Below are 56,854 nucleotides of genomic sequence, written 5' to 3' on the forward strand. Positions count from 1 at the left end.
GGGGGAGAGGTGGCGCTGCGAAGCAGCGACGGAGTGGGGGAACCACCTGGCAACCATCTCTCCCTTTGGATGTGGAAAAGGAAGGCTACGCATGACGCGCCCCGCCATCTCCAGGAAAACATCATGGCCCCGTTGGGCCAGGCGCGGCCTGATGGAAAACATCGCCACGGCGCTGATCGCCATCGGCTTCCTGATGCTGTTCCAGCCCTTCGCGCTGTCGCTCTACACCTATTCCTTCATCACCATGCTCGCCGGCACCGTGATGTTCATCATCGTCTCGAAGTTCCCGGAATAATCATGGCCGAAATCCGCGTCCAACATTTGAGAAAGGCCTTCGGCGATTTCGTCGCCGTACAGGATTCCAACTTCGTCGTGGAGGATGGCGAGTTCTTCGTCATGCTTGGGCCGTCGGGCTGCGGCAAGACGACGACCTTGCGCATGATCGCCGGGCTCGAACTGCCGACCGGCGGCGAGATCCTGCTCGGCGGCGACGACGTCACCATGCTGCGGGCCCGCGAGCGCGACATCGCCTTCGTGTTCCAGCTGTTCGCGCTCTACCCACACATGAATGTGCGCAAGAACATCGGCTTTCCGCTCCTGGCGCAAGGCATGCCGGCGGCCGAAATCCGAACCCGGGTCGAGGAAACGGCAAAACTCCTGCGCATTGATCATCTGCTCAACAAATCCGTCTCGGGCCTTGCCGGCGGCGACCGCCAGCGCGTGGCGCTCGGCCGCGCCATCGTGCGGCGTCCGAAATGCTTCCTAATGGATGAACCGCTCGGCACGCTCGATACCGAATTCCGCGATCTGATGGTTCATGAGCTGCGCGAGCTGCACAACCGCATCCACGCCACCACGGTCTATGTCACGCACGACCAGATGGAAGCGATGTCGATGGCCGACAAGATCGCTGTGATGAACCACGGCGTCATCGAACAGTTCGGAACACCTCGCGAAATCTACGATCGCCCGGCGACGATGTTCGTCGCCGACTTCATAGGTTCGCCGCCGATGAATTTCCTCGGCTTCGGTGGCGGGCTGACCAAGGGCGCGAAGGAGATCGTCGTCCAGGGCGCGAAAGTCGCGGTGCCCGAGGTGCGCGAGGACATCGCGCCGGCCGATATGGCGCTTGGCATCCGGCCTGAGCATATCCGCTTCGACGACGCCTCGAAGCTTCGCGGCGCCATCTACGGCACCGAATATCTCGGCACGACGCAGATCGTCGCGGTGGAAACGGCGGACGGCATTATCAAGGCGCGGGTGCCGGCCGAAATCCGGCTCAACGCCGGCGATCATGTCGGCCTTACGTTGAACAGCGCGCGGCTGTCGCTGTTCGACAAGGGATCGGGCCGCGCGGTGAGAACCGCTGTTCACGATACCGCCTCTCAAGGGAGAGCGCAGCATGGCTGACGTCCATATCAAGAACGTGACCAAGAGCTTTGGCGAGCATGTCGCCGTCGACGGTCTGGACCTGCACATAGAAGACGGCGAATTCGTCGTGCTGCTTGGGCCGACGGGGGCCGGCAAGACGACGACGCTGCGCCTGATCGCCGGGCTGGAGCGGCCGGATAGCGGCACGATCGAAATCGGCGGCCACAATGCGACGACGCTGTCGCCGGCCGAGCGCGACACCGCCTTCGTGTTCCAGCAATACTCGCTCTATCCGCATCTGTCGGTGTTCGACAATCTCGCCTTTCCGCTGCGCTCGCCGGCCCGGAAAATACCGGAGGACCAGATCCGCCGCCGGGTCGAGGAGGTGGCGAAGATGGTGCGCATCCATCACAAGCTCGCCAACCGCTCGACCAAGCTGTCGGGCGGCGAAATGCAGCGCGTCGCCATCGGCCGCGCGCTGGTGCGCAAGCCCGCCATCTATCTGATGGACGAGCCGCTGTCGTCGCTCGACGCCAAGCTGCGCGCGGATCTCAGGCTCGAGCTGAAGCGCATCCAGTCCGAACTTGGCGCCACCATGCTCTACGTCACGCATGACCAGATCGAGGCGATGACGATGGCCGACCGCATCGGCATCCTTGCGGACGGCGTGCTGGTGCAGATCGGGTCGCCGAGAACGATCTATTCCGAGCCGGCGAACCTGCATGTCGCGGCAAGGCTCGGCCAGCCGGCGATCAATCTGCTGCCGACGGGGCTGCTGCCCGATGGCGGCGCGCCGGCCGGCACCAGGACGATCGGCGCGCGCACCGAACATTTGACGATCGAAAAAGCCATGAATGGCCATGCCGACGGCGTCGTCGACTGGGTCGAGCATCTCGGCGACCAGAACCACCTGCATGTGACGGTCGGCCCGAAGAAACTGGTGACGCTGACCGACCCGGACACGGATCTGGCGCAAGGCGACAGAGTGGTGATCCGCTACCGCTCGCCGCTCTATTTCGGCGCCGACGGACAACGACTGATGTGAACGGTTTTCGGTGTTTTCCCCAAAGGATAATGCCGGCTTCTGATTGACGATTGCGAATACGGGACGAATTCGATGAAGCACTTTTTCAACCGCAGGGAAACGATCGTCACCGAGGCGCTGGATGGCCTGTTGCGGACCATCGGCTCAGGCGAACTGGCGCGCCTCGACGGCTATCCCGAGCTCAAGGTCGTGCTGCGCGCCGACTGGGACAAGTCGAAGGTCGGCGTCGTTTCCGGCGGCGGCGCCGGGCACGAGCCTTCGCATGCGGGCTTTGTCGGCAAGGGCATGCTGACGGCGGCGGTCTCCGGCGAGATCTTCGCCTCACCGAGCGTCGAGGCGGTGCTGGCGGCCATCCGCACAGTCACCGGACCGGCTGGCTGCCTGCTGATCGTCAAGAACTACACCGGCGACCGTCTCAATTTCGGCCTGGCCGCCGAGAAGGCGCGCGCCGAAGGCTTTCGCGTCGAGATGGTGATCGTCGCCGACGACATCGCATTGCCCGACATCGCCCAGCCGCGCGGTGTTGCCGGCACCTTGTTCGTGCACAAGATCGCGGGACACCTGTCGGATATCGGCCACGACCTGGCCGATATCGCGACAGCGGCGCGGGCAGCGGCGAAGGACATCGTCTCGCTCGGCATGTCGCTGTCCTCCTGCTCCATCCCGGGCCAGCCTCACGAAGACAGGTTCGGGGCCGATGATGGCGAGCTCGGCCTCGGCATCCATGGCGAGCCGGGCGTCGAGCGCATCGCGGTGCAAAGCGCCGACAGGCTGGTGGCGATCATGGCGGAGCGCCTGGCGGTGCGGCTCGATCCGAAGGCCGCCTATGCCTTGCTGATCAACAATCTCGGCTCCGTGCCGCCGCTCGAAATGTCTGTTATCGCCAATGCAGTGCTTGCCTCGCCGCTCGGCAAGGCGGTCAAACTGACCGTCGGGCCCGGCCCGCTGATGACGGCACTCAACATGAACGGCTTCTCGCTGTCGCTGATCCAGCTCGACGCCGCGCGTGAGACAGCCTTGCTGGCGCCGGTCGGTCCGCATGCCTGGATGCCGGCCAAGCCGGTCGCAGCGCCTGCCATCGTGCCAATGGCGAAAGCAGCTGGACAAAGTGCTGCATACAAGGCCAGCCAGGATGCCGGCACCAGGCGCGTGATCGTCACGGTCTGCGAAAGGCTGATTTCGCTTGAAGCCACGTTGAACGGGCTCGACGCCAAGGCGGGCGACGGCGACACCGGCTCGACGGTGGCGACCGGCGCGCGCAGCATCCTCGAACGTCTCGATACGCTGCCGCTTGCCGAGCCTGCGGCAACCCTTGGGGCAATAGGTGACGTCCTGAGCGCATCGATGGGCGGCTCCAGCGGGGTGCTGCTGTCGATCTTCTTCACCGCGGCGGCGCAGGCTCTGGATGGCGGCGCTGATGTGGCCAAGGCGCTGCTTGCCGGCCTCGAGCGAATGACTTTTTATGGCGGCGCACAGCTTGGCGACCGCACGATGGTCGATGCCCTGGAGCCAGCCCTGAAAGCGCTCGACGCCAACGGGCTGGAAGAAGCGGCGGCGGCGGCCCGGCGCGGCGCCGAGGCGACTGCCGCCATGGAGAAGGCGAAGGCCGGGCGGTCGGCCTATGTCGGCAGCCAGTTGCAGGGCGTGGCCGATCCCGGCGCCCATGCCGTGGCCGAGGTGTTCGCGGCGGCCGCCACGCTGCTTGTCGCGGCCTGATCCATGCACCCGTTGCCGAATGACCGTTCTTTCGCTACTGCCGGCAAGGTGGCAACCGGGAGTCTGGGCGACATGGCGATGTTGAACCTTGCCAGGCTGGTCGCGGCCGCGGCGGATACGATCGCTGCCCACGCCGAGGAATTGACTGCGCTCGACCAGGCGATCGGCGATGGCGACCATGGGCTGAACATGAAGCGCGGGTTCGAGGCCGTGCGGGCCGAGGCGGATGCGTTCGCGGCAAAGCCGCTGCCCGAGGCCTTGAAGGCGATCGGGACCAAGCTGGTGATGACGGTGGGCGGCGCTTCCGGTCCGTTGTTCGGCACATTGTTCATGGCGCTCGGCAAGGAGATTTCGGCGGAGCCCGATCGCGCCAATCTGACGGCTGCCTTCGGCAAGGCGATCGAAGCGGTGGCGGCGCGCGGCAAGTCGCAGGTTGGCCAAAAAACCATGCTCGATGTGCTGCAGCCGGTGCATGACGCATTGACCGGGGACAAGACCGCGGCCGAGATAGCCGACATCGCCGACGCTGCGGCCGAGGCGACCGTGCCGATGAAGGCTCAGCGTGGCCGCGCCTCGTTCCTCGGCGACCGCTCGATCGGCCATATGGATCCCGGCGCGCGCTCGACGGCGCTGCTGGTGCGCACGGTGGGACAAGCGATCGGGGAAAGCGCATGAGCAATGTCGGGATCGTGATCGTGTCGCATTCGCCGCTGGTCGCGGAAGGCACGGCCGACATGGTGCGCCAGATGGTGGGCGACGAAGTGCCGCTTGCATGGTGCGGCGGAAACGGCCATGGCGGGCTCGGCACCAATGTCGAGGCGATCATGGGCGCCATCGACAAGGCTTGGTCGGAAGCCGGCGTCGCCATACTGGTCGATCTCGGCGGCGCCGAGACCAACTCGGAAATGGCGGTGGAGATGATCGGCGAACCCCGCGCGCAGAAGATCATCGTCTGCAACGCGCCGATCGTCGAAGGCGCGGTGATGGCCGCGACCGAGGCGTCCGGCGGCGCCTCGCTTCGGGAAGTGGTTGCGACGGCGCATGAATTGTCGCCGTCGTGAGTAAACGGGAATTTTGAAAGACATGTCCGCAGCCGCCGAAGCGACCGTCCTGATCACCCATGATGTGGGCCTGCATGCGCGTCCTTCGGTGAAATTCACCAAGCTCGCCAAGACCTTTGCCGCCGACGTGGAAATAGCGCTTGCCGCCAACGGGCCGTGGTTCGACGCCAAGAGCATCGTCAAGGTGATGGCGGCCAAGGCGCCGAAGGGCACGGTGCTGCACATCAGGGCCAGCGGCGACGGCGCCAATAATGCCGTCGACGCGCTGGTCGAACTGGTGCGGCGCGATTTCGACGAGGGTGCCGGTCATGTCCGGTCGGCGTGAGGCCGGCCCACGTCTGCATCGACCCGCGGGGGATGCGGGCCATGCGGATTGAGGGTGTACCGGCCTCGGCCGGCTATGCCGAGGGGCCGCTGTTCGAGCTCGACCGGCCGCCGGCAGTCTACACCAGCAAAGCCACTCCCGAGGAGGAGAAGGCGTCACTGAGGGCGGCGATCGGCAAGGCGGTGAGCCGGCTCATGACCATGGCCGGAACCGCCGACAGCGACGCCGCCGGCATCCTCGAATTCCACATCGCCATGCTGGAAGACGATGCGCTGAGCGGACCAGCTTTCGCGTCGATCGATTCCGGACGGACCGCCGATGCGGCCTGGCGGCAGGCACTCGACGGCGAGATCGCCGGCTATGAAGCCTCCGACCAGGATTATTTTCGCGCCCGTGCCGGAGACCTGCGCGATATCAGGGACCAGGTGCTGCATGCCCTGACCGATGACGGTGGCAACACAGCCCCGGCCGGCGCCATTCTCTATGGCGAGGACATCGCGCCGACGCGTTTTCTCGAAACCGATTGGAGCAGCGGCGGCGGCATCGCGCTGAAGGCGGGCAGCACCGCCAGCCATGTCGCCATGCTGGCGCGCTCACGCGGCGTACCGATGATCGTGAGCCTACGCGAACCACCCGCCGGTCTGGCCGGCATGGCGCTGCTCGACGCCGAGCACGGCAATATCGTGCTGGTGCCCTCGCCGGCCGAGATTGGCTCTTTCCGGCAGTCGTCCTCTTCCTTCGCGGCCCGCCAGGGCAAGGCGCAGACCTTTCTGGCAAGGCCGGCGCTGACCAAAGCCGGCACGGCGGTGCGCGTCCAGGTCAACATCGCCGACCCATCCGATGTCGACGCAATCGACATCGCGACCTGCGACGGTGTCGGGCTGATGCGCACGGAATTCCTGTTCGGCAAGACGTTGCCGGATGAGGAGACCCAGTATCGCGCCTATCGCAAGGTGCTGGAATGGGCCGGCGACAAGCCGGTGACGATCCGCACCGTCGATGCCGGCGGCGACAAGCCGGTGCCGGGCTTCACCGTCGAGGAAGGCAACCCATTCCTCGGCCTGCGCGGGATCAGGCTGTCGCTGGCGCGGCTCGATATCTTCCGTGTTCAGATCAGGGCATTGCTGCGCGCCGCGCCACACGGCAATCTCAGGGTCATGTTTCCGATGATCGCCACGGCCGAGGAGTATGAGCGCGCAGCCGCCTTGTTCGCTGACGAACAGGCAACCCTTGCCGCGCGCGGCACAGGGCAGCGGATGCCGCCGCTCGGCATCATGGTCGAAGTGCCGTCGGTGGCCATCGCGCCGGAGGCCTTGGCCGGCGCGGCCTTCTTCTCGATCGGCTCCAACGATTTGACGCAATATGTGATGGCGGCGGCGCGCGACAATGCCGCGGTCGCGCATCTCAATTCTGTCAGGCATCCCGCGGTGCTGCGGCTGATCGGCTCGGTCGCCGCCTTCGGACGGGACAATGGTATTCCCGTCAGCCTGTGCGGCGATGCCGGCGGCGATCCCGCCTCGATCCCGGCGCTGCTCGAGGCCGGCTTGCGCGATCTCTCCGTGGCGCCGGCGCAACTCGCCATGGCCAAGGCGGCCATCGCGGACATTTCGGTGTAGGCGTGGCAGGCATGGTCGACAAGACGCCCGAACCCGGTTCCGAAGAAGCGATCCGCGCCTACAAGACGATCCTGTCGCATGTCATCGACCAGCGGCCGTCCGGCATGCGACAGCGTCTCGCCGACGCGCTCGGCAAGCACCGCAGCTTCGTCACGCAAATCTCCAGTCCGACCTATTCGATCCCGATTCCGTCAAAACATTTGCCGGCAATTTTCTCCGTCTGCCATTTCAGCCCGGCCGAACGCGATCAGTTCCTCGCCGCCTACCATCAGGCGCATCCGGGAAAAATGTCGGTCGCGGCAGGCATGCGCAAGACGCGGCATGTTTCGCTTGTCGTGCCGGATTTCGGCGACGACAAGCAGAACGCCGCGCTCGACAGGGCGGTCAACGACTTCATCCAGAAGATCACCAGCATCACCGGCAAGGGTGGCGGCTGACCATTCTTGCCGGACTGTTTGGGAGGACGCCATGAAGAAATTTATGAATTCGGTGGACACGGTGCTGACCGAGAGCCTCGACGGTTTCGTCGCCGCCCATGCCGATATCCTGGCACTTGGCGAGGAGCATAAATTCATCCGTCGCAGAACCCTGCGGCCAGGCAAGGTGGCGCTGATCTCCGGCGGCGGTTCCGGCCACGAGCCGCTGCATGGCGGCTTTGTCGGCCATGGCATGCTGGACGCCGCCTGCCCCGGCCAGGTGTTCACCTCGCCAACGCCCGACCAGATGCTGGCGGCGGCGCAGGCAGTCGACACCGGCGCCGGTTGCCTGTTCATCGTCAAGAACTATGAGGGCGACGTGATGAACTTCGACATGGCGGCGGAAATGTCCGATGGCGTCCTGCAGGTGGTGACCAATGACGACGTCGCCGTCGAGAATTCATCCTACACGACAGGCCGGCGCGGCGTCGCCGGCACGCTGGTGGTCGAAAAGATCGTCGGCGCGGCGTCCGAACAAGGCATGGCGTTGCCGGCGTTGAAGGCGCTGGGCGACCGGGTCAATGCCGCCACTCGCTCGATGGGCGTGGCGCTGACCAGCGGCACGGTGCCGGCGGCCGGCAAGCCGACCTTCGACATCGGCGACGGCGAGATGGAGTTTGGCGTCGGCATCCATGGAGAACCCGGCCGCCGGCGCGATACGTTGAAGAGCGCTGACGCCATCGCCGAGGAAATCTGCGCCGCGATCCTGGGCGATCTCGGTGACAAGGCGGAAGGCCCGGCGCTGCTGTTCGTCAACGGCTTCGGCGGCACGCCGCTGATGGAGCTCTACTTGATGTACAACAGCGCGCGTCGTATCTTCGAGAGGCATGGCGTGACGATTGCCCGCTCGCTGGTCGGCACCTATGTCACCTCGCTCGACATGGCCGGCTGCTCTGTCACGCTGACCATGCTCGACGATGAAATGACCGGCTGGTGGGACGCGCCCGTCCACACGGCAGCACTGCGGTGGGGCATGTAGCGCTGGCTTCCACAGCGCTTTTCTGCAACCATCCTGGGCCGTCCACTTGGCGCCCGGGGCTGATGCTGCCATTCCTCAACTCCGCCGAAGAAAAACTGCTGCTGCGCTTCGCCGATCCGGAGGCCGCGGCAGTCGAGGACGATTTGTCGGCAGAGGCTTTGTCGGCACTGCTCGACAACGCGGAGTTTCATGGCGTTCTGCCGATCATGCTGCGCAAGCTCCATGAACGTGGCAACACGCATCTGACATCGGATGCGAACGTGCAGAGCAAACTTCACGAACTGCGCCAGAAAGCGCCGATCGCCACCGGCCAATCGATGCTGCTGAATTACCATGGCGGCCGCATCATGAAGGTGCTCGCCGCCGAGGGCATTCCGGCGCGGATCGTCAAGGGCCCGGTCTTTGCGGGAAAGCTCTATCGCCACGTCACCGACAGGCCGTTCACCGACATCGACATCCTCGTAGAGCCGGCCAACCTTGCACGGGCAAACCGGGCGATCGCTTCATGCGGCTTCGAGCTCGGCAGCAACGAGGCCGAATCCTACCATCTGCAGGAATTCAAATGGCTGGAAAAGGGGAATTCGAGCCTGCTGGTCGAACTGCATGGCGACCTCGTGCACGACACCGGCATGCGGCGACGCCTGTCGTTGGGTTTCCGGGAATTGCAGGTCATCGATGGAGAGGCGATAGACACCCCTGCCGCGCTGTTGACGATCGCCATCGTGCATGCCGCTGGCGGCCACAAATTCCACCGGTTGCAGCTCTGTGTCGATGTGCTGCAGGGCGTACGGGCACTGCAGTCCCCCGAAGCGGAAGCCCGCCTGCTCGACGCGGCCCGCATGACCGGCATCGAACTCGAACTGGCGATCGTGCTCAACGTGACCGGCGAGCTGTTCGGCGAGCGCCGAGCGCTTGAACTCGCCGGCCGCATCGAACCCGACCTCTCGATACGGCTGGCCAAACGGCTGATCACCACGAACACGCTGCTCAGGGTCAATTCGAGGGAGAAGATCGGCTCACGCCTGCGGCGTGATGCCTTCCGCTGGATCCAGCGGCTGGCCAAGGCCAGGCCATACCCAGCCTGAAGCTCCGGCTCAGTCCTGCCTGGCCAATGTGGCATTGATCAGCGCCGCGGCGTCGGCCGGGTGGGCACCGACTTCCAGCGTGAAGGTCGGCACCGACGAGACCAGCTTGCCGATCGTCGCCAGCCGGCGTTTCTGCAGCGGCAGCAGGCCGGTCATGCCGGTGCGGACGTTGTCCATCGCCAGCGCCACCATCGCGTCGGTGCGGGCCATGGCGACGAGCCGCGTCTGACTGTCGGCGGAGCGCGCCAGGTGCAGGAGGGCGGCCACGGGTCGGGCCACCGGGCTTTCGATCCGCACGATCTCGCTCAACCGCTCCAGCGAGACCGCCTGCTCGCCATTGCGGTCCCAGGAGGGGCCAAGGCATGGCGCCACCTGCGGGATCATTTCGGCGGTTATCTGGTGGATCTTGACGTGCCTCGGCAGACCCCAGGCCACCGGCTTGCCCGAAGTCAGATCCAGGATCATGGCGTCGTCGGAACAGAGGCCAAAGCCTTGCGTCGCCAGCGCCAGCGACGTGGTGGTCTTGCCGGTGCCGCTCGGCGCATGGATCAGCACGACGGCATCACGGCCCGGCAATGTCAGGCCGGCCGTGTGCAGCATATGCTGGCCGCCGGCGTCGAGGGCGGCGTCCAGAACCAGCATCGATGGCGTCCAAGCGGCTTTCGTGCCGGGCCGAACCCGGAGTTTGGCCCAAGCTTCCTCGTCATTGATGGCTACGGTCTGGCGTCCGGGAAAGACGAGGTGGATCGTGGCGCCATCGGCGATCATCCGGCAGTGGCCGTCCTCCGGTATCTCGCCGTCGAAGACCAGCGAACCGCCGGGAGCCTCATCCAGAACGTCCGCCTCAGCGATATCGAGGCGAAAGCCCGGCTCGACGGGATCCGTGATGCGCAGGACGCCCAGCATCCTGTCGAAATCCTCCCATAGCTCGGGACGTTCGGCCGATATGCCGAGGATCTGGCCGTTGAGGCCATAGCAGGCAGAGCGCATGGTCAAGCGGGGCGCACCTTTGTGGGGTCGGCATGGTGACGATAGATCTCCACCATGCCCGGAAGGCGATCGCTGACCACCGGCCTGCCATCAAGACAAACCCAGCAATGCGCCGACAGATGCGGTGCCTGCAGCGACTTCGGATCAACGCCGAAGCGCAGCTCCGGATCGAAACCGGCGAGACGCAGGAAGCGATGGCCGAGCAGCCCCTCGCGCAGGCATCTGCGGTCGCGCATCAGCCAGGGATGGCGGACGGTGCGGTTGACCCTGGCGACGATGTAGGCGGCCGGCAGACCGCGATAGGGTGTCGACGAGGCCAGCGGCGCCCATTTCAGCACCTGCTCGAAGCTGCGGTTTGCGATGAGGACCGGCATCAGCCGCGCGCTTGCCCAGAGATGGCATCGAAACAGGGCACGCAGGAGCGGACCGTCGGCCATCACGCACCTAGCTCCATCACGCACCTACCTCCATCACGCAGTTGGGGCGGCGAGGATGCCTTCCGAGACCAGTTCGGTGGCCAGCGCCGCCATGTCTTCGTCCAACGTGCCCTTGTCGACCTCGAACTCCTCGCAAAGCAGGCCGACGATCTGATCGAGACTGCGCGCGCCGTCGACCTTGTCGAGAAAGGCTTCGGTCGTGCCGTTGCATGTATAAAGCTGGCCGCTGCGCGCCAAAAGCACGACGGCACCGTCGCCGACATGCTGGACCGAAGCGTCGTCGGCCAGCCGCAGAACCGTTCCAGAGGCAATTTCCATCACCAACCCCACCAAGCCATAAGAACCCCGAAATGAGATAGCGCGGCGGTGGAGCGCTGTCTATCGGCCGGCGGGGGATGGGCTCGTGCGCCTTGCGTCCGCGACAGATCCCGTGCCGGCTGCAAAATGCCTCCACCACCTGTTCCAGCCGAAATCATCCCAGAAATGGTCGTCGGCGCGACGCCGCAGACAAGGGAGTTGGCCGGCGGGACCGTTGCTTTTCTTCCCCAGAGTAAGGTAAGGACTCCCGGGGTTTTGGGGAGATAGCGTATGCGTTACAACTGGGAGCGGGCTCCGACGACTTTCGAACGTCATCGAAAAGCGATGGCAGCAGCCATTTTGATCTTCGGCGGCGTAGGCCTCATGCTTGTGGCCCTGCCGATCTAGTGCAATCGGCATTTGCCCAATGAATACCGGCTGTTAAGCGGTCCCACCGACCTTCAGCGAGGCTGCCCGGTCACGGCAATGAAACGGCGGTCGCGCCCTTCAAAGCCCTGACTGAAGCGCTGCACGAGCACAACGATCACCGCCGGTTTGCCGACAGGGGTGAATTCATAGGATTCCGACAGGCTGTAGGAGGTCGGGCAGTTCCTCGACCCGGGCACGGCCTTGTCTTCGTGCAGGGTCTTGAACGGCTTGCCGTCCTGGCCTTGCAAGGTCAGCCGGAAGCCGAGCGCCTTGCCTGGTTTAACGCCTTGTAGCGCCTGGTCGCCCTGCTGGATGTCATTGAAACTCGCTGAGCAATCGATCGCACTGTTGGCCAGGATCTCATCGAGCCGGATGGTTGAAATCTCGGTCTCGTCATAGAGCGGCGAAAGCCATTTCTGCGACACCTGCTCAAGACGCAAAATGTCGTTGTAGCCGACGATCTCGCCGGGAAAGGTGAACTTGTCGGATGCTGTTTGCATGCCGCGCGATGCAATAGCGTACTTCGCCAGGATCGGCGCCGCCTTGGCAGCCGCTTGCGCCCTGGCCTGTTCCAGGGTCAGTGTCGACTCCTCGGTTTCGTCGACGACGAGAATGGGCTTGCCGCCAACGAACTGGTCGGTTCGGGTGTCGATGATGTCGATCTCCGAGTAGCCTGAATCCGACGCGCCGGCGTCGAGCATTCCATACTGCTCGAAGGCGAAATAGGCGCCATCGGCCGAGAAGCCGATGATGCGCCGTGCCGCGGCATCCCCGGCGCGGGCGACACCGGCCGAGACAACGATCGCCGTACCGACCGCCAGCGTAACCAGCGGCCACGCCGCGATCGACCACCAATGGCGCATTCGTTCGCATCCTCCCCGCCGATACGGCAGTTCACGACACCGCGCCTCCCTGGTCAAGCCAGGGAACGTCTCAGACGAAAATCAGGGAAGACAGCGCCGGAAAAAACAGCATAGGCTGTATGCAAAGACGGCAAATCGTTCCTGGGGAGGTACGGATGGCTTCACGCTATCACGAGGTCTATGAGGGTTGGAGACGCGATCCGGAAAAATTCTGGGCGGACGCGGCCGGCGCCATCGACTGGTATTCGCCTTGGGACAAGGTGTTCGATGCCAGCGCAGGCGTCTACGGCCGCTGGTTCACCGGCGCGACCTGCAACACCTGCTACAACGCCATCGACCGGCACGTCGCCGGCGGGCGCGCCGACCAGATCGCGCTGATCCACGACAGCGCCATCACCGGAACGGTGAAAAAATTCACCTATGCCGAGCTGAAGCGCGAGGTGGTGGCGCTGACCTCGGTGCTGAAGAACCGTGGCGTCGGCAAGGGCGACCGCGTCATCATCTACATGCCGATGGTGGCGGAGGCGGCCATCGCCATGCTCGCCTGCGCCCGGATCGGCGCGGTGCATTCGGTCGTGTTCGGCGGCTTTGCCTCGCATGAATTGGCCACCCGCATCGACGACGCCAGGCCCAAACTGATCATATCGGCCTCTTGCGGGCTGGAGCCGGGCCGCATCGTCGCCTACAAGCCGCTGCTCGACAAGGCGATCGAGATGTCCCGCCACAAGCCGGACGCCTGCCTGATCCTGCAGCGCGACCAGCTACGTTGCGAGCTGAAGGACCATTTCGACATCGACTATGCCGATGCCGTTGCCCGCGAGCGGGCGGCCGGCGCCAATGTCGACTGCGTGCCGGTGCTCGCCACCGACCCGCTCTACATCATCTACACGTCCGGCACGACCGGCCAACCCAAGGGCATCGTGCGCGACAATGGCGGCCACATGGTCGCACTGAAATGGACGATGGGAAACGAGTTCGGCGTCAAGCCGGGCGAAGTGTTCTGGGCGGCATCCGATGTCGGCTGGGTCGTCGGCCATTCCTACATCGTCTACGGACCGCTGCTGCATGGCTGCACCAGCATCCTGTTCGAAGGCAAGCCGATCGGCACGCCCGATGCCGGCACCTATTGGCGGGTGATCGCGGAACACGGCGTGGTCGCGCTGTTCACCGCGCCGACCGCTTTTCGGGCGATCAAGGGCCAAGACCCCAAAGGCGAGTTCGTTGCCAAATACGACCTCTCCAAATTCCGCACGCTGTTCCTCGCCGGCGAGCGCGCCGACCCCGAAACCATCAAATGGGCGGAGCAAAAGCTCAACGTGCCGGTGGTCGACCATTGGTGGCAGACCGAGACCGGCTCGCCGATGACGATCAACCCGGCAGGCCTCGGGCTGCTGCCGGTAAAATACGGCTCGCCCGGCGTGCCGATGCCCGGCTATGACATACGCGTGCTCGACGATGCCGGCCACGAGGTGACGCGCGGCACGCTGGGCAATGTGGTGGTCAAGCTGCCGCTGCCGGCGGGCTGCCTGCCAACGCTGTGGCATGCCGACCAGCGGTTCCGCCAAGCCTATCTCGACGAGTTCCCCGGCTTCTACAAGACGGCCGATGCCGGCATGATCGACGAGGATGGCTATCTCTATGTCATGGCCCGCACCGACGACATCATCAATGTCGCCGGCCACCGGCTGTCGACCGGCGCCATGGAAGAGGTGCTGGCCGCCCATCCCGATGTCGCCGAATGCGCTGTCGTCGGCATCGCCGACGCCATGAAGGGCCAAATTCCGCTCGGCTTCGTGGTGCTGAATGCCGGTGTCGCGCGTGACGGCGGCACCATCGAGAAGGAGGTCGTCGCGCTGGTGCGCGAGCGCATCGGCCCGGTCGCCGCCTTCAAGACCGTGGTGACGATCAAGCGCTTGCCCAAGACGCGGTCAGGCAAGATCCTGCGCGGGACCATGCAGAAGATCGCCGACAAGGAGGAATGGACCATGCCGGCGACCATCGACGACCCGGTCATCCTCGACGAGATCGCCGCCGCCATGAAGGAGCGCGGGATCGGGGTCTGAGGCCGCCGGCCGGGAGCGATCCCGCGCAGCCTTGCTTGCCAACAAGCCTATGCCGAATCGGCAAGCAATACTTTTATTGTGCAATGCAGCAACCTCCCTACAGTGGCAAATGGGGGGCCATCCGGCGGTTCGGTATGGCTCAGCAGAAAATTACATTTGGCGGCGTCGACATCCTGCGGTTTCTCGCCGCCGTGCTGGTCATGGTCTACCACTATGGCTTCTGGGTGTGGGCTTATCCCGACGGCATCTCGGCGCAGGCCACGGGCGGCGTTCCCCAGCAGCCGGCAATAGGCGCCTGGGTCGAGTCCGGCTGGGTCGGCGTCGAGATATTCTTCGTCATCAGCGGCTTCGTCATCGCCTTCAGCGCGGAGAATTCGACGCCGCTGCGGTTCTTCGAGGCAAGGGTCAAAAGGCTGGCGCCGGCGGTCTGGATCTGCGCGCCCGTCACCGCCGTGCTGCTGCTCGCCATCGGCCTCAGCTGGCCAACCGATGCGGTGGTCAGGCTGGTCCGCACCGGCCTGTTCGCACCCTATGGCCCGTGGGTGGACAGCGTCTACTGGACGCTCGGCATCGAGATCGCCTTCTACGCCATCGTCTGGGTGCTGCTGCGGCTCGGCCGCTTCCACCTTATGGAGGCGGTCGCCATCGCCATCGGCCTGGTCAGCACGCTGTTCTGGTGCCTCTATTACCCGCTCGGCTGGTCCGACTTCGCCGAAACGCGCTGGCTGCAGCTCGTCCTGGTGCATCATGGCTGCTTCTTCGCTGTCGGCGTGCTGCTCTGGCTGATGCGGTTCAAGGCGCTGACGCCGTCGCGCCTTGGCTTCTGCCTGCTGTTCCTTGGCGGTGGCGTTCTGCAGATCGCCAGTTCGGTCGACGTGCACAGCATCAAGGTCGGGGCCGTGATGCCCTATGCGCCACCGATCCTGATCTTCCTCGTCGCCATCGCCCTGATGGCGTTGTCGCTGCGGCTTCAGCTCTCCTGGAGTGGATGGCGCCGCATCGGCCTGATGACCTATCCGCTCTATCTGATCCACGATGTCATCGGCGCGGCGATGCTTGGCGCCATGGTGCGCGCCGGATTGCCCTATCTCCTGTCGATGGCGGCGGTCGCCGCGACCATGATCGCGGCAAGCTGGCTGGTGGCGACCGAGGCGGAGCCGCGTGTGAGGCTGCTGCTCGACCACACTGTTTTCCGCTACCGGATCAGGGCCGCGTAGGCACCGGCACAACGGCGGGGCATAATGCTCGGCCCTGCCGCCACTGCTTAAGAAATCAATGATGGCGTCGGGCAGCGTCACTGGCAAAGCTTCGAATCCAAACGCAGCTTTGCGCTCACGCTCGCCGGCGCCCAGCATCGCTTCCGTCACGGACCGACGCACCCGCCGACGGCAGAACGCTATAAATTGATCGTCAACCCAGAATGGGATGAGCGCGCGGCTCTCCAGAAAGCCTTTGAAACCGGCCAGCAATCCGTCCGCGAAGGATCGCACCGGTCAGGGTTTTGAGGTCGAGATGGAAACCATCTTCGATTGATTGAAGGCGACGAGCTACCGTCGCGCCTCCCGCACGCTCCATCAACTTGCCGCCGACGAGTTCCTTCGCTTGTCCACCAAAACGTTCCTGGCATACTCGATGCTCGGCGAACATGCTGGCTTCAAGCAATGGCCTACCTCAGACCCGCGCCTTGCTGCGCACTTCCGACTTGTCGAGATAGTAGGCCGAGTACTTGTCGAAGAATTTTTCCGACGCCCCGAACGATCCGTATTTGGCCAGCTTCTTCAGGTCGACCTTGTTCAGCACCGCGCCGACGATCTTGTTGGCGACATAGGGTTCGGATTCCAGCATCGATCGCACCATGGCGCGCGGCGTGCGGCCCCATTCGGTGACCAGCACGAAGCCATCGACAAGCGGCGCGAAGGCCTTGGCGTCGACCACCGGCCCGAGCGGGGGCAGGTCGACGACGATGTATTCGAAGGTCTCCTTGGCGTTCTCGATGAAGCGCCGCATTCCCGCCGAGGAGAGCAGCTCGCTAGTGTGCGAGAAATGCCCGCGCGATACGGCCGGGATGATCGCCAGCTTGGTCTGCCGGTCGATCTTGCCGACGGACTGCCAGGTCTGGCCATTCACCACCGCTTCCATCAAGCCCTGCTCGGCCTCCATGCCGAGGCTGCGGCTGAGGCCCGGATTGCGCAGATCCCCGTCGACCAGCAATGTCTTGGCGCCATTGGCGGCAAGAAGCCCGGCGAGATTGGCCGCGACCGTCGACTTGCCTTCGCCGGGAAGCACCGAGATGACGCCGATGACGCGGCTGCCTTGCCCTTCCATCACGACATCGAACGCGATCTTGGCGCTGCGCAGCGTTTCGGAGAACATCGATGCCGGAGCATCGATGCTCACCCGCATGCGCGCGCGCCTTTCGATGGCGGCCGGCGATCTGGCGACCTTGGCATCCAATTGACCGTCGACCGCCTTGTCCTCCTTGGCGACGGCCTTGCTGCCGATGGTCGGCAGGTAGCCGAGGAACTTGAGGCCGACGCGGTCGCGCACTTCCTCGCCGGTCCGGAAGAACCGCTCGTTGAATTCGTTGAGACCGCCGAAACCGGCGCCCATCAGCATGCCGAGCACGAGCGAAAGTCCAAGCACGATGATGGTGCGTGGGCTCGAGGCGGAGAGCGGCGTCGACGCGTCCGAGATGATGCGGATCTTGCCGACCGGGAAGGATTGCTGCTGCGCGGCTTCCTCGTAACGGCCAAGAAAGGTCTGGTAGAGCGTCGAGAGCGCCGTCGCCTTCTGGTCGAGGTCGCGCAGTTTGACCTGCGACTGGTTGTCGATGGAACTCTTGCCCTGTGCTGCCGCGACGTTGGCCCTGAGCGCGGTCTCGCGCGCCTGCGCAACCTCATATTCGTTGCGATAGTTTTGGGTCAGCTGTTTCAGCTCGCCGAAGATCTGCGCCGAAATGTCGGCCTTTTCCTTGGCGAGCGCCACCGCTTGCGGGTGCTGGGCGCCGAAATTCGCCTCGACATCCTGCTGCCGCTTGGAGACCGCGAGATAGCGGGTCTTGAGTGCCGAGATGAGCGCACCGCTTGGCTGGTCGGACGATATGGCGGCATCCTTGAAGGCGTTTTCGGAGCCGCTGTCGACGATCGACTTGTACTGCTGATAGCGGGCGCTGGCGCGCGCCGTGTCGGCCTGGGCCACGATGAGCTGGGCGTTGAGGTCGGCGAGCTGCTTGTCGCTCATCAACTGGCCATCGCTGTTGGCCGACAGGCCGTGCTCGGCCCTGAATTTTTCGACCGCGAGAGATGCCTGTTGCGAACTTTCGCGCAGTTCCGTCAGCCGGCCCTGCAGCCAGACCGCCGCGCGCTCGGTGGCGTCGAAGCTGGCATCGAGCTGATCGGCAAGATAGGCGTCGGCATAGGCCTTGGTGATCGCGGTCGCCAGCCCCGGATCCGTCGCCTGGTAGCCAAGCGCGATGACGTAGCTTCGCCCGACACGGTCCGCCTGGATTTCATTCTGCAGCTTGAGGATCGCATAGTCGCGCCGCGACGTGGCAATCAGCGCATCGCGAGCGGCGGGGGAGAGCTGGCTGACGTCGCCGACGCCCGGCATGACCGGGCTGGGGCGGACATACTGGATCAGCCCGCGGATGAGGCCGACGCCCTGGGCAAGCGCCGACTGGGGCGGGTTCATGAACGCATCGTTCTGGTCCAGCTTGAGCTTGTCGACGACCACCGCGGCAAGCCGTGTCGAGGTCAGGATCTCGATCTGGCTCAGAATGGCGCTATCGGTCTGCATGGTTGTGGACGCCGCCGAAATGTCATCGACGATCTTGTTCAGACCCTCGTCGATCAGCACGCTGGCGACCGACACATATTTGGGCGGCGTGGTCTGGATATAGAGCAAGCCCAAAAAAAGGCCGATGACGGCACACACGGCGACCACCTTGGCCTGCCGTGCGGCCATGCCAAGCAGCCGCTCGATGTCGATGAAGTCTTCGCCGTCTCCTGCATCCGAATTCGGCAATGGCATCCTCTTGTCGAGAGGAAAGTTGGCATAATTCATCGTCGGTCCAATTCCAGAGCCTGTTCCATCCCGATCATTGGGCTGGGCTCTATCTCTCTGTTTGGGCATGATCTTTTCCGAAAACCGGAACCCACATTCCGGGATCATGCCTTGGCTGTCAGGCGCCTCGAAGATCGGAAGCATCGCCCACAGGCAACGCAAGCTTCATGCCAGACGGCGGGGCCTGTCGGCCCTCGCCGCCGGACATCCGGCAATACTCCCGAAAGATGGGCATTATGCGGCTTCTTCCTGACGTTCATGCGACTGGACGAACTCCTGAAGCATCTCGAAGACCGGGCCCTTCATGTCGTCTCGCGCCAGAGCGAAGGCGATGTTGGCCTGGATGAAGCCTTGCTTGGAACCGCAATCGAACATGCGGCCGAGGAAAGGCTGGGCGAAGAACGGCTGATCCTTCGACAGCCGGACCATGGCGTCCGTCAGCTGGATCTCGTTGCCGGCGCCGCGCTGCTGATTGCCCAGAAGCGCGAAGATCTCGGGCTGCAGGATGTAGCGGCCGTTGATGTAGAAGTTCGACGGTGCGGTGGCCGGGGCCGGCTTCTCGACCATGGCCGAGACCTCGAAACCGCCGCCGACGTCGGCACCGCGGCCGACGATGCCATATTTGTTGGTCTCGCTCGGATCGCAGCGCTCGACAGCGATGACGTTGCCGCCGGTGCGCTCATAAAGGTCGACCGTTTCGGCGAGACATCCGCGGCGACCGAAGGAAACCATGTCGGGCAAAAGCAGGGCGAAGGGCTCGTTGCCGATGACCTCGCGTGCGCACCAGACGGCATGGCCGAGGCCCTGCGGCGACTGCTGGCGGATGAAGGAGGTGGCGCCGGCCACGGGAAGCATGCTTTCGAGCGCCTCCAGCTGGGTCTTCTTGCCGGTCTGCTCCAGGGTTCCGATCAATTCCGGATGCAGGTCGAAATAGTCCTCGATGACCGCCTTGTTGCGGCCGGTCACGAACACGATGTGCTCGATGCCGGCCTCGAAGGCCTCGTCCACCGCGTATTGCACGACGGGCCTGTCGACCACCGGCAGCATTTCCTTCGGCATCGACTTGGTCGCCGGCAGGAACCGTGTTCCAAGCCCCGCCACCGGTATCACGGCCTTCCTGATTTTCTTCATCGCAAATTCCTTCTGAGGAGATCGACTTCAGTCCATTCACAGGCCACGAGAAATCCCTTCATGTGCCTGCATCTTCACCTCCCCACCCCCACGGCAAACTGTGCCGCTACTCTTCGCAACCGCACGGCGATCGGCATGCCCATATGCCTGACCGCCGCCGGGTCGCTGAGCGCCGTCCGGATCGCCTTGAACGGGGACCGCGCCTTGATGTGCTGGACCATCGCCAGGAAGGAGGCCGCCTTGCGCAAGCTGCGGCCGCGCCGGGCGAAGGCAGCCAGGGCCGCCTCATCCATCCGATGGCTTTGAGCGAATTTGGTATCCGCCTCGCGCATCGCCTCGACATGGTGAAGCTCGAGCACACGCGAGATGGAGCCGCTGAGAATGTGGTAGGCATAGCCGATATCAGGCTCGACCACGCATCTGCCGCCCTTGGCCAGCGCGTCGGCAAACAGGATGTAATCCTCGCCGATCCTCAGTTTCTCGTCATAGCGAAGCCGGTTTTCATCCAGGAACCGGCGCTGGAAGATCGGCTTGAGGTAGCCGAGGTTGAACTTCGATTCGAAAACGACGTTGCCGGCGATATAGGTGGCCAGCGAAATCTCGCCCAGGCGCTCCAGATACTGCCGCGGGAACATTGCGTCCTCGACGACACCGTCCTCGCGGACGACCTGGAGATTGTCGACGGCGATCTGGGCATCCGCCCTCTCGGCGCGGGCAATCATGGCTGCCATGCGGCCTGGAAAGACCGCGTCGTCGGAATCCAGCACCGCGACCCACCTGCCGCGGGCGACGTCCAGCCCGGCATTCCTGGCCCCGCCGGGGCCCCTGTTTTGCGGGAGCGCGACAACGCGAACGATGTCCTGCGGATAGGCCCTTGCCACATCGAGCGTCGCGTCACGCGACTTGTCGTCGACGACGATGATTTCGACGCTGACATCCTTCTGGGCGATGGCGCTGGCGATCGCCCGGTCCAGCGTTGCCTCGGCATTGTAGGCGGCAATGATGAAGGAGACATCGGGGACGAAAGAGACATCCGGGATGGGGGAAACGTCAGGCTGCACGCTTGCCTCCTTCCCGTGGCGAGGGCTGGCCGTAGAGGCGTATCTCTCGAATGCCGACGAGACCGCTGACGACCCCGACATGCATAATGCCGCGCAGCACGCTTCGGTTCCGGCGCACCGGGCTGGCGACGACGGGAAGCGCCGCGGCGAAGCAATAAAGCGCCTTTACCGAAGCCAGGCCGATCTGTTTGACGAGGCCGATGCCACCGGCGTTGTGGCCCAGGAGGTGGCCGTGCGTCTGGCCGACCCGGAAGCGCCGGCGGCCCAGCCAGTCGAACGCAGCCCTGGTTCGCGGCACCACCTCGTTTGCCCAGGCGTCTGGGGAAAAAGCGATACGGCCTCCCGCCTTGTGCATCTGGTCGAAGTACTCGGTGTCCTCGCCGCCGGTCTGGCCGCGCGCCAGGCTGAAGCGACGGCCGCGCAGGCTGTCCGCTCCCACGCGCAGCAGCACGTTGCAGGTGTAGCCGGTGCGGATCTCGCCCTGCACCCAGACGGGCAAGGTGGAGTGAAAATCGCCGCGCCGCATCCAGTCCGGCGCATCCGGGCGGTAAAGCGCCCGCACCGGGCCGAGCACGGCGGCGGCACCGCTCGTTTCAGCCGTCGTGACCAGCTCCGCGAGCCAGCGGGCAGTCGCCGTCTCGTCATCGTCAATGAAGGCGAGAAAATCCGCCTCGCTGGCATCGAGGCAAGCGTTGCGGGCGATCGAGATGTTGCGCGCCGGGCAATGACGATAGCGGACCGGCACCGCCAGTTCCCGCGACAGCGCCGTCACCAATTCCCTGGCGCTGGGCGTGTCGTCATTGTCGGCGACGATGATGCCGACCTCGAAACCCCTGGGCATATCCATGGCGGCAAGCGAGCGCAGCGTGTCGGCCAGTTCCGGCCGCCGGAACGTGCACACGCCAATGTCGATGCTGCGGTTCTTGGCCTGAACAGCCATCAAGCCACCCCGCGCCGCGAGCCGAGGCCGAGAAGCTGCAGCCAAAAACCGACGGACCAGCCGAGATGCATGACCATCGCCGAGACCCCGGCCAGCGCGACATCGGCCTTGCGTTGGCGAATCGCCGCCACCAGGCCATAACCCAGGCACACCGACGCCCAGACCAGCAGCGGCACCGCCGCGATCCAGTGCACGAACGAGAAGGCCGCGAGAAGAACCACCGGGAACACCGCCAGCGGCACCATCTGCCGGACCTTCGGGATGACACGGTGCTTCAGCACGTTCTTGGCGCGGCCGCGGCCATAGCCGAGATATTGAAAATAGAGACCCTTGAGCGAGGTGCGCGGGTAGTAGACCATCTGCGTCTTGCCGCTCATCCAGATCTTGTAGCCGGCTTGCCGCAGCCGGTAGTCGAGTTCGGCGTCCTCATTGTGGCTGAACGTCTCGTCATAGCCGCCGACAGCGCCGAAGGCCGAAATCCGCATCAGCGCATGGTGGCCATGGTCGATCCACTCTCCGGCGGAGAGGTGGCGGTGCTTGGAACCGCCGGTGCCGAGTTTTGAATTTTGCGCCGCCGCCGCCGCCATCTGCACGGGGCCGTTGCCGCTGGTCAGCATGGAAACCACCACCGAATCAGCGCCCGTGGCCAGTGCCTCCTCGACCAGCCGGTCGCAATAATCGTCGGGATAGCCGCCATGAGCGTCGATCCGGATCAGATACTGGGCACCCTCGCCGAATGTGCCGACGGCGAGATTGATCGCCGCGCTCTGTATGCGCCGCTGGTTGTGCAGCAGGATGACGCGCGCATCCCTGGCGGCGACATCCTCGACGATGGCCAGCGTGCCATCGGTGCTGCCGCCATCGGCAACGACAATCCTGGCGCCCAGCCTTTCGGCCGAGGGCCGCAACTGGTCGAGCAGCGCACCGATATGGGCCGCCTCGTTCAGGCAGGGGATCACAATCAGGCTGGAAGGAAGCGCTTGCGTCATCGGGCGAGGTCCATCCTATGCCAGGGCTTCGGCCGCGAGGGGTTCGCGCACGATGGTCAGACGGCGCAGTTTTTCGACGAGTGCCCTGCAGTCGCTGCGATCGTAGCTCCACATCCTCGGATTTTGGGCAAGCACGCGGGCTTTCAGCCTGTCGAAGCGGTGCTCCTCCATCTTGCCGAGCGCGCTTTCGAGCGCATCGGGCGTGGCTTGCGGCAAAAGGATACCGATGTCCTGCTGACTGAGGAACCGTCCCGTCTCTGTGTGGCCCATCGAGATCGGCACCGCGCCGAAGCGGCAGCCTTCATAAAGGCGGTTGGGCAGCAGCCATTCCGAATTCTGCCCCTCCTCGAAGAAATCGATCGCCCAGGAGAAATGGACGTCCTGATAGATCGACGCCATGTCCTCCGGATTGCGGTAGGGGCCGCGAAACGACAGATACGGTTCGGCTTCGACGAAAGCATGGAAATCCGGGAATTCGGACAGAGCCGGGCGGCCGCGCAGCACGACCTCGAAGCGTCCATCCATGCGGCGCGTGAAATCGGCCAGCAGTTCGAGCGAGCGGCGGCAGCGCAGCGCTCCGAACCAGCCGATTCGCCATGGCGGCGCGGCAGGCGTTTCCGCCATCTGGCGTGCGCCGGGCAAAATCGCCGCCGTCTCGAAATACTTGTTTTCGACCAGTTCGACAGGTGCGGCGACCTGGCGGAAGGGCTTGAAGTAGTTGGCGATGAAGGCCGGCGAACTGGTCACCAGCAGCTTCACGTCCCGCGCCAGATGGCGCTCCGTGGCGCGCAACGCCTTGCCGAGGACATCGTTGCGAAGCACCAGGCGATGGATGTCGAGGCATTCATAGACGATCGGGACCGTGGCACCGAAGGCCGATCTGGCACGGCCGGCAAGCGCCAGCATTTCCAGGTTGCGCGCGATGATCAGATCGGGTCTCGGCGTGCCGCTCAGCTTCGCCCGAAGAGAAACCGCCGCTTTCGCCACCGCTGCCAGCCGCTGGACGAATCGGCCGTCGCGCGTCGCGCCAAGGTCGATCGGCCGCAATCCTTCGATGTCGGCGATCGGGGTCGCGGTGCGGCGGAAACCCGCCAAAGTGACCCGGGCGCCGCCTGTCCGGAGCATCGTGATCCGTCGGCGGACCGCCGGATCGGAAACATCGTGCACCAGGTACAAGACATGCAGCATGAAAACTCGACCGCTGTTTGACCCACCCAAGGGAATGCTAGTACAGCTCTTGCTGCATCGCAACATTTTTGGCGCGGAGATGGACATTTTCTGTTGCACTGCAAAATTATTGCCGTAGTTTGGGGTCGGCGGCGGTTGTGGATTTCGGGCTCCGGAATCCGCGCAAAGATCAGGAATCCTGAATTTGGAAGCCAATCCATTCGACCCGCCAGAAGGCTCGTTGCGCAAATCGGTCGGCCGTGGCGCGGCCGTGACCGCCATGTCGCAATCGGTGCGGGTCGCGACACAGATCATATCCGTCATCGTGCTGTCGCGGCTCCTGTCGCCGCAGGATTTCGGCGTCGTGGCGATGTGCGCGCCGGTGCTGGCCTTCATCGCCCTGTTCCAGGATTTCGGCCTGACTCAGGCGACGATCCAGAAGTCGGGCATCCGGCATGAGGAGGTGAACTACCTCTTCTGGATCAACGTTGCGGTCAGCGCCATCCTGGCCTGCGTGCTCGCGGGCGCCGCACCGCTGGTCGCCGCCTTCTACGGCGAGCCGCGCGTGGCTGGCCTGGTGGCCGCCCTCGGCCTGCAGATCATGGCCTATGGGCTCGGCGCCCAGCATCTGGCGCTTCTGACGCGGCGCATGCAGTTCGGACGCCTGGCGATCATCGATGTCGCCAGCGCCGTCGCGGGTCTGGCGGTATCGATCGCCTGGACCTTCATCGACCGCTCCTACTGGGCGCTGTTTGCCGGCACGCTGACCGGCGCCGTGCTGCCGACGCTGTGCTATTGGGCAAGCTCACGCTGGCGGCCGGGCCTGCCGCGCAAGGTCGCCGGCATCGGCGAACTGATCAATTTCGGCGCCGGCATCACCGGCTTCAACTTCGCCAATTTCTTCGCCCGCAACCTCGACAACGTGCTGATCGGCAAATACTGGGGCGAGGCCCAGCTCGGCCTTTACGACCGCGCCTACAAGCTGCTTTTGTTCCCGCTCAGTCAGATCACCAATCCGCTGTCCAAGGTCATGGTGCCGGCGCTCTCCAGGCTGAAGGACGAGCCAGACCGCTACCGCAGCGCCTATCTGCGCGTCATGCCGCTGATCCTTTTGGTGGCGCTGCCCGGCGTCGCCTTCGCCACCGCGATGTCGGACGTGCTGATCCCCTTCGTGCTCGGCGAGCAGTGGCGGGCGAGCGCCTCGATCTTCCTGGCGCTCGGCTTTGCCGGCCTGCTGCAGCCGCTCAACAACCCGGCGGGATGGCTTTTCGTCAGCCAGGGCCGTTCCGGCGACTTCATGCGCTGGGGCATCATCACGGCGGTGACGTCGGTGCTCGCCTTCGCGCTCGGCCTGCCCTACGGCGCGCTCGGCGTGGCTATCGCCTATGCGGTCAGCGAGTATCTGCGCACACCGTTCCTGTGGCTCTATGTCGGCAGGAGCGGGCCGCTGCGGGCCAGCCATGTGCTGCGCGCGGCAACGCCCTTCGTGCTTGGCGCGCATCTGGCGCTGGCGGCGGTCTGGCTGGCCAAGCCGCTGCTGCCGCAGCAGCCTGTCGTTGCCCTGGCCGGCGGCGCCATCCTCGCCTACGCCATCACCATCGTCGTCGCGCTGGCGTTCGCAGCCGGCCGCGAGGCCTTGCGCGAAGCCGTGAAAATGCTGCCGGCAAGGCCGCCAGCGGCGGCGCCGCGCCAGGCGCAATAATTTCGGCGCTTTCGACCGCTATCTCCATATCCACCCAAGCATCAGGTCCGATCCATGCACTACCGTTCGATCTCCGACATGAACGACGCCATCGTCAGCAACCTTCACCGGCTGCCGCGCGACATCGACCTGGTGGTCGGCGTTCCAAGAAGCGGCGTGCTGGCGGCGACGCTGGTCAGCCTTGCGGCGAACATTCCTATGACCGATCTGGATTCTTTTCTGGACGGCCGCGTCTACACGTCGGGCATCACCAAGCGCCGCGCCGCGCTCGACCGCAAGGTCTCGGACATGCGCAAGGTGCTGGTGATCGACGACAGCGTTTCCGGCGGCAATGCCATGCGCGACGCCCGCGCCCGTATTAAGGCCGCCGGCATCGAGGCGGACTATACCTTTGCCGCCGTGTTCGGCCTGCAACCAAAGCATCAGGAGACGGATATCGTCTTGGAGGTGGTGCCGCATCCGCGCATGTTCCAGTGGAACTTCATGCACCACAAATTCCTGGCGCAATGCTGCGTCGACATAGACGGGGTGCTGTGCCTCGACCCGACCGAAGCGGAAAACGACGACGGCCCGGCCTACGAGAAATTCCTCAGCGAGGCACGGCCGCTTCATGCCCCGACCCACAGGATCGGCTGGCTGGTCACCAGCCGGCTGGAGAAGTACCGCGCGCTGACCGAGGCATGGCTGGCCAAGAACGGTATTCAGTACGACCAGTTGATCATGCTCGATCTGCCGAGCAAGGCAGAGCGGCAACGGCTTGGCGCGCATGGCAGTTTCAAGGCCGATTTCTATCGCAAATCCGACGCCATGCTGTTCATCGAAAGCGAGCATGCGCAGGCGCTGAAGATCGCGGAGCTGTCAGGCAAGCCGGTATTGTGCGTCGAAACGCACATTGTGAGCTTTCCCGATGCGCTGTCGCTGCCGGCGCTCGGCCAGGCGGCGCGCAACCTGCCGGCGAGGCTGCGGCAGGTCAATTCGCAGGAAGGCCGCAAGGGCGTCGCCAAGGCCCTCGCCCGCGCCCTGCTTGGCGCCCGCGGCTACGAGACGCTGAAGAGCCGGGTCAAGCGTCCGGCCTGACCGGCATCGCCATCTGGTGCGCGGCGGAGTACCTTTTCAGGCGGCCTGGAGCGCGCGCTGCTGGATCGCCTTGTCCAATATCGAAAAGAAGGTGACGAACTGGCGATCGGGATCGAGTTCCGGGCGCGCCGCGAAACTGCGTGCGAGACTGGAGACCCGCTCATATTCCTGGTTGTCGTTCCACAACCGCCTGACGGCCGCGACCCAGTCGACGAGCGGGGAGTCGTAGTCGAGCACCACGCCGCCAGGTCCGATCGCCTCAGGCAGGCCGCCGCGCCGCGAGCCGACGACCGGGATGCCGCTGCAATGGGCCTCCGAGGCGACGCGACCCCAGGCCTCTTCCCATTTGCTGGGCGCCAGCAGGATCCGGGTGCGGCCATAGACCGTCTTCATGTCGCTGGTGCGGCTCTCCAGCGTGACGTTGCCGAGCGGTGCGATCGTCTCTTCGATGCGCGCCCGATGGTCGTCGTCCAGCTTCCAGCTTTCGACGAACAGGAACGGGATTTCGGGGCAGGCGCCGGCAAGACGCACCGCAAGCTCGAAGCCCTTTTCCTCATAGGGGTTGATCAGGGTCACGAACTGGCCCGTCGTCGGCGTGCTGTAGTGCGTCGGATTGATGGTCGGCGGGATCACCGTCGTCTCGATGCCGAACTCCCTCCTGTAGGTACGCGCGGTGAATTCGGAATTGGCGATGTAGAGTGCGGAGCGCAATTCGCGCAGGTCGCCGCCCAGCTCGTGGAACTCGACATTGCGGAGATAGACGACCAGCGGCACGCCCTTGGCCTGCAGCGCCTTGCCGATCGGCACCGACTTGTGACACTGGACCACAGCCACATCCGGCTTCATCCGGTCGACGGCAAAGCTTGCCGCCTCCCAGGGGAACCAGGCCCGGACCACCGGGTAGCCGGGGAAGCTGTCGACGACGGCGGGCTGGCGCAAGAGCTTCATCTTGGCGCGCGCCTTGAAGCCGAAGACGCCGTCGCCGAACAGGGCGGCAAGCACCGAAGCCTCGTGCCCGTTTTCGATCAGCTGTTCAGCCAGATGATGCGTGCTCGACTGGACGCCACCGCTGAATTCGGGGGTGTAGCCATTGCCGCCTGCAAAAAGGACTTTCATGGAATCGGCTCCTTGTCGCATTTCGTATTTCGTTCCGAGGCAACCGACGGCGCCTCGCATTCGACGTCATGCAAGCTTCGGTGGCTCCAGGTTCGCGAACGGATTGGTGCAGGATTGCCAGCCGGTAAACCGGATCGGATCGTCAGGCGAACTGCGCCATGCGTAGTCCGTCAGCATATGGAATTCGGCGACGACCCAGCGGTCGAAATGTGTCAGATCTTCCCGCTTCTCCTGGGGCAGCAGGCGGCGGACGGCACCCAATTTGAGCTCCTCGACCAGCGTGACCGCGTCACTGAGCTTCGAACTCGGGAATATCCACGGGTTGCGGTTGCGAAACTCCAGCGCGAACTGCTGCAGATGCTCGATGCGCATGTTCAGCCGGCCGAGGTATTTCTCGAGCGTGACACGAACCAGGTCCTCGTCGGAGAACGAGGAGACGGCGGCATAGGCGACACCTGTCGACACCACGCCCCCGGCCACGATTGCCAGCGCCGAACGTCGTGAGACTTCAATCATCTGATCGCTCCTCTCATGCGATCCGGCCCGCCGCCCGCAAGGACAGCGCCGCCGCGGTCAGGCTCGGGTTGGCGCAGGAACAGCTCGGATAGGTGCTGGTGCCGACGACGACCAGGTTCCGCAGCCGGTGATGGATCATGCCGCTATCGACAACCGAATCGGCCGGGCCGGTGCCCATCCTCAAGGTGCCCTGGACATGCGATTCGGTCGGCCGGATGCCGCGGTCGAAGAGCCCTTCGACGGGCAGCGGGGCAAGCAGCCCCGGCAATTTCTCCAGCGCCCGCGCCATGCCCTTGACCGCATAATCCGACGGTGCCTTGAAGCTTACGAAGGCATTGTCGTCCTCGTCGAGGGTGACGAAATTCTCGTGATCGAGCAGGTTCTCGGTGACCACGACAAGCGGCAGCGCCTGCCGCAGCCGCCCCTTTTCGGCGCGCATCCCGTGCTGCCAGCGGTTCTCGAAATAGACCAGCGCCGCCGCGTGCTCGGATCGGTGCGGTCCATCATAGAGGCCGAAATTCAGGCCGGTGGTGATGGTGCTGCCGTCGAAATTGTCGACGCCGTCGAGATAGACCTCGAAGTTCCAGCCATAGGATTCGTGCAGGCCGCGCCCGACGAATTCGTCTCCGAGGCCCGATCGCAGCATGATCGCCGCACTCTGGATGGCATTGGCGCCGAGAATGAAAAGGTCGCCGCTGACCTGGTATTCCTTGCCGTCCTGAACGAAGGTCACCGAACGGACCGTGCCGCCGACATGGTCGAGCCGCCGCACTTCGGAGCCGAGGCAGACCGAAATGTCGGGATGCTCGAAGACATGCATCAGGCCGTTATTGGCGGTGAACTTGGCGTCGACCGGGCACAGCCAGCAGCGCAAATTGGCGCAGCACGAGGTGCGTTGCGACGTCGGCACCCGGGCGCGGGCGGTGGGCATGACGAAGTGCTGGCCGGGCTGGGCCGCCTTCATCATCTTGTCCGGCGTCGACATGCGATGCGGCGGCTGCGGAAACGGCTTCGAACGCGGCAGCATCGCCGCCATGTCGGGATCGCCCGAGATGGACATGATGTCTTCGGCGTCGCAATAGAACGGCTCGACGTCGTCATAGCTGATCGGCCAGTCGTTGCCGATGCCGTAGGTGCTTTTCAGCCTGAAGTCGTTGGGATGGAACCTTGGCGTCTGCGCGAACCAGCAGTTGGTGCCGCCACCCAGCCCGATGGTGTAGTTCCACGGCTTGTCCGAGTTGGTCTTGTAGGTCGTCTCGTCATCGATGTCGGTGTTGGCGTTCTGATTGAGCTGCCACTCATGAGTGTTGTGGCGACCCCATTCCAGCACCAGGATGCGTGCCTTGCGGCGCTTGGCGAACTCATGCAGGAAGAAGGCCGAACCGAAGCCGGAACCGATCGCGACAAGGTCGAAATGGTCCTTGGTGATTTGCTCCGGCTTTACGTCCAGCACCATCAGCTGTTCATCCTTTCCGCGTCCGGCGCGTTCATCCTGGCCATCCCATCCGTTTCGGGCTTGCCGGTGCCCGCTCTCACGCCGCCATTCTGCCGATCGAGTGATATTCGATGCCGTGGCGCGCGATGACCTTGGGGTCATAGAGGTTGCGGCCGTCGAAGATGACCGGCGTGGTCAGTGCGTCCTTGACCGCGTCGAAGGACGGCGCGCGAAAACTCTTCCATTCGGTCGCGATCAACAGCGCATCGGCGCCGCGCAGTGCCGCCTCCTTGGTGCCGCACAAAAGCAAATCATCGCGCAGCCCGTAGATGGCCTGGCATTCCTGCATCGCTTCGGGGTCGTAGGCCTGCACGCTGGCGCCGGCCTGCCACAGCGCCTCCATCAACGTGCGGGCCGGCGCCTCGCGCATGTCGTCGGTGTTGGGCTTGAAGGCCAGGCCCCACAACGCGAAGGTCTTGCCCTTGAGATTGCCCTTGAAGTAGCGGTTCACCTTGTCGAACAGCACGGACTTCTGATCGTTGTTGCGCTCCTCGACGGCGCGCAGCAGCTTGGCGTCGAACTTGACGCCTTCGGCGGTCTTGATCAGGGCGCGCACGTCCTTGGGGAAGCACGAGCCGCCATAGCCGAGGCCCGGATAGATGAAGTGGTAGCCGATGCGCGGATCGCTGCCGATGCCCTTGCGCACCTCCTCTATGTCTGCGCCCAGCTGCTCGGCCAGATTGGCCATCTCGTTCATGAAGCTGATCTTGGTCGCCAGCATGCAGTTGGCGGCGTATTTCGTGAATTCGGCGCTGCGCACGTCCATCACGATCATCTTCTCGTGGTTGCGGTTGAACGGTGCATAGAGCTCGCGCATCACCGCCTCGGTGGCCTCGCTATTGGTGCCGACGATGATGCGGTCGGGCTTCATGCAGTCGGCGACGGCGGAGCCCTCCTTGAGGAATTCCGGGTTGGAAGCGACGTCAAACGCCAGGTCCTCGCGGCCCCTTTTCTTCAGCGTCTCGGCGATCCTGGCCTTGACCTTTTCGCAGGTGCCGACCGGCACCGTCGATTTGCCGACGACGATCTTGGGCGTCTCCATTTCACGGCCGATGGTCTCGGCGACCGCCAGCACATATTTGAGGTCGGCCGAGCCATCCTCGCCGGGCGGCGTGCCGACCGCGATCATCTGGATTTCACCATGCCTGACGGCGGCGGCGGCATCGGTGGTGAATTTGATGCGGCCGGCTGCGTGGTTTTCCTTGACGATGCTTTCGAGGCCAGGCTCGAAAATCGGGACCAGGCCCTGGTTGAGCCGCTCGACCTTGTTTGCGTCGACGTCGACGCAAACCACCTGGTGCCCGACCTCGGCAAGCACCGCCGCCTGCACCAGGCCGACATAGCCAATTCCAAACACCGTCAAGTTCATTCGGTTTCATTCCTGTCCATGGCGGCGGACTGTTTTTGATCCGGCCGGTTCAATTCGTCTTTCCCAACTCTTTTACGCTGCATACGAGCGATTCCGGAAACTGGCAGGGTTCGCCGAGCGCGGTGAAGGCAACCCGCTCGATCTGCAGCGAAAGTTTACGGCCAGGATCCGCGAACGCGCCCATCCAGCCCTTCATGGTGTCGCTGCCCCAAAGGCTGAAGAATATCTTCTGCGCGTGGGAGGGCAGCTTCGCCGGATCGGTGATGGTGTTCACCAGCTGGCCGTTGACGTACCAGCGCAAACTATCCTTCTCCCAGACGAAGGCGTAATCGTTGAAAGCCTTGTCGGTGCCGCCGGGCACCTCGACCAGCTTCTCGTTCTTGCCCTTGCCGGCGATATAGGCGTTGACCTGCACCTTGGAGGTGTCCTTGGTCAGGATCTCGAAATCGATCTCGTCCCAGGGCTGCTTGTCGGACGGGCCGATATAGGAAAAGAAAGCCGCGTTGAGGCCGGGACCGGCGTCGGTCTTCATGCGCGCCTCATAGGTGCCATAGCCGAAGCGCTGCTTGGTCTGGATCTCGCCGCAGGCGAATTCGCGATCCTTGGTCTTCTGCTTCTCGAAGCCCAGCGACAGCGTTCCCTCCGCCAGGCTGACCTGTCCCTTCGACCAGGTGCAATTCTGATGGCTGCCGTTCGTCCAGCCGTCGGACACGTACCAGCGCGAGCGATCTAAACTCTTGAAATCGTCGACGAACGACGGCGAGGACTGGATGTCCTGCGCGTGGGAAGGAACTGTCGACAAGCTGCCAAGAGCGACCAGCAGCAAAGAAGCACCGAGCCAAGCCATTCGCCCCCAGCCGCCTTGCTCTGCCTGATGCGCACCAATTGCCGCCTTGGGCGTAGTCTTCGGATCCGAATTCATACCAAACTCACCTTTGTGCTGTGCGTCCCCAACCCAAAGTCGACGTTCGAACCACTTCCAAACGGGCCAACCTCGGCCTTCTTGACCCTCTCCAACTCCTTTTGCCGTCTCGAATCAAATCTTCCGCAACAGTCCCGCACCTTCACCTTCACCCTCGGCCGGCGCCCGCCGGCTTGGTGAATTCGACCATGGCGGCCGGATCGGGCGCGCCATTTTCGTCGAAAACCATATCCAGCGCATGGCGGAGATCCTTCATCATGCCGTCCTGGCGCGACAGCGCCGCGATGCGGCGCTCGCAATTCAGGATCGACGTCGTCAGCGCGCTGACTTCGGAGGAGCGACGATCGGAAGCGGGATCGTTTTCCATGGCTTCGACAAGGAAGGCCGCATTGGTCGATGTCTTGCGATAGCGGATCTCCAGGCCGGTCCTCTCGGCCTCGATCTCGGCGGCGATCTGCTCGAACAGTTTCGCCAGACGATCGAGACGCGCGATGTCGGTCTGCCGGTCTCGGGCCGGATCCCTTGATCTGAAGCCGAATATCGAGGCCATGAACTAAATTCCTGTCATCGCCGGCTTTCGGGTCGGCTCCTGGCCGATCCCCGCGCCGGGGCTGAAAAAAAACTCGTACCGTATCGTCCTGCTCCTCTGAGGGGAGAGACTTCAGACCAATCCGATCGGGGGCCAGTTCGGCTGGTCGTCCAATTTGCTGCAGCGCAACATAGACTGCCATCCCCGGAGCCGCGAGGCAACCACCCAATTCGTAAACTCATAAATCCGAAGGAAATGGTTCGCGTGACGAGACCGCTGTTCATGGATAATCCGGACATTCCCGCGCCTTACCGCGCCTTGCCCATGCTGGTTCCGGCCATCAGGAAACGCAGCGGTGGCATACGCCTTTGGCCGGACATGAGGCCGACGCGGCGAAACAGCGCCTCGAGCTTGTCGGACGCCACGCCCTGGACGATGGGAACGAGGTTGGATTGACTTGCGAAGGCATAGGCCGCGGCCGAAGCCAGCCCACGCTCGGCCTTCACGTCGAGGAAATTGCGCAGCCGGTATTTGTCGCGCACGTGCCGCTCATGCCGCCGCAGCACCGCTTTGGAGCCTTCCGGCAGGCCGTCGATAGCCAGCAACGCCAGATCGGCGTCGGCCAGCCGCTTCAGGTCCTGCGTCTTGTGGCGGCCGCTGAGCGAATCGGCGCGCACGATGGCGCCGTAGCCGCAGGAGCGGATGACCTTGAACCGTGCGCCGTGAGCGACCGCGCGCGCGTAGAGCTCGTAGTCCTCGCCCAGGCGCAGGGTTTCGTCATAGCGCAAACCGTGGCGGTCGAGGAAGGCACGGCTGATCACCGGCTTGAGGAAGCCCAGTTCACCTCTTTGAACGCGGCGTCTGGAGATGTTGCCCTCGACGAAGCGCTCGAAATCGAGGAATTCCGGCTCCGCCGCGAAATCCGGCGCGACAATTGTCGTCGCATCCTTCGTCGCGTCATCCCTGATCAGCATGATGTTGTCGGCCGCGAAATCCCAGTCGGCGCCGGCAAACAGGTTGCGGAACCGGCCCTCCAGGAAGAAGTCGTCGGCGTCCAGAATGGCGATGAACGGCGCTTTCGAGCCGGCGATCGCGGCGTTGCGGGCAAAGGAAGGGCCCCTATTGACGTCGAGGCGCATCACCATGAGCCGGCCGCTGCCGTCGTCGGCGGACACGGCGACCTCGGCCGTGTTGTCGGTGGATCCGTCGTCGACGACGACGACCTCCACCACTTCCGGTTCGCGCAACGCGGACGCGATGGCGACCGCGATCGTGCGTGCCGCGTTTTTGGCCGCGATGATCACGCAGACCTCGGATTTCGTCATCGACATGGGTTTAGCCTCTTGCACAGGTTCCGATCTGCCCTCGCCCTGTACGCATTCGATTTCCGACAGCACCACCATCACGGACTGGCCGGCCGTTCGAAGATGCGGCGACTGATGTCCGCCGACGCCGCCCAGCCTGCCTCGGCCAGGTAGCGGACGGGAGCACGGCCGCATAATTCCCACAACACCGTTCGCCGTTGCGGCCATCGCAGCGACGACAGCCAAGGCGCGATGACCATGCTGAGCAGATCCTCATTGCCGATGCGCGACAGGATCGGCTTGGCGCGCTCCGACAAAAGCGTGCCGGTGCCGCCCAGCAGAACGTCGGCGGCGCGCAGGCCGAGCAGCAGCGTATCGTCCAGCCCTTGGCTCACCGCCGCGTCGAGCAGACGCTGCTGATCGGCCTCGTCGAGACGATTGGCGCTGGCCCTGATATCGCAGACATAGCCAGCGCAGGGTTCGCGGTTGAACAGGGCCTTGGCGACGCTGATGCAGGACAGCATCAGCGTGTCGGCGACCGATGTGAACGGCACCTCAGTGCCGCCAATCTCGACCAGCCGTTTGCGCCGCAGGAACCCGTCGGCGTCGCGTGGACTGGGCGAACCGGGCTGCTGCACGCGATAGTGAAGGTCGACCGTGGACGATTTTGGCCCGTTGCCGCGAATCATGTGCTGTTCGCCGAGGAAACGCACCCACCAGACCGAGCGGGACTTGCCCGACACCTCGTAGCCGATCGAGCGCAGTGCGTCGCGCGCCCTAAAAAAGCCGGCGGGAGAAACCAGGATGTCGACATCGCCCGAAGGCTTCATGAAATGGTCGTCGTAGAGCAGATGCTGCTGGAACGGCCCCTTCAGAAAGACGAAATCGATCTGCCTGTCGCGCAGCGCCTCATGGATCGTCATCGAGTCCATCACGCAGGCGGCGTTCATCGAGACCGTGCGCCTGCGATAGGTGTCGAGCCACTGGAAGAGCTCAGCCGGCCTTTCGCCGGCCGGCGCACGCGACAGCGCCTTCAGGACAAAGATGGCAACCTTGTTCAGCCTAGCGATGTCGGCGACGACGGCATCTGAAAGACCGGGCGTCGAGACTTTGCCGGCGGCCGGCCTCGCGAAATACAACCGCAGGCAGGCCTGCACATAGGCGACCTCGTCGGCGCAATCGGCGGCGCGCAGTCGTTCATAAGAGCTTTCCGGCAAGGCCATTGAGCGCACAGTCTCCAAAAAGCGGTTCGCGCGATAGGTATGCTGCAGGTGCGAAGCAAAGCATCCTCAAAAACCTCGGCGCCGTAAAGTCTTTCCTTTCGCAGTGCGGAGTTTTGCAACCAGAACGTTTACCGGCGTTCCGCGAAAGTGGTGGAAATACCCGGTTGGAATTCCGCTCGTGCCGAAGCATTCCAGCCGACATCAACCTGGATCGGCTAAATTAAATTCATCTTTTAGCGCCGCCTAAAAAAGCAGCGGCAGCGTAGATGTTTTATACAAGCAAAATCAATTGCTTAAAGAATCGTCAGCAACAAGACCAGACCGCACTTGATTTTACCCCGAATGCGGCGAGATTTTGAGCATCCCACACATACATGGTGACGTCCGCAACCCGTAATTGATTAATCAGAGGTAAATCAGGCTTGACTCATAAATGTTGCTATGCAGCTATTGCATCGCAGCATGCAAGTGCTGACGGCACTCGACAGGCCGTTTCCAGTCCTCATTGGAGAGTAAAATGGAACAGAATGTTGAAAAGCATGAGTATGAAACGCCAAGCTTGACGGTGCATGGTTCGATTGAAACCATCACTCAGGGCGGCGGGGGCAGCACGGCGATCGACGCATCGTTTCCCGCGCACACCCCGATCGGCGACCTGACGTTCTCGTGAGACTAGGCTGATCCTGGAGGAGTTACGTTGGGCCTCTGGGATTCAAGACCATAAATGGAGCCGGGGATGAAAATCCCCGACTTTCCGCTTTTGAAGCCTTTCCGCTTTTGAAGCGACGATGTGTAGACCGTGTGTTGCAAACGAGGTTTTAGGATGAACTGGAACCCATCAGACCACGATTGCATAAGTGCCACCAAAGATGCCGTGGCTTGCGAATTCGGCGACGGCCTCGCGCTTCTCAATCTGAAATCCAATATTTATTACAGCCTCAACGGCGTCGGCGCGTTCATCTGGGAGTTGATCCAGGAGCCGAAGTCGATCGCCGATATCCGTAGCGCCGTGCTTGCGTCCTATAATGTCGACGCCGAGCGCTGCAAGGCCGACGTCGACGCATTGCTGAAGGGGCTGGCCGAAAACGGGCTTGCGAGGCTGCAGCATGAGGCACTTGTCTAGGCAGGTTTCGCAAAAGGCCATGGTTTCGCGGCAAAGACCTGCGACGGAAAAGAGCCCCAGGCAGGCGAAAAGTCGGCCAGGCCGGCGGAGCCTAGCCAGAATTCTCTCACTGAGCGGCTCGGAAGCGCTTTTCCTTTGCCGATGCCTGGTGGTGGTCGCGGTTGTCCGGCTGGGGCTGACATTGTTCTCGTACAACCGTGTTCGCGCCATGGTGACCCGGCTCAACGCGCACCAGTGCGCCAGCATGGGCGAGTTGCGGCTCGTCGCCTGGGGGGTTGCCGCGGCGGCACGGTTCGTGCCGCGCGCCACGTGCCTCACCCAGGCGCTTTCGGGCCAATACATTCTCGCGCGCCAAGGCAATGCCTCGAATATCCGCATCGGCGTCGAACGCGGCACGGGCGAGCAGTTGAAAGCGCATGCCTGGCTGATTAGCGACAACCATATCGTGCTCGGCGGATCCGTCGACGGTTTCGCTCATATGGTCGACCACGGCAGCCGATGAGCGGCGTGGCCGGAATCCTGCTGCGACAGGAACACGCACTCGCGGCCCGCGGATCCGCGCCGGCGGACGCGGCGACCGACATCCAGCAGATGCTGGCACGCATGCGCCATCGCGGCCCCGACGGCAGCTCGTGGTGGCTGGACTCCGGCATTGCCCTTGGCCACGCCTGGCTCAACACATTGGATGAAGCCGGCCCCGGCCCGCTGACCGTGGCTGGCGGCAAGCTGGCCATCACCGCCGACTGCCGGCTGGACAACCGCGACGAATTGCTCGCCAGGCTCGGCATACGGGACAGCTCGGTCGCCGACGCGATGCTGCTGATGCGGGCCTATCTGCGCTGGGGCGAAGCCTGCCCCCAGCATCTGCAAGGCGACTTCGCCTTTGCCATCTGGGATGCCGAACGGCAGCTGTTGTTTTGCGCGCGTGACCATTTCGGGGTCAAGCCATTCTACTACCACGCGGCGGACCGGCGCTTTGCCTTTGCCTCCGAGATCGGGCCGATGCTTGGCCTGGACGGGGTCGGCGCGCGCATCAGCGAACACCGGATTTCGGGATTCCTGGCCGGGCTTCCCGACGACCCGCAGTCGACGCCCTACAGCGATATTTTCAGCCTGCCGGCCCGTCACAGCCTCACCGTCAGCGCTAGGCAGGTGGTGCTGCGGCGGTACTGGCAGATCGAGCCGTCTTCGCGGCCGCCGCGGTCGGATGCGGCGGAGGAATTCGCCCATCTGTTCTCGCAATCGGTGCGCAACCGCATGCGGGGGACATCGTCGATCGGCGCGATGCTGAGCGGCGGTCTCGATTCCTCCTCGATCGCCTGCGTGGCCGGCCTGCGGAACGCCGCCGAACGCAAGCCAAGGCTGCCGACCTTCTCGCTGATCTTCGAGAAAGGGTCGTCGATGGACGAACGCCCCTTCATCGACGCCGTGCTCGACCAGCAGAAGGTCGACCCGACGCTGATCGCGGTCGGCGATTATGCGCCCTTCGCTGAATTCGAACGGGTGCTGGAGGAGCAGGAAGGCACCTTTCTGGCGCCGGGCCTGACTCTGACCCGCGGCATCTACAGGACGGCTGGCGCCAAGGGGATCAAGGTGCTGCTCGACGGCCATGGCGGCGACGAGGTCGTCTCACAGGGCCATGGCCATCTGCACGAGCTGGCCAATGGCGGCAGATGGCTGGACCTCTGGCGCGAGATCCGCAGTGCTTCCAACACCTATGGCGACAGCACGCTCGGCCTTTATTTCCAGTTCCTGACCCTCTATGGGCCGGCCTGGCGGATCGCCAAACTGAGACAGCTGGCAAACCGGACGCTGAACAAGATACGCGGGTCCACGCCAACGCGTGGCCGAAGCTGGCGCGACCTGGTCAATCCGGACCTGGCCAGGCGGACCGAACTCATCGACCGTTTTCACCGGGCCGGGTACATGCCGCGCGGCGTCCAGGCCAGCGACGCCTTGAGCCACCGCTGGATCCTGTCGAACGGCTATGTCCCGCATTCCTTCGAGGTTCTCGACAAAGCCGCCGCCAATTTCGGCGTCGAGCCGCGCTATCCGTTCTGGGACAAGCCGCTGGTCGAGTTCTGCCTGGGGCTGCCGGGCGAGGAGAAGCTCAGCCACGGCTTTGGCCGCTCCGTGCTGCGCCGAGCCATGGAAGGGATCCTGCCGCCGGCGGTCCAGTGGCGGCGCGACAAGATCGATTTCACCGCCAATCTGGTCAACGGCATGGTGCGCAACCACCGTGATCTGCTGGAGCAGTTGCTGGTTTCGGACACGTATCGCATCGCACCCTACGTCAACCTGCCCCAGGTGAGTGCCGCCTATGCGCGGCTGCTGCGCCAGCCGGATCAGGCGGCACCGCTCGACGTCCAGTATGTCTGGCGCTCGGCGTCGCTGTCGCTGTGGCTGCGGCAGGTGCAACAGGGCGGGAGTGCCGCATGATGCCTCGCAATGGGCCACTCCCCCTCGCCCCACACCATCCCGCCGTGGCGGGCGTGCCGGAGAGGCAACGCCACTTCTACCGAGCCTATGGGCTGACGGTCGCGTCCGACGTGGCGTTGCCCGAACTGGAGCCGGTGGAGCCGGCCGCGGCGGACATAATGATCGCCGTCGGCGCAATCGATATGCCAAAACCTTCGCCGCAGGCCGCGACCACCTTCCGCTTCGAGCCGGACCGGCAATATCTGGCATGGCATGCCGTCGGCGCGTTCCTGATCAGCGGCGGCCGCCGCATCGATGTCGAACCGGCGCCTGGCGTCGACGACGCGCTGCTTGCCTTCCCGCTGCTCGGGCCGGTGATGGCGCTGCTGCTGCATCGGCGCGGCCTGCTCGTCCTGCATGCCAGCGCCATCGCGGTTGCCGGCAAGGGCGCCATCTTCATGGGCGACAAGGGCGCCGGCAAATCGACGACGGCAAGCGCGCTGATCCGGGCCGGTCATGAACTGCTTACCGATGACGTCGTGGCACTCGATCTCACCAACCCGGGCCGGCCGATGATCGTGCCGGGCTTTCCGCAGATCAAGCTGGCGGCCGACGCCGCGGCCGCAATCCCGCTTGGGCAAGCCGAGGTGCGGCCGCAAGTCCATCCGGCGATCGACAAGATGCAACATCGCCTGCACGGCGCCTTTTCCGGCAGCATGGTGCCGGCGGCCGGAATCTATGTCCTCGAGCGCGGCCAAAGGGCCGCGCTGACGCCCTTGCCCGCCATCGCCGCCTTGCCGGCCATCATCAAATTCTCCTACGTCACCCGGTTCGGCCGCGCCGCGCTCTCCGGCGACTTCGCGGCGATGCATCTTCGCCAATGTTCAGCAATCGCTAACCATGTCGGCGTGTGCAGGCTGGAAGTTCCGGCCGGTCTCGACAGGATCGGGGAGGCTGTGGCGCTGCTTGAGAGAGAACTGGCTGAAGATGTCTAGGTCATCGGTCTTTCGTCTGTCGCTGTTTCGCGACGTCGCCGCCTTCGGCGCCGTGATCGCGCAGATCGGCGGACGGCGGACCTGGACGGCGCTGCTGTTCCTGGTGCTCGGCAGCCTGACCGAAGGCATCTCCATCCTGCTGCTTGTACCGCTGCTGCATCTGGTCGGGCGGGCCGACCAGGATTTCGCGGTGCGGTTGCCGAACATCGATTTCGTGCGCTGGCTGGTGCCAGGCGGGACGTTGCAGCTGACGACGGTGCTGGTTGCGCTGGTCGGGCTTGTTGCCGCGCAGGCGGCGTTCAACCGCTTCAAGTCGGTCTACATGGCCAGGCTTCTGTTCGATTTCATCAACCGCTTGCGCATGAACCTGTTCGAGAGCATCGGCAAGGCGCGCTGGGGCGTGTTTTCGCGCATGCGCGGCTCAGACCTCGACCATGCCCTGACCGGCGACATCGACCGTGTCCAGGGGGCCGCTTTCTCGCTGCTGATGCTGGTGCAGATCGCCGTGCTGCTGGTGGGCTACCTCGTGATCTCCATGTTCATCTCGCCGGTCATGACGGCGTTTGCGATCGCTATCGGTATCGTGATGTTCGTGGCGTTGCAGCCGTTTCGCTCGCGCGCCACCGCCTTTGGGCGCGTGCTGACAAGCAATCGCCAGGATCAGTACCGGACGGTCTCGGAATTCCTCGGCGGCATCAAGGTGGCCAAGAGCTTGAACGTCGAAGCCAGCTATTTCGCGCAGCTGCAGGCAACGCTCGAAAAGATGAAGGCCGACAACATCGACTATGTCCGCAACAGCTCGATCGGCACCGCCGTGTTCCAGGTCACGAGCGTCGTCGGCTTGAGCCTGTTCATCTACGTGGCGCTGGTCCGCTTCAACCTCTCGCTTGCCGAGATCGTCGTGCTGCTGCTGGTTTTCATGCGCATCGCGCCACGCTTCATGGACATGCAGACGCAGGCCCAGCAGGTGCTGATCAACCTGCCCGCCTACACGGCAATGCGCAGCCTGCAGGCACGTTTCGACGCCGAGCGCGAACCGGGCCATGCGGCGGTCGAAGATGCAGGCAAGCTGGCACTCGATACGGGGCTGAACATCCGTGGCGTTTCCTTCGCCTATGACGACGGCGCCTATGACGACGGCGCCGGCAAGGCGGTGGTAAGCGACATCACCTTCGGCCTTCCGGCCGGCAAGGTCACCGCCCTGATCGGCCCTTCCGGATCAGGCAAGAGCACGATCGCCGACATGCTGCTTGGCCTGCTCGAACCGACCGCCGGCAAGATCCTGGTCGACGGCGTCGAGATCGACGCCGCCAATCGACGCCGATGGCGCGATCAGGTGGCTTATGTGCCGCAGGACGTGTTCCTGCTGCATGATACGATCGCGGCGAACCTGCGTCTTGCCGCGCCGCAGGCCAGCGACGATGATCTGTGGACCGCGCTGCGCGCCGCGCATGCCGGCGAGTTCGTCGAGCGGCTCGACCATAGGCTCGATACAGTGGTCGGCGACCGGGGCGTGCGGCTTTCGGGCGGCGAGCGCCAGCGCATCGCACTAGCGCGGGCGCTGCTGCGCAAGCCGTCACTGCTCATCCTCGACGAGGCGACCAGCGCGCTCGACTGGCAGAACCAGTCGCTGATCGCCAGGTCGATCGACGGGTTGCGCGGCGCGGTGACGATCCTGACCATCGCCCACCGGCCGTCGATGATCGCCTTCGCCGACTGGGTGGTGGCGATGGAAGACGGCCGTGTCGTGGAAGTCGGGCAGTATCAGCGCTTGAAGGCGAAGCCGGCAAGCCGTTTGTCCAGGATGCTCTCGGGAGAGCAGTCGGAGACCGAACCGGCCCATGTGGCCTGAGGCCGGGCGATGCCGCGCGTTGGAATTAGTGCAGGCCTCGCCGGGCACTGCCCAGCTTCTCGCCTTCTACTTCGGGCGAGTTCAGCTTTCTTTCGGCTTCGCGTAGCCTGTCGGCCGGCGTCGGCGCGCTCCTGGCAACCATGACATAAATGATGGCGAAATACCCGGCCTGGATGACCACGGCGCAAATGATGACGCGCAGCAGGGTCGTGCCCAGCGAAACGCCGTCAATCCAGGACCAGCCGACGACGATCGCAAGTGCGAAAATCATCCCAACGATGAATTTTGGAAGCGACATACCCAACAGCCCATAAACCGGCTCGGGTTATATCCAACAATTGCCCCACCCGAGCGCCGTCCCTTGTTATGCGGGCTTGTTAAACCACCCGCCGTCGACCGGTTGCTTCCGGCCTTTCAACCTGTCGCTACTCTGACAGGTATAATTTGCAATTCTATTAAGGCGAGCAGAAGGCGGCAAGGGCAACCGCACATATTTTTCATTGAGCTTTCGCGTTCGACTCTGCCATGCTGCAACGCACACGACCGCACTTTACTCAACCAGAGGCGGTTGACGTTTTTTAGTACAATCCGTAATGTTAAGTAGTATTTTATGTTAATAGTCGTGATCTTAGGGGCCTTCTAAAGCACTCATGTGCATCACTCTGGGCCGCGGAGAACGTCCTGCCCAAAATTCGCCTCAAAAACGTCGGCATTTTTTCCACTTGCCCATTTATTGTCACAAATGTGCTATGCATCCTGAAAAATGTGCATTGCGAGCTTATTATTTGGTCAATTCATGACGTGACTATTTCAATGGGCTGGGAAATTGTGTGTTGCGCTGCAACATTTTTTTGGTATCGTGTGGTGAACCATTCGTTCAACGCATGGAGTTACGGCATGAGGGATATTGCCAAGTCGGCCACGGCGGACTTTTCGCAGGCTGACACCGATTTTCCGCCGCCGATCGGCGGCCTCATGAAGCGAAGTTTCGATATTATCGGTTCGCTGGCGGGACTAATCGCTCTCAGCCCGCTGTTCGTCATGATAGCGCTGCTCGTCAAATTATCCGACGGCGGATCGGTTTTCTACGGTCACCGGCGAATCGGCCGCGGCGGCCGGGTTTTCCCGTGCCTGAAGTTCCGGACCATGGTTCCGGATGGCGACAAGGTGCTGGCCGCCTATCTGGCCACCAATCCGGAAGCCAACGCGGAATGGATTGCGACCCGCAAGCTGAAGAGCGATCCGCGCGTCACGCGCGTCGGAGCGGTGTTGAGGAAACTCAGCCTCGATGAATTGCCGCAGATCATCAACATCCTGCAGGGCGACATGAGCCTTGTCGGGCCCCGCCCCGTTGTGCGCGACGAGCTGGAAATCTACGGCAGCGCCGCCGTTTATTATCTGAAGTCGCGTCCCGGCCTGACCGGCCTGTGGCAGGTCAGCGGCCGCAACGACGTCTCCTATGACAGCCGCGTCGCGTTCGATCGTCACTATGTCGAGAACTGGTCGCTGTTCGAAGACGTTCGCATCATCATCAGGACCGTGCCGGCCGTTTGGATGTCACGCGGTTCTTACTGACCGGCCGGCCGATACCAAACATCCGGCGGCAAGCTCATCGGGCGATGGGGCTAAAACGGATCGGAACGTTCACTTGAAGACAGACATGTTCGAAGCCTTTGGCAGCGGCCCACTCTCCGGCCGCTCGCGGCTCATGGCCACATGCCTTGCGTTGTCGCTCGCTTTTCCCCAACTCGCAACCGCCGACGAATACCATCTCGGCTCGCAGGACAAGCTCACCATCCGCATCGCGGAGTGGCAGACCGTCGAAGGCACATTCAGGGACTGGACGGCGGTCAATGGCCAATACACGGTCGGCCCTAGCGGCACGCTGTCGGTGCCTTTCGTCGGCGAGTTGCCGGCGGCCGGCAAGACCACGGCGGAAGTCGCGGCGGCTATCGGCGAGGCGCTGCAGCGTAAGCTCGCTCTGTCGGACAAGCCCGAAGCCTCGGTCGAAATGGCGCAGTTCCGGCCGTTCTACATTTCGGGCGAAGTGCAGAACCCCGGTCAGTTTCCCTACGTGCCCGATCTGACGGTGCTGAAAGCGATCAGCGTCGCCGGCGGCATCCGGCGCACCGCGGACTACGGCCCGCAGCTCGGCAAGGACCTGGTCACCGCCAAGGGCAACTTCGACATCTCCGACGACCAGCGTGTCCGGCTGCTCGTCAGGCGCGCCCGCATCGATGCCGACCTTGCGGGCAAGACGAGCTTCGAGGCACCGAAGGAGGTCGAGGGCGATCCACGGCTGCCGACCATCGTCGCCGACGAGATGACGATCCTGACGGCCGACCAGAAGGCGCTGAAGCTGAAGCTCGAGGCGCTCGACGATCTCAAGGGTGTCCTGCAGGCCGAAATCGAATCGCTGCAAAAGAAGATCGTCAACCAGCAGAAGCAGGTCGACCTTGCGCAGCAGCAGCTCGCCAGCATCGGTCCATTGGCCCAGAAGGGCTTGGTCGCCAATGCGAGACTTCTGGATTCGCAGCAGTCCGTCACCGACCTGCAGGGCAAGATCCTCGACTACGAGACAGCCATCCTCACCGCCAAGCAGGCAATCAGCAAGGCGACGCAGGACGCCATCGATGCCCAGAACACGTTGAGTTCGAGCCTCGCCGCCGACCGGCAGCAGACCGAAGCCGACCTGAACGAGGCCGCGCTGAAGGTGAATATGCAGAAAGGCCTGATAGCCCAGGCCACCGATCCAGCGATGACGGCGGCCATCACCAACGACCAGCAGCCCACCCTGCTCTATTCACTGGTGCGCAATGTCGAGGGCAAGACCAGCGAGATCGCGGCGAAGGAAGAAACGCAAGTGCTGCCCGGCGATGTGATCAAGGTCAAGCTGGCGCCGCTGGCCAGCCAATAGGCACGCCAGGTTTGGCGCGATCCAGCGCCTTCGATCCCCAATCGCAAAACCTCCGTCGGGCCTTCCTGGCGGAGGTTTTTGTTGGTGCGACTTTCTTTGGTAGTGCGATTTTCGATGCATCGTTGCCCAAAATCGCTACGCCCTTTTGGGCAAGGTGCGTTGGCTCACGTAGGGTCGGCAGTCGCCGGACGGCCGGCGTGCCGCGGCCATTCGGCCTCGCCCCTGTTCGCATCCGCCGGCTCGAAGGCCCCCCACCGCCGCGTGCCGGTAACGGGCAGCCGTGCCAGCTTGAAATAGCTGAAATACATCAGGAAGGAACCCATGATGTAGGGGTTGAGGATCTCGACCTCGACGAAGGAGCGGATCAGCAGCAGCACCATCACGCCGAAGAGAACCACCGATTCGGCCTGCCATGCCTTGAAGATCACCATCGAGACGTGGCCGTAAAGCGTGCGCAGCAAGATCAGCGACACCATCGTCGCACCGGTGAAGCCGAGTTCGACAAGCGCCTCGATATAGGTGCTGTGGAAATGGAAGCCGGTGCGGGTGGTGATGTAGAATTCGTTCCACAGCCGTTCGGCCTCGGCAAATCCCTGCACCCAATAGGCGGCATAACCGACGCCGAGGATCGGCGACCGCTGAGCGGCATCCCAGCCCTGTTCCCAGAGATAGGTCCGCCCGGTGAGCGTCGAATCCTTGCCGAAGATGCCAAGCACGAAGTCCATGAGCCCCAGATTGAGCGCCACCACAGCCACCACGACGATCATGCCGGCACCGACCAGGAAGATCACGCGGCGATAGCGCCGCGACAAGAGTTTGCTCATGGCAAGCAGTGCAATCAGCGCCAGGACCGCCGGTATCGAGGCCATCGAGGTGGCGGAATGCGAGACGACCAGCACATAGGCCGACAACAGCACGACGGGCACCGTCAGGATGAAGCTGAGCCGGCCACGCCGCAGGAAGGCGAGGAACACAACGGAGAAATAGATGCCGAGCGAGCCGACAAAACCGATCTGGTTCTTGGACGCGAAGGCGCCGACGAAATTGTAGGTGCCGTCGAGGACGTCTTCGGAATAGCCCCCGACCTTGAGTGAATAGAGCAGGACGAAGAATATCCCGATCAGGGCGCCCAGCGTCAGGGTGCGCGCGCTGACGGTGCGCGCCGCGACATAGGCGCAGGCAATGTGGGAAAGGTACTGGATCGCCGTCCTTGCGGTGGTGCCGGGCGCCTGCGACCAGAAGACGGAGAAGCAGACATAGGCCGCGAACAGCAGCGGCAGCCAGGCGCTGGACAGCTGCCGTAGGAAGCGCCGGTAGTCGACCAGGATGAGCGGAAGCCAGACGGCGTAGTAGGCCAGGATCAGCACCTGGCCGAATATGACGGAATAGGAGAACGCCCAGATCGAGACGGCAACGGCAAAGGCGCCATAGGCGGAATTCTTTTCGGGATCGACCAGCAGGGACTTGGGAATCTTCATCTCAGAGTCCCGTCGACACGACCCAAGACCGGCCAGCCAGAGACCACCAAGCCCGGCAGGCCGAAAGCCGGCCGGCATATCCGCAAACAGGGGCGTACAATAAACAGCGTCTCCATTGTGCAGTGCAATATAACCTATCGCACCCCTTGCTCAATGGCAAATCCGGGGCAAATCCGGTCACCTTGTCTTACAGCCGGGCGATTGCCGAGAGATCGATGGGGTCCGCGCTGCTTCGGGATTGGCCCAGACGATCGCCCCACATGCCGGCTTGAACTTGCCTGCCGGCGACTTCACAGTCCACCTAGGGTGAGGCGGCCGGTTGCATCGGTCACGGAAAGAGGACAATCAAATGCCTATGCATTTTGCGGGACGTTTCGCCGGCCGGTCGGCGGTCATCACCGGCGGGGCCTCGGGCATCGGCCTGGCGGTGGCGCAAAGGATCGTCGGCGAAGGCGGGCGCGTCAGCGTCTGGGATCGCGATCCGGCCCAGATCGATCAGGCCAAAGCCGTTGTTGCCGGCCTGCACGGCGTGACGTTGGACGTTGCCGATGCGAAGGGTGTTGAAGCCGCCACGGCGCGGACGATCGAAGCCCTTGGCGGGGTCGACATCCTGGTCACCAGCGCGGCCATCACCGGGCCGAACATGACGACCTGGTCCTATTCGACGGAGGATTGGCAGAAGGTCATCGACATCAACATCAACGGCGTCTTCTACTGCAACAAGGCGCTCGTCGCGCACATGCTCGAACGCGACTATGGCCGCATCGTCAACATCGCCTCGATCGCCGGCAAGGAAGGCAATCCCAACGCCTCCGCCTACAGCACGTCGAAAGCAGCGGTGATCGGCCTGACCAAGTCGCTCGGCAAGGAATTGGCCAAGACCAAGATAACGGTCAATTGCGTGACGCCGGCGGCCGTGCGCACAGCGATCTTCAAGCAGATGAGCCAGGAGCACATCGATTTCATGCTGTCCAAGATACCGATGGCGCGCTTCGGCGAGGTCGAGGAAGTGGCGGCACTGATCTGCTGGATCGCCTCAGAGGAGTGCTCGTTCACGACGGCTGCGGTGTTCGATGTCTCCGGCGGCCGCGCTACCTATTAACCAGCCGGGGGCTCCCGCCTCTGCCAGATCCAACTACAATTCCGCGTGACGGAGCAACGAACGGAGCTGGACAGGCGTATAGTGGCTGAGGTCCGGATGGACGGTGATGACATAACAGCGTTGCGGGAAGCCATGATGCGACGAGACAGCCCGGCAGGGGCGATGACCCACGGCCGCCGTGCCGATGAAGCGCGATCGACGGGAGCCGCGACCATCTGGCCGGAGTTTGCATCGTTTGCCTGAAGCATATCCCGCCACGCTGTCCGATGACGAGCTTCTGGATCGCTATCAGCGCGCCGCCTTCGGCTATTTCCTGGAGAATGTGAAACCCGACAACGGCCTGGTTGCCGACACGTCACGGCCGAATTCGCCGGCCAGCATCGCGGTCGTCGGCTTCGCGCTGTCCTGCTATCCGATCGGCGTCGAGCGCGGCTGGATGACGCGCGAGGCGGCAGTGGAGCTTACCCTCGCCGCGCTGCGTTTCTTCTCGGCCAGCCCGCAAGGCAGCGGCGACGACGTCACCGGCCACAAGGGCTTTTACTACCACTTCCTCGATATGCGAACCGGGCTGCGGGTCTGGCGCTGCGAGCTGTCGATGGTCGACACCGCCCTGCTGATCGCCGGCTTCCTGGTGGCGAGCGCCTATTTCGCCGGCAGGGATGAGAAGGAAACCGAAATCCGCCAGCTGGCCGAGGCGCTCTACCGGCGCGTCGACTGGCGCTGGGCGCAAGGCAGCAGTCCGACCTTGCGGCAAGGCTGGAAGCCCAGGAGCGGCTTTCTGCACTATGGCTGGGAAGGCTACAACGAGGCGACGATCCTCTATGTGCTGTCGATGGCCTCGCCGGACAGCCCGACGTCGGACGACTGCTATGAAGGCTGGACGGCGACCTACCAGTGGGAAAACATCTATGGCCATGACGTGCTCTATGGCGGACCGCTGTTCATGCATCAGTTCTCGCATGCCTGGATCGATTTCGCCGGCATCCGCGATGCCTTCATGCGCGAGAAGAATTCCGACTATTTCGAGAACAGCCGCCGTTCGACCTACCTTCACCGCGACTATGCCCGGCACAACCCCTATGGCTTCGACGGCTATGGCGAGAACCTGTGGGGACTGTCGGCCGGGGATGGACCGGGCGGCTTCCGCGCCAGCGTGGAGCGACGGCGTCATCGGTTTTCCGGATATGCCGCGCGTGGGGCGCCTTTCGGGCCGGATGACGGGACGATCGCGCCATGGTCCTATCCGGCGTCGCTGCCCTTCGCGCCTGACATTTGCCTGGCTGCCTTGCGCCATCTCGGCGACCGCTATCCGCAGGTGATCGACAATTTCCGGCTGCCGAGCGGCTTCAATCCGACATTGGCCAGCCGGCGAAAATTCGGCCGCAACGGTTGGATCTCGGAAGGCCATTATGGGCTGGACCAAGGCATCGTGGTCATGATGATCGAGAACCACCGCTCGCGTCTGATCTGGGAGTTAATGCGGTCCAATCCTCACATCCGTCGCGGCCTGGACAAGGCCGGTTTCACCGGCGGATGGCTGTCGCAGCTCGCAAGCCCCGAGCCTGGGGGCCGCGATGTCGCATGAACGGACCAAAGCCGCCGCCTTCCCGGTCGACCGCAACGATGTCGAGCTGATCCGGGGCGCGCATCCGCCGCGCTGGAAGAACCCGGAGCCGGACGGTCCGTACAATCTCGTCGTCATCGGCGCCGGGCCTGCCGGACTGACCGCCGCGCGCGACGCCGCGAGCCTTGGCGCCAAGGTCGCGCTGATCGAGCGCGGGCTGATCGGCGGTGCGTGCGTCAATGTCGGCGGGGTGCCGTCGAAGTCGATCATCCGTACGGCCAGGCTCTATGCCGACATGCGCGACGCCGAGAATTTCGGCGGCGACACGCCGGAGCGTCTGCACGTCGACTTCGAACGCGCCATGATGCGGATGCGGCAGATCCGGGAGCGGATCAGCCGCGCCGATTCGGCCGTTGCCATCGCTTCGCAAGGCATCGACCTCTATTTCGGTGAGGCACGCTTCGCCGGCACGGACACGGTGCTGGTCGCCGGCAAGACGCTGCGGTTCAGAAAGGCTTTGATCGCGACAGGTGCGCATCCAAGCGGGCCGGCGATTCCGGGGCTTGCCGAGGCCGGCTATCTCAACAACGAAACCATGTTCGATCTCACGAAGTGCCCGCCACGGCTCCTGGTCATCGGCGGCGGGCCGCTCGGCTGCGAGACGGCGCAGGCCTTCTGCCTGCTCGGTGCCAAGGTCATCCTGGCGCAGAGCGATCCGATGTTCCTGCCGGGCGAGGAACGCGACGCCGCGCAAATCCTTTCGGACGCGCTGGCGCGCGAGGGGGTCGAGGTCCGGCTGAACACCGAAGTGGTGGCGGTGCGGACAAAGGGCGGCAAGAAGCTCGCCGACCTGATGCGGGACGGCGACGTGACGACCATTTCCGTCGACGAGATCATCACCGGCGTCGGCCGTTCGCCCAATGTCGACGATCTCGACCTGGAAAATGCCGGCGTGGTGTATGACGTCAACGGCATCAAGGTGGACGATCACCTGAGAACGACAAATCCGCACATCTACGCGGCGGGCGATGTGTGCCTCGAATACAAGTTCACCCATACCGCCGAAGCGACCGCCCGCATTGTCGTGCGCAATGCGCTGTTTCGCGGCCGGGAAAGGCTCAGCGAACTTGTCGTTCCCTGGTGCACCTATACCGATCCGGAGATCGCCCATGTCGGTCTCTATCCGGTGGAGGCCCGTCGGAACGGCATTCCGGTCAAGACCTATACGGTGCTGATGCACGATGTCGCCCGTGCCGTGATGGACGGCGAGGAAGAGGGATTCGTCAAGATCCATGTCAGGGAGGGGTCCGACCGCATCCTCGGCGCGACGGTGGTCGCCGCCCACGCCGGCGAGATGATCAACGCGGTGACGCTCGCCATCCGGTCAGGCATCGGATTGCATGCACTGGCCGACGTGATCCACCCCTTCCCGACGCAGGCCCAAGGCATCAAGATGGCGGGCGACGCCTACCGGCGAACGCGGTTCACAAGCTTGCGCAGGCGTCTGGCGGCGCGCTGGCTGGCCTGGTCGAGGCGATGACAGCGCATGAAGCATGCTTTTCTCTGAAATGTCCGCAAATACACGACCAAGTATCCCGCCCGGCGCTTGACGGCACCCAGTACGACTAAGGAAGATTGGACGCACGGTGCGACCGCGGAACACTCGGGGATGCAGCCTGTAACTGAAACCGAATATGCAATCCGGCTCTTGGCCAAGGGCTACATCTGCGTGCCGTTGTGTGCCGGGGGCAAGCATCTCGATCTCCAGGCAATGGAGTACCATCCCCTACATTTGCAGTCCCGTCGAAGGGACCTGAAAGAGTTGGCGTTCCAATCGGTTGCCTTTCATCTGTCGCAGAAGCCGCCAACCGGCGACGACATCCGGCGCTGGTTCCGTAAGTTTGCCGGAAATGTCGGAATCCTTGGAGGGTTCTCCAACCTTCTTATCTTGGATTTCGATGATGCCGCGACCTATCTGAGCTGGTCGAGCAAGCACGAGGCCCTTTTAAGTCGCACGCCGATTGCAAGATCGCCGAACGGGTTTCATGTCTATCTCAGGACGCGCGACCCGACGGCTTCGTCCAGCCTCTATGCCGGCATGCGCCGGATCGGCCACGTGAAGGCGCTTGGGGGCTATGTCGTTGGCAGCCCGTCCATGCTCAAGGATGGTTCGTCCTACAGCTGGCTGAAGGACCATTCACCATTCGACGTCGATCCGTCGCCCATCGAGGGCCTCGCTAGTCTCTCGCTTCGCGCGGTCTCGCCGTTCAAATACCATTATGACCGCATACTGAACCGTGGCTTCTTCGAGCCCCCGTGAGTATCCAGCCCGCATGAGTATCCAGTCCGCATGAGTATCCAGCCCCCATGAGTATCCCGGACGGCGCGCGACCGGACATCAGCATCGTCATCCCCGCAAGGAATGCGGCCGCGACGATCGACGCGACCCTGCGCAGCCTTGTGCCGGACAGAGACCTCATCGGTGAGATCTTTCTGGTCGACGATGGATCCAACGATCAGACCGCCGCTATCTCGATCCAAAGCGCCCGCGAATATGAATTGCCGCTGCAGGTCCTCAGCATGCGGCTTGGCAGCGCCGGCGCCGCCCGCAACGCCGGTATGGCGCGTGCCAAGGGCAAGTTCCTGTTCTTCCTCGATGCCGACGACGAGGTGATCGCGGGAGGCTTGGGGCTGTTGCGTGAGGCGCTTGTGAGCAATCCCGGAGCCGGCCTGTCGATCGGATCCAGCATTCGACGCACCGCGGGCCGGCCGGATAAGCTCAAGGCTCCACATGGATATACAAGCGATCGGGCCCTGAATGCCCGACGCTACCTTCTCAACGAGGCGTGGCCGATCGCCGTGGGAAGCGCATTGGTCGCAGCCGCGGCGACGGCCGCCATCAGCTTTCCCGAAACCGCTGGTCTCGATGAGGATACTTGCTATTGGGCAGCCCTGCTTGCCCGCTCCGACGTGGCGACGACCCCCGCACCGGTGCTTCTCTATCACCATGACGAAGCGAGAATGGCGCAGCGATTCGTCCAGACCCCCCGAGCCACATTTCTCGCGATAGCACTGGAACTGGACAAGCTTGCCGGTTTAGGCATTGCTAAAGACGTTCTGCAATGGAGGAAAGCCTGGATCGCGCAGCGGATTTCCAGACAGCTCCTCAAGCACAAGCGATACGGGGCTGCGATGCGCATGATGCGTGCCGTTCGCGCCCACAAGACCCTTGGCGGGAGTTGGAAGACATTGCAATATCGTACCCGAATTCATGCCGGGGCCATGGTGGAGCGGCCTGGCCATCGGTTGGATGCCAGGAGGGACAGGGAAAGACGCACGCTGATCGTGTCGTACGACCCGGCCTTTCCGCCAACTTCAGGTTCGGATCTGAGAAACTACCGCAACGCCGACGCAGCCGCCAGGTTCGGGCCGGTGTGCCTGGTTTCGGTGAAGCCGAAGTTCGCGGGGAATGCGGCTGATCCATTGATCCGCGTCGAGGGCCTTTCGACCGAGGGAGAGCCCCGCACGGCCTCGGTCGGGTGGTGGCGCACCAGGGCGGAGAATCGCATACCGCGTTCCGCCCTGGCGCGGCTTGAGGCGCTCGCCCGTGAATTCCGCCCTGACACCATCATTGTCGAGGGCGTCGGCCTGTTCAAGCTGCTGCGGCCGCTGCGCCCGCTGGCGGCGCAGCTCATTCTCGACATGCACAATGTCGAGTCCGACCTTGCAGCACAGATCAGGCGTCTCAGTGCCAAGCGAACCGCGGCGGCATTCGGCGTCAGGTTCCTTGAAAGAAAAGCGCTGTCCCTTGTCGACAGGGTATGGGTCTGCTCGAACCTGGATCGCCAGAAGCTGATGAGGCTTTCCCGGCACAAGATTCCGATCCACGTGGTTCCGAACGGAATTCCGCAAGCCAGCGATGTTCCCACGCACCTGCCTGCCGAGCCGTCGACCGGCAACGGCTTTCCGGTGATCGTGTTCATCGGCCATCTCGCCTACCCGCCAAACGTCGATGCCGCACAGCGATTGGCCAGTGTCATATTTCCCCGTATCCGACACGCCCTGCCGGATGCCAGGCTTGTCCTGGCTGGACGCACGCCAAGACCGGCCGTGCAGGCACTGGCCAGATTGCCTGGTGTGGAGCTCATCGAAGATCCCGCCGACGTGGCGCCACTCTTGTCCAGCGCGCATCTCACCGTCGTTCCGCTGACGGCGGGTGGCGGCACACGCATCAAGATCCTGGAAGCAATGGCCGCGGGCGTACCGGTGATCGCCACGCCGATCGCGGCCGAGGGCCTGGACCTGGTCGAGAACGACGAGGTGCTGCTGGCTGACACCGACGAGACGCTTGCCGAGATGGCCATCGGACTCTGTCTCGACCCCGAACGCCGGGCGCGGCAACGCCTTCGCGCGCATCAGGCGGCATGGGCAAGGTTCGGCCTGCAAGCGATCCGCGACGCCGTCCGCGACGGGCTTGGACCAGACGGCCCCGCCGCATGATTCCAGCAATCCTGCACCAGACGTGGAAGACCGACCGTGTCCCCGCGCGCTTCCAGGCGTATGCCGACAGCTGGAAGCGGCACAATCCACGCTGGACGGTGATGTTCTGGAGCGACCGGATGCTGCTCGACTTCGTTGCCGAGCACTACCCGGATTTCCTGCCGGTGTTCTGCACGTACCCAAACGGCGTGGAGCGGTCGGATGCGGCCCGCTACATGCTTCTGCATCATTTTGGCGGGGTCTACGCCGACATCGATTGCGAATGCGTCGCGCCCTTCGATCCGGTCATGAACGAGACCCGGATCGTGCTGTGCAAGGAGCCGGCTTCGCATTCGGCCGTCCAGATGGAATTCCGGGGCCTGCCCTATCTCCTGTTCAACGGGACGATAGCGAGCCCGCCCGGTCATCCGTTCTGGCTGCATCTCCTGTCGATGATGCCCGGTCTCGCCGGCGCCAAGGACGTGCTCGACGCCACGGGTCCTTGCCTGCTGACCTCCGCCCAGCGCGATTACGACGACCAGGCGGCCTTCGCCATTCACCCTTCCGGCCTGTTCACGCCGGTGATGTCGGCCGGCAGCGCCGCGCGCGAGGCCGACGACGACACGGCGGCGCTTTCGATCCATCACTGGGCCGGCACCTGGTGGATCCCTGAGCCGCCGCCGAAATGGACCACCAAGCTTCGCAACCGAGCCTACCGGCTTTGGTATCAGCTGACGCGTGGCGCGTATCTCGATGAGGCCGTGGCGAAAGCGGGCGTCGACAAAGCGGTCCTGTCGGCGCCGCCGCCTTCAGGCAAAAATGTCGCCGTACTGGTGCCGCTTCGCGACGCCGCTGACCTCATCCAGCCATTTCTCGATGCGCTGGAGGGGCTCGACTATCCCAAGGAGAGGATCAAGCTGGTTTTCTGCGAGGGTGACAGCCTGGATGGGAGCTGGGAGCGGCTGCAGGCCGCGACGGCGGGATTAGCCGGCAAATATCGTGACATCGTCCTGCTGCAAAGGCGGGTCGGCACCAGCCTCGACCGGGCAAAACGGGCAAGGCCCAGGATGCAACGCGCGAGGCGGGGCGCGATCGCCAAGGTGCGAAATTACCTGATCGATCACGGGCTGAGCAAGGACGACGACTGGGCACTGTGGATCGACATCGACGTCTGGCGCTTTCCCGGCGATGCCCTCAACCGGCTGATCGCCACGGGACATCGCATCGCGGTGCCCAACTGCGTGAAGGTCGCCGGCGGCGGCAGTTTCGACCTCAACAGCTTCATCATAAGGCGGCAGACAAGGGATTATCGCTACTACCGCGATATCCGTGGCGGTCTCCACCAGCCTCCCGCGCAAACACCAAACCGGTATCATCTCAGCGATGTCAGGCATCTCGACATCATCGGCCTCGATGCGGTCGGCGGAACCATGCTCCTGGTCGATGCCGCCTTGCACCGCGGCGGCCTTCGCTTCCCCGAAATTCCCTACCGCGACCTGATCGAAACCGAAGCTTTTGGCGTGCTCGCCAACGATCTCGGCATCAGGCCGGTCGGCCTGCCTAAGCTGGAAATACTGCACGTGCCGTGGTGAGCCGGCAGCCGCCGAAGTTTCTTCCCTAAGGGTTCCAGATCGGCGATGGCCGCAGATGTCGCCAAGGCGTCAGTCATGCAACTCGCGCGATATCGGCGGACCGACAGAGTAGCCGGAGAATGTGACCTCGAAACCCTCGCGCTGCGGCGAACAGCACATCATGCCGACATCGACCGTCTTCGACACCGGGAAATAGGCGAGCCGCACCGGCTTCCAGTGACCGTCCGAAGCATCGAGATACTGGACGCGGATCGCCTCGGCGTGGCGGGTCAGGCGGATCCTGACGCCGCCCGGACCGGCATGAATGGCCACCAGCGACCAGTCCGACGTGTCGTTGGTGACGACGACGGAGACATAGGCGAGGCCGTCCGTGTATTCGATGCCGGCCTTGATCCAGTGCGTTTCGCTCAGCCGGAGCATCAGCCCCGCCTGGTCGTAGAGCACCTTGTAGTCGCCCTTGACGGTGACTTCGGCGGTGAAATCGCCCTCGACCGGCCGATGCAGGAAATGGCCGTTGTCGCGCCAGAAACCGTAGAAGGTCTCACGCCAGAAATCGGTCTCCTTGCCGGTGCGTGCATGGACGGTATCGCCGTCGATGGCGTGGTGCGGCGGCGGGTTGAGCCAGGTCAGGTCCTGCAATGCCATGGCGACGCGCCGATCCGTTTCTTGAGCTGCGTGACCGCTCGCCGGCCCGACCGGCCGGCGCCGACCACCTTGCGCCCGATCAGCCTGCAAACGTGTAGGCGGTCTTCACCGTGGTGTAGAACTCCATGGCATAGCGGCCCTGTTCGCGCGGGCCGAAACTCGAGCCCTTGCGGCCGCCGAAGGGAACGTGGAAGTCGACGCCCGCCGTCGGCAGATTGACCATCACCATGCCGGCTTCGGAGTTGCGCTTGAAGTGGGTCGCGTGCTTCAGGCTCGACGTGCAGATGCCCGACGTCAGCCCGAAGGGCGTGTCGTTGGCGACGGCAAGCGCCTCGTCATAATCCTTGACGCGGATGACGCTGGCGACAGGGCCAAAGATCTCCTCGCGCGAAGAGCGCATGGCATTGGTGGCCTCGGTCAGCAGCGCCGGGCGCAGGAAGAAGCCCGGCGTCTTGCGGTCGAGCCGTTCGCCGCCGAAGGCGAGGGTCGCGCCTTCCCTGACACCGACGGCGATGTAATCCTCGTCCTGCTTCAGCTGAGTGGCGTCGACGACGGGGCCGATCTGGGTCTGCGCGTCGAGCGCATCGCCGATGACCAGCTTGCCCATCCGGTCCTTGAGCGCGTCGACGAAACGATCGTGGATGGCGTCGGTCACGATCAGCCTGGACGAGGCCGTGCAGCGCTGGCCGGTCGAGAAGAAGGCGCCGTTGAGCGCGCAATCGACGGCGACCGCGAGATCGGCATCGTCGAGCACGACCAGCGGGTTCTTGCCGCCCATTTCGAGCTGGAACTTGCGCATGTGCTCGACGCTGGCGGCGGCGACGCGTTTTCCCGTGCCGACCGAGCCGGTGAAGGTGATGGCGTTGACATCGGGGCTGTCGAGCATGGCCTGGCCGACCACCGAGCCCTTGCCCATGACGAGGTTGAGCACGCCCTTGGGCAGGCCGGCGCGATGCAGGATGTCGACGAGGGACCAGGCGCTTTCGGGAACGAGTTCCGCCGGCTTGAAGACGATGGTGTTGCCGTGGGCCAAAGCGGGCGCGATCTTCCAGGCCGGAATGGCGATCGGGAAATTCCAAGGCGTGATGATGCCGACCACGCCGACCGCTTCGCGGGTGATCTCGACGCCGACGCCCGGGCGCACGCTTGGCACCATTTCTCCGGACAGGCGCAATGTCTCGCCGGCGAAGAAATCGAATATCTGGGCGGCGCGAATGGTCTCGCCAATGCCTTCGGCTAGCGTCTTACCCTCCTCGCGCGCCAGATTGCGGCCGATCTCGTCCTTGCGGGCCATGATCTCGTCCGCGGTCTTCTTCAGCACCGCATGGCGTGC

General features: G+C 63.8%; 52 protein-coding genes (1 of these 52 cut by a window edge). 29 read left to right on the top strand and 23 right to left on the bottom strand.

All coding sequences use genetic code 11. The features are described from left to right. Positions 1 to 91: 91 nt before the first annotated feature. From LB577_RS18265 to LB577_RS18315, 11 genes are all read left to right on the top strand, one after another. A complete protein-coding gene (locus LB577_RS18265; protein WP_224687757.1) occupies positions 92 to 295 on the top strand; it encodes a hypothetical protein in 204 nt (67 codons plus the stop codon). Between the two features lie 2 nt (positions 296 to 297). Beyond that, entirely contained in the window at positions 298 to 1,410 is a 1,113-nt protein-coding gene (locus LB577_RS18270; protein ID WP_224687758.1) for an ABC transporter ATP-binding protein, read from the top strand. Then, positions 1,403 to 2,416: an ABC transporter ATP-binding protein gene (locus tag LB577_RS18275; RefSeq protein ID WP_224687759.1), complete on the top strand. Its 1,014-nt coding sequence runs from the start codon at positions 1,403 to 1,405 to the stop codon at positions 2,414 to 2,416. Before LB577_RS18270 ends, LB577_RS18275 begins: the two co-directional genes overlap by 8 nt. 72 nt (positions 2,417 to 2,488) lie before the next feature. Then, positions 2,489 to 4,132: a dihydroxyacetone kinase subunit DhaK gene (locus tag LB577_RS18280; protein WP_224687760.1), complete on the top strand. Its 1,644-nt coding sequence runs from the start codon at positions 2,489 to 2,491 to the stop codon at positions 4,130 to 4,132. A 72-nt stretch (positions 4,133 to 4,204) separates the two neighbouring features. Then, on the top strand, positions 4,205 to 4,807 hold the full coding sequence (dhaL, locus tag LB577_RS18285) for a dihydroxyacetone kinase subunit DhaL (RefSeq protein ID WP_224687761.1): 603 nt from the start codon (positions 4,205 to 4,207) through the stop codon (positions 4,805 to 4,807). After that, positions 4,804 to 5,193 carry a dihydroxyacetone kinase phosphoryl donor subunit DhaM gene (gene dhaM / locus LB577_RS18290; RefSeq protein WP_006325214.1) on the top strand — a complete coding sequence of 130 codons (390 nt, stop codon included), beginning with the start codon at positions 4,804 to 4,806 and terminating at the stop codon, positions 5,191 to 5,193. Before dhaL ends, dhaM begins: the two co-directional genes overlap by 4 nt. Positions 5,194 to 5,215: 22 nt before the next feature. Then, positions 5,216 to 5,518 carry an HPr family phosphocarrier protein gene (locus LB577_RS18295; protein WP_224687762.1) on the top strand — a complete coding sequence of 101 codons (303 nt, stop codon included), beginning with the start codon at positions 5,216 to 5,218 and terminating at the stop codon, positions 5,516 to 5,518. A gap of 41 nt (positions 5,519 to 5,559) precedes the next feature. Further along, positions 5,560 to 7,134: a phosphoenolpyruvate--protein phosphotransferase gene (ptsP, locus tag LB577_RS18300; RefSeq protein WP_224687763.1), complete on the top strand. Its 1,575-nt coding sequence runs from the start codon at positions 5,560 to 5,562 to the stop codon at positions 7,132 to 7,134. Positions 7,135 to 7,145: 11 nt separating this feature from the next. Beyond that, a complete protein-coding gene (locus LB577_RS18305) occupies positions 7,146 to 7,571 on the top strand; it encodes a hypothetical protein (protein WP_013891462.1) in 426 nt (141 codons plus the stop codon). Between the two features lie 31 nt (positions 7,572 to 7,602). Next, complete coding sequence (gene dhaK, locus LB577_RS18310; protein WP_224687764.1) at positions 7,603 to 8,589, top strand: dihydroxyacetone kinase subunit DhaK; 987 nt, start codon at positions 7,603 to 7,605, stop codon at positions 8,587 to 8,589. Positions 8,590 to 8,651: 62 nt separating this feature from the next. Next, positions 8,652 to 9,674 (top strand): nucleotidyltransferase family protein, encoded by a 1,023-nt coding sequence (locus tag LB577_RS18315; protein WP_224687765.1) that lies wholly within the window; start codon positions 8,652 to 8,654, stop codon positions 9,672 to 9,674. 9 nt (positions 9,675 to 9,683) lie between these two features. On the opposite strand, the gene LB577_RS18320 is transcribed toward LB577_RS18315, so the two are convergent. From LB577_RS18320 to LB577_RS18335, 4 genes are all read right to left on the bottom strand, one after another. After that, on the bottom strand, positions 9,684 to 10,664 hold the full coding sequence (locus tag LB577_RS18320) for a serine kinase (protein WP_224687840.1): 981 nt from the start codon (positions 10,662 to 10,664) through the stop codon (positions 9,684 to 9,686). A gap of 2 nt (positions 10,665 to 10,666) precedes the next feature. Further along, the gene (locus tag LB577_RS18325; RefSeq protein ID WP_224687766.1) at positions 10,667 to 11,101 is read right to left on the bottom strand and encodes a lasso peptide biosynthesis B2 protein; all 435 of its coding nucleotides are present in this window, start codon (positions 11,099 to 11,101) and stop codon (positions 10,667 to 10,669) included. A gap of 33 nt (positions 11,102 to 11,134) precedes the next feature. Then, entirely contained in the window at positions 11,135 to 11,419 is a 285-nt protein-coding gene (locus LB577_RS18330) for a PqqD family protein (RefSeq protein ID WP_224687767.1), read from the bottom strand. A 440-nt stretch (positions 11,420 to 11,859) separates the two neighbouring features. Continuing rightward, positions 11,860 to 12,690, bottom strand: a complete 831-nt coding sequence (locus tag LB577_RS18335; protein WP_224687768.1) for a DUF2259 domain-containing protein — start codon at positions 12,688 to 12,690, stop codon at positions 11,860 to 11,862. Between the two features lie 155 nt (positions 12,691 to 12,845). On the opposite strand from LB577_RS18335, the gene LB577_RS18340 reads away from it, so the two are divergent. Together LB577_RS18340 and LB577_RS18345 are read left to right on the top strand one after the other, a co-directional pair. After that, a complete protein-coding gene (locus tag LB577_RS18340; RefSeq protein ID WP_224687769.1) occupies positions 12,846 to 14,753 on the top strand; it encodes a propionyl-CoA synthetase in 1,908 nt (635 codons plus the stop codon). Positions 14,754 to 14,887: 134 nt separating this feature from the next. Further along, positions 14,888 to 15,970: an acyltransferase family protein gene (locus LB577_RS18345; protein WP_224687770.1), complete on the top strand. Its 1,083-nt coding sequence runs from the start codon at positions 14,888 to 14,890 to the stop codon at positions 15,968 to 15,970. A gap of 193 nt (positions 15,971 to 16,163) precedes the next feature. Here LB577_RS18345 and LB577_RS18350 read toward each other — a convergent pair whose 3' ends face one another. The 7 genes from LB577_RS18350 to LB577_RS18380 all read right to left on the bottom strand — a co-directional run bounded on the left by LB577_RS18350 (position 16,164) and on the right by LB577_RS18380 (position 24,124). After that, entirely contained in the window at positions 16,164 to 16,415 is a 252-nt protein-coding gene (locus tag LB577_RS18350) for a hypothetical protein (protein WP_224687771.1), read from the bottom strand. 9 nt (positions 16,416 to 16,424) lie between these two features. Continuing rightward, positions 16,425 to 18,815: a polysaccharide biosynthesis tyrosine autokinase gene (locus LB577_RS18355; RefSeq protein ID WP_224687772.1), complete on the bottom strand. Its 2,391-nt coding sequence runs from the start codon at positions 18,813 to 18,815 to the stop codon at positions 16,425 to 16,427. 234 nt (positions 18,816 to 19,049) lie between these two features. Further along, positions 19,050 to 19,946 (bottom strand): UTP--glucose-1-phosphate uridylyltransferase, encoded by an 897-nt coding sequence (locus tag LB577_RS18360; protein ID WP_224687773.1) that lies wholly within the window; start codon positions 19,944 to 19,946, stop codon positions 19,050 to 19,052. Positions 19,947 to 20,020: 74 nt separating this feature from the next. Next, on the bottom strand, positions 20,021 to 21,007 hold the full coding sequence (locus LB577_RS18365; protein ID WP_224687774.1) for a glycosyltransferase family 2 protein: 987 nt from the start codon (positions 21,005 to 21,007) through the stop codon (positions 20,021 to 20,023). Further along, positions 20,997 to 21,947, bottom strand: a complete 951-nt coding sequence (locus LB577_RS18370; RefSeq protein ID WP_224687775.1) for a glycosyltransferase — start codon at positions 21,945 to 21,947, stop codon at positions 20,997 to 20,999. Before LB577_RS18370 ends, LB577_RS18365 begins: the two co-directional genes overlap by 11 nt. Then, positions 21,947 to 22,936 (bottom strand): glycosyltransferase family 2 protein, encoded by a 990-nt coding sequence (locus LB577_RS18375; protein ID WP_224687776.1) that lies wholly within the window; start codon positions 22,934 to 22,936, stop codon positions 21,947 to 21,949. The genes LB577_RS18370 and LB577_RS18375 overlap by 1 nt, the downstream gene beginning before the upstream one ends. Positions 22,937 to 22,951: 15 nt before the next feature. Next, entirely contained in the window at positions 22,952 to 24,124 is a 1,173-nt protein-coding gene (locus tag LB577_RS18380; protein ID WP_224687777.1) for a glycosyl transferase family 1, read from the bottom strand. 184 nt (positions 24,125 to 24,308) lie between these two features. On the opposite strand from LB577_RS18380, the gene LB577_RS18385 reads away from it, so the two are divergent. Together LB577_RS18385 and LB577_RS18390 are read left to right on the top strand one after the other, a co-directional pair. Further along, positions 24,309 to 25,805, top strand: a complete 1,497-nt coding sequence (locus LB577_RS18385; RefSeq protein WP_224687778.1) for a lipopolysaccharide biosynthesis protein — start codon at positions 24,309 to 24,311, stop codon at positions 25,803 to 25,805. Between the two features lie 54 nt (positions 25,806 to 25,859). Beyond that, positions 25,860 to 26,882: a phosphoribosyltransferase family protein gene (locus LB577_RS18390; protein ID WP_224687779.1), complete on the top strand. Its 1,023-nt coding sequence runs from the start codon at positions 25,860 to 25,862 to the stop codon at positions 26,880 to 26,882. Positions 26,883 to 26,918: 36 nt separating this feature from the next. Here LB577_RS18390 and LB577_RS18395 read toward each other — a convergent pair whose 3' ends face one another. The 8 genes from LB577_RS18395 to LB577_RS18430 all read right to left on the bottom strand — a co-directional run bounded on the left by LB577_RS18395 (position 26,919) and on the right by LB577_RS18430 (position 35,356). Beyond that, positions 26,919 to 27,998 (bottom strand): glycosyltransferase, encoded by a 1,080-nt coding sequence (locus LB577_RS18395; protein ID WP_023767516.1) that lies wholly within the window; start codon positions 27,996 to 27,998, stop codon positions 26,919 to 26,921. 66 nt (positions 27,999 to 28,064) lie between these two features. Further along, positions 28,065 to 28,514, bottom strand: coding sequence for a hypothetical protein (locus LB577_RS18400; RefSeq protein ID WP_023775840.1), 450 nt, complete (start codon positions 28,512 to 28,514; stop codon positions 28,065 to 28,067). A gap of 13 nt (positions 28,515 to 28,527) precedes the next feature. Continuing rightward, complete coding sequence (locus tag LB577_RS18405) at positions 28,528 to 29,970, bottom strand: GMC oxidoreductase (protein ID WP_224687780.1); 1,443 nt, start codon at positions 29,968 to 29,970, stop codon at positions 28,528 to 28,530. A 76-nt stretch (positions 29,971 to 30,046) separates the two neighbouring features. Continuing rightward, the gene (locus LB577_RS18410; protein ID WP_023767513.1) at positions 30,047 to 31,378 is read right to left on the bottom strand and encodes a UDP-glucose dehydrogenase family protein; all 1,332 of its coding nucleotides are present in this window, start codon (positions 31,376 to 31,378) and stop codon (positions 30,047 to 30,049) included. Positions 31,379 to 31,427: 49 nt separating this feature from the next. Beyond that, entirely contained in the window at positions 31,428 to 32,300 is an 873-nt protein-coding gene (locus tag LB577_RS18415) for a family 16 glycosylhydrolase (RefSeq protein ID WP_283257909.1), read from the bottom strand. Between the two features lie 148 nt (positions 32,301 to 32,448). Then, a complete protein-coding gene (locus LB577_RS18420) occupies positions 32,449 to 32,850 on the bottom strand; it encodes a hypothetical protein (protein WP_023767511.1) in 402 nt (133 codons plus the stop codon). Between the two features lie 287 nt (positions 32,851 to 33,137). After that, entirely contained in the window at positions 33,138 to 34,160 is a 1,023-nt protein-coding gene (locus tag LB577_RS18425; protein ID WP_224687782.1) for a glycosyltransferase family 2 protein, read from the bottom strand. Between the two features lie 71 nt (positions 34,161 to 34,231). Beyond that, positions 34,232 to 35,356: a nucleotidyltransferase family protein gene (locus LB577_RS18430; protein WP_224687783.1), complete on the bottom strand. Its 1,125-nt coding sequence runs from the start codon at positions 35,354 to 35,356 to the stop codon at positions 34,232 to 34,234. A 517-nt stretch (positions 35,357 to 35,873) separates the two neighbouring features. Here LB577_RS18430 and LB577_RS18435 point away from each other — a divergent pair. The 6 genes from LB577_RS18435 to LB577_RS18460 all read left to right on the top strand — a co-directional run bounded on the left by LB577_RS18435 (position 35,874) and on the right by LB577_RS18460 (position 41,744). After that, entirely contained in the window at positions 35,874 to 36,026 is a 153-nt protein-coding gene (locus tag LB577_RS18435) for a lasso peptide (protein WP_010913078.1), read from the top strand. Positions 36,027 to 36,179: 153 nt separating this feature from the next. Beyond that, positions 36,180 to 36,479: a PqqD family protein gene (locus tag LB577_RS18440; RefSeq protein WP_023767508.1), complete on the top strand. Its 300-nt coding sequence runs from the start codon at positions 36,180 to 36,182 to the stop codon at positions 36,477 to 36,479. 148 nt (positions 36,480 to 36,627) lie between these two features. After that, positions 36,628 to 36,981, top strand: a complete 354-nt coding sequence (locus tag LB577_RS18445) for a lasso peptide biosynthesis B2 protein (RefSeq protein ID WP_249490955.1) — start codon at positions 36,628 to 36,630, stop codon at positions 36,979 to 36,981. After that, complete coding sequence (locus LB577_RS18450) at positions 36,978 to 38,918, top strand: lasso peptide isopeptide bond-forming cyclase (protein WP_224687784.1); 1,941 nt, start codon at positions 36,978 to 36,980, stop codon at positions 38,916 to 38,918. Before LB577_RS18445 ends, LB577_RS18450 begins: the two co-directional genes overlap by 4 nt. Beyond that, entirely contained in the window at positions 38,915 to 39,892 is a 978-nt protein-coding gene (locus LB577_RS18455) for a serine kinase (RefSeq protein WP_224687785.1), read from the top strand. The genes LB577_RS18450 and LB577_RS18455 overlap by 4 nt, the downstream gene beginning before the upstream one ends. After that, entirely contained in the window at positions 39,885 to 41,744 is a 1,860-nt protein-coding gene (locus LB577_RS18460; RefSeq protein WP_224687786.1) for an ABC transporter ATP-binding protein, read from the top strand. The genes LB577_RS18455 and LB577_RS18460 overlap by 8 nt, the downstream gene beginning before the upstream one ends. Positions 41,745 to 41,769: 25 nt before the next feature. Here the strand turns inward: LB577_RS18460 and LB577_RS18465 are convergent, their stop codons facing one another. Continuing rightward, positions 41,770 to 42,042 (bottom strand): hypothetical protein, encoded by a 273-nt coding sequence (locus LB577_RS18465; RefSeq protein WP_031249634.1) that lies wholly within the window; start codon positions 42,040 to 42,042, stop codon positions 41,770 to 41,772. A 599-nt stretch (positions 42,043 to 42,641) separates the two neighbouring features. Here LB577_RS18465 and LB577_RS18470 point away from each other — a divergent pair. Continuing rightward, positions 42,642 to 43,319, top strand: coding sequence for a sugar transferase (locus LB577_RS18470; protein ID WP_224687842.1), 678 nt, complete (start codon positions 42,642 to 42,644; stop codon positions 43,317 to 43,319). 85 nt (positions 43,320 to 43,404) lie between these two features. Continuing rightward, entirely contained in the window at positions 43,405 to 44,661 is a 1,257-nt protein-coding gene (locus LB577_RS18475; RefSeq protein ID WP_224687787.1) for a polysaccharide biosynthesis/export family protein, read from the top strand. A gap of 164 nt (positions 44,662 to 44,825) precedes the next feature. Here the strand turns inward: LB577_RS18475 and LB577_RS18480 are convergent, their stop codons facing one another. Next, positions 44,826 to 46,139 carry an O-antigen ligase family protein gene (locus tag LB577_RS18480; protein WP_224687788.1) on the bottom strand — a complete coding sequence of 438 codons (1,314 nt, stop codon included), beginning with the start codon at positions 46,137 to 46,139 and terminating at the stop codon, positions 44,826 to 44,828. A 349-nt stretch (positions 46,140 to 46,488) separates the two neighbouring features. Between LB577_RS18480 and LB577_RS18485 the strand changes: the two genes are divergently transcribed. From LB577_RS18485 to LB577_RS18510, 6 genes are all read left to right on the top strand, one after another. Further along, complete coding sequence (locus LB577_RS18485; RefSeq protein ID WP_224687789.1) at positions 46,489 to 47,241, top strand: SDR family NAD(P)-dependent oxidoreductase; 753 nt, start codon at positions 46,489 to 46,491, stop codon at positions 47,239 to 47,241. A gap of 235 nt (positions 47,242 to 47,476) precedes the next feature. Beyond that, positions 47,477 to 48,826 (top strand): glucoamylase family protein, encoded by a 1,350-nt coding sequence (locus tag LB577_RS18490; protein ID WP_224687790.1) that lies wholly within the window; start codon positions 47,477 to 47,479, stop codon positions 48,824 to 48,826. Beyond that, complete coding sequence (locus tag LB577_RS18495) at positions 48,816 to 50,345, top strand: mercuric reductase (protein WP_224687791.1); 1,530 nt, start codon at positions 48,816 to 48,818, stop codon at positions 50,343 to 50,345. Before LB577_RS18490 ends, LB577_RS18495 begins: the two co-directional genes overlap by 11 nt. A gap of 168 nt (positions 50,346 to 50,513) precedes the next feature. After that, positions 50,514 to 51,125 (top strand): bifunctional DNA primase/polymerase, encoded by a 612-nt coding sequence (locus LB577_RS18500; RefSeq protein ID WP_249490957.1) that lies wholly within the window; start codon positions 50,514 to 50,516, stop codon positions 51,123 to 51,125. A 47-nt stretch (positions 51,126 to 51,172) separates the two neighbouring features. Then, positions 51,173 to 53,305, top strand: a complete 2,133-nt coding sequence (locus LB577_RS18505) for a glycosyltransferase (protein ID WP_224687792.1) — start codon at positions 51,173 to 51,175, stop codon at positions 53,303 to 53,305. Next, the gene (locus tag LB577_RS18510) at positions 53,302 to 54,876 is read left to right on the top strand and encodes a glycosyltransferase (RefSeq protein ID WP_224687793.1); all 1,575 of its coding nucleotides are present in this window, start codon (positions 53,302 to 53,304) and stop codon (positions 54,874 to 54,876) included. Before LB577_RS18505 ends, LB577_RS18510 begins: the two co-directional genes overlap by 4 nt. A 69-nt stretch (positions 54,877 to 54,945) precedes the next feature. Here the strand turns inward: LB577_RS18510 and LB577_RS18515 are convergent, their stop codons facing one another. Further along, entirely contained in the window at positions 54,946 to 55,521 is a 576-nt protein-coding gene (locus LB577_RS18515; RefSeq protein WP_224687794.1) for a DUF1349 domain-containing protein, read from the bottom strand. A gap of 79 nt (positions 55,522 to 55,600) precedes the next feature. Further along, positions 55,601 to 56,854, bottom strand: the 3' portion of a protein-coding gene (locus LB577_RS18520) for an aldehyde dehydrogenase family protein (protein WP_224687795.1). It continues 186 nt past the right edge of the window; 1,254 of the gene's 1,440 nt are visible here — the last part of the coding sequence; the start codon falls outside the window, past its right edge; its stop codon occupies positions 55,601 to 55,603.

It is taken from the genome of Mesorhizobium sp. B283B1A (genome assembly GCF_020165735.1).
Lineage (GTDB): Bacteria > Pseudomonadota > Alphaproteobacteria > Rhizobiales > Rhizobiaceae > Mesorhizobium > Mesorhizobium opportunistum.

What these genes read in the sequence shown, in the direction of transcription:
- LB577_RS18265 (WP_224687757.1), top strand. Translation starts at nt 92, where the DNA reads ATGACGCGCCCCGCCATCTCCAGGAAAACATCATGGCCCCGTTGGGCC.
- LB577_RS18270 (WP_224687758.1), top strand. Translation starts at nt 298, where the DNA reads ATGGCCGAAATCCGCGTCCAACATTTGAGAAAGGCCTTCGGCGATTTC.
- LB577_RS18275 (WP_224687759.1), top strand. Translation starts at nt 1,403, where the DNA reads ATGGCTGACGTCCATATCAAGAACGTGACCAAGAGCTTTGGCGAGCAT.
- LB577_RS18280 (WP_224687760.1), top strand. Translation starts at nt 2,489, where the DNA reads ATGAAGCACTTTTTCAACCGCAGGGAAACGATCGTCACCGAGGCGCTG.
- dhaL (WP_224687761.1), top strand. Translation starts at nt 4,205, where the DNA reads ATGGCGATGTTGAACCTTGCCAGGCTGGTCGCGGCCGCGGCGGATACG.
- dhaM (WP_006325214.1), top strand. Translation starts at nt 4,804, where the DNA reads ATGAGCAATGTCGGGATCGTGATCGTGTCGCATTCGCCGCTGGTCGCG.
- LB577_RS18295 (WP_224687762.1), top strand. Translation starts at nt 5,216, where the DNA reads ATGTCCGCAGCCGCCGAAGCGACCGTCCTGATCACCCATGATGTGGGC.
- ptsP (WP_224687763.1), top strand. Translation starts at nt 5,560, where the DNA reads ATGCGGATTGAGGGTGTACCGGCCTCGGCCGGCTATGCCGAGGGGCCG.
- LB577_RS18305 (WP_013891462.1), top strand. Translation starts at nt 7,146, where the DNA reads ATGGTCGACAAGACGCCCGAACCCGGTTCCGAAGAAGCGATCCGCGCC.
- dhaK (WP_224687764.1), top strand. Translation starts at nt 7,603, where the DNA reads ATGAAGAAATTTATGAATTCGGTGGACACGGTGCTGACCGAGAGCCTC.
- LB577_RS18315 (WP_224687765.1), top strand. Translation starts at nt 8,652, where the DNA reads ATGCTGCCATTCCTCAACTCCGCCGAAGAAAAACTGCTGCTGCGCTTC.
- LB577_RS18320 (WP_224687840.1), bottom strand. Translation starts at nt 10,664, where the DNA reads ATGCGCTCTGCCTGCTATGGCCTCAACGGCCAGATCCTCGGCATATCG.
- LB577_RS18325 (WP_224687766.1), bottom strand. Translation starts at nt 11,101, where the DNA reads ATGGCCGACGGTCCGCTCCTGCGTGCCCTGTTTCGATGCCATCTCTGG.
- LB577_RS18330 (WP_224687767.1), bottom strand. Translation starts at nt 11,419, where the DNA reads ATGGAAATTGCCTCTGGAACGGTTCTGCGGCTGGCCGACGACGCTTCG.
- LB577_RS18335 (WP_224687768.1), bottom strand. Translation starts at nt 12,690, where the DNA reads ATGCGCCATTGGTGGTCGATCGCGGCGTGGCCGCTGGTTACGCTGGCG.
- LB577_RS18340 (WP_224687769.1), top strand. Translation starts at nt 12,846, where the DNA reads ATGGCTTCACGCTATCACGAGGTCTATGAGGGTTGGAGACGCGATCCG.
- LB577_RS18345 (WP_224687770.1), top strand. Translation starts at nt 14,888, where the DNA reads ATGGCTCAGCAGAAAATTACATTTGGCGGCGTCGACATCCTGCGGTTT.
- LB577_RS18355 (WP_224687772.1), bottom strand. Translation starts at nt 18,815, where the DNA reads ATGAATTATGCCAACTTTCCTCTCGACAAGAGGATGCCATTGCCGAAT.
- LB577_RS18360 (WP_224687773.1), bottom strand. Translation starts at nt 19,946, where the DNA reads ATGAAGAAAATCAGGAAGGCCGTGATACCGGTGGCGGGGCTTGGAACA.
- LB577_RS18370 (WP_224687775.1), bottom strand. Translation starts at nt 21,947, where the DNA reads ATGGCTGTTCAGGCCAAGAACCGCAGCATCGACATTGGCGTGTGCACG.
- LB577_RS18375 (WP_224687776.1), bottom strand. Translation starts at nt 22,936, where the DNA reads ATGACGCAAGCGCTTCCTTCCAGCCTGATTGTGATCCCCTGCCTGAAC.
- LB577_RS18380 (WP_224687777.1), bottom strand. Translation starts at nt 24,124, where the DNA reads ATGCTGCATGTCTTGTACCTGGTGCACGATGTTTCCGATCCGGCGGTC.
- LB577_RS18390 (WP_224687779.1), top strand. Translation starts at nt 25,860, where the DNA reads ATGCACTACCGTTCGATCTCCGACATGAACGACGCCATCGTCAGCAAC.
- LB577_RS18395 (WP_023767516.1), bottom strand. Translation starts at nt 27,998, where the DNA reads ATGAAAGTCCTTTTTGCAGGCGGCAATGGCTACACCCCCGAATTCAGC.
- LB577_RS18400 (WP_023775840.1), bottom strand. Translation starts at nt 28,514, where the DNA reads ATGATTGAAGTCTCACGACGTTCGGCGCTGGCAATCGTGGCCGGGGGC.
- LB577_RS18405 (WP_224687780.1), bottom strand. Translation starts at nt 29,970, where the DNA reads ATGGTGCTGGACGTAAAGCCGGAGCAAATCACCAAGGACCATTTCGAC.
- LB577_RS18410 (WP_023767513.1), bottom strand. Translation starts at nt 31,378, where the DNA reads ATGAACTTGACGGTGTTTGGAATTGGCTATGTCGGCCTGGTGCAGGCG.
- LB577_RS18415 (WP_283257909.1), bottom strand. Translation starts at nt 32,300, where the DNA reads ATGAATTCGGATCCGAAGACTACGCCCAAGGCGGCAATTGGTGCGCAT.
- LB577_RS18420 (WP_023767511.1), bottom strand. Translation starts at nt 32,850, where the DNA reads ATGGCCTCGATATTCGGCTTCAGATCAAGGGATCCGGCCCGAGACCGG.
- LB577_RS18425 (WP_224687782.1), bottom strand. Translation starts at nt 34,160, where the DNA reads ATGTCGATGACGAAATCCGAGGTCTGCGTGATCATCGCGGCCAAAAAC.
- LB577_RS18430 (WP_224687783.1), bottom strand. Translation starts at nt 35,356, where the DNA reads ATGGCCTTGCCGGAAAGCTCTTATGAACGACTGCGCGCCGCCGATTGC.
- LB577_RS18435 (WP_010913078.1), top strand. Translation starts at nt 35,874, where the DNA reads ATGGAACAGAATGTTGAAAAGCATGAGTATGAAACGCCAAGCTTGACG.
- LB577_RS18440 (WP_023767508.1), top strand. Translation starts at nt 36,180, where the DNA reads ATGAACTGGAACCCATCAGACCACGATTGCATAAGTGCCACCAAAGAT.
- LB577_RS18450 (WP_224687784.1), top strand. Translation starts at nt 36,978, where the DNA reads ATGAGCGGCGTGGCCGGAATCCTGCTGCGACAGGAACACGCACTCGCG.
- LB577_RS18455 (WP_224687785.1), top strand. Translation starts at nt 38,915, where the DNA reads ATGATGCCTCGCAATGGGCCACTCCCCCTCGCCCCACACCATCCCGCC.
- LB577_RS18460 (WP_224687786.1), top strand. Translation starts at nt 39,885, where the DNA reads ATGTCTAGGTCATCGGTCTTTCGTCTGTCGCTGTTTCGCGACGTCGCC.
- LB577_RS18465 (WP_031249634.1), bottom strand. Translation starts at nt 42,042, where the DNA reads ATGTCGCTTCCAAAATTCATCGTTGGGATGATTTTCGCACTTGCGATC.
- LB577_RS18470 (WP_224687842.1), top strand. Translation starts at nt 42,642, where the DNA reads ATGAGGGATATTGCCAAGTCGGCCACGGCGGACTTTTCGCAGGCTGAC.
- LB577_RS18475 (WP_224687787.1), top strand. Translation starts at nt 43,405, where the DNA reads ATGTTCGAAGCCTTTGGCAGCGGCCCACTCTCCGGCCGCTCGCGGCTC.
- LB577_RS18480 (WP_224687788.1), bottom strand. Translation starts at nt 46,139, where the DNA reads ATGAAGATTCCCAAGTCCCTGCTGGTCGATCCCGAAAAGAATTCCGCC.
- LB577_RS18485 (WP_224687789.1), top strand. Translation starts at nt 46,489, where the DNA reads ATGCCTATGCATTTTGCGGGACGTTTCGCCGGCCGGTCGGCGGTCATC.
- LB577_RS18495 (WP_224687791.1), top strand. Translation starts at nt 48,816, where the DNA reads ATGTCGCATGAACGGACCAAAGCCGCCGCCTTCCCGGTCGACCGCAAC.
- LB577_RS18505 (WP_224687792.1), top strand. Translation starts at nt 51,173, where the DNA reads ATGAGTATCCCGGACGGCGCGCGACCGGACATCAGCATCGTCATCCCC.
- LB577_RS18510 (WP_224687793.1), top strand. Translation starts at nt 53,302, where the DNA reads ATGATTCCAGCAATCCTGCACCAGACGTGGAAGACCGACCGTGTCCCC.
- LB577_RS18515 (WP_224687794.1), bottom strand. Translation starts at nt 55,521, where the DNA reads ATGGCATTGCAGGACCTGACCTGGCTCAACCCGCCGCCGCACCACGCC.